Origin of the sequence: Amphritea atlantica, assembly GCA_024397875.1 — a bacterium.
GTDB classification, from domain to species: Bacteria; Pseudomonadota; Gammaproteobacteria; order Pseudomonadales; family Balneatricaceae; genus Amphritea; species Amphritea atlantica_B.
The window spans coordinates 230,687-288,357 of the sequence record CP073344.1 but is presented as its reverse complement, the minus strand read 5'-3'; the positions used below and the strand labels follow the sequence as shown (position 1 = coordinate 288,357).

Below are 57,671 nucleotides of genomic sequence, written 5' to 3'. Positions count from 1 at the left end.
AGGGTTCATCATCGAAAGGCAGCTGCAGTTTCAAAGTACAGGCCAACTGTTCGCTGCGAGCCTGCTGAAGCAACTCCGGATCCTGCTCCGCAGTCAGCTTCAACAAACCGCCGCCGGTACTGAAATTGACCATAATCCCGCTGATACTGTTTTCCCCGATCAGCAGCTCCGCCGGAATCGTACAGGGATAACGTGGCTCCTTACGCAGTAAACGCGATTGAATCTTTTTAGGATAGGTTGTCATCAGTAATCGGCCCCCCAGCAGGAACAGATCGACAACTTCAGTTTCAAAAGCGTAGACCCGGCCATGGGAGATCATCCTCATCACCAGCTTTCGTTTACTGGGAAAAGTATCTCTGTAGGTCAGCTCATCGGTGGCCATATCACTTTGTTTCAGTTGTGAAACCGCCGGTAACCGGCTGATCACGACCCTGCCATCAATACCAAAGAAGCGGGAAATATATTTAAAAGCACCGCTTTCATCACTGACCTGTATAACACACCCCTGCTCAACTGGGGGAAGTTCATCCAGAATGACACTTTCATTTGTAGCTGGCATCAACACCCCATTATTTCAGCATTTATTCATCAAGAAATACTACAGCCCCTTACGGGGGTCAAAGCAAACATCACCATTATGGCATTTTCAGGTTGATTTCATGGCCCGGAGGTAAAGTTAGCCCATTCAGTGATATTTGTGGAGAGGTAAGCAATGAAAACCAAGATAGCCGTGTTTTTAGCAGCCTTGACGGGCATAACCGTGCTGAGCGTGACCGCCAGCCCGGAGACAGTGGTGCGCGCGGATCTTCAGCAACAGGGACTTAAAGTCGCTACCTTTGCCGGAGGATGCTTCTGGTGTACCGAAGCGGGCTTTGAAAAACTTCCCGGCGTCAGGGAAGCGGTTTCAGGTTACGCCGGTGGTCAGAAGGCTGATCCGACCTATCAAGAGGTCTCTTCAGGCAGCACCGGTCATACCGAATCAGTACAGGTTTACTATGACCCCGAAGTCATTACCTACGCGGGTTTACTCCAGTCCCTCTGGCGGCAGATGGATCCGACCGATGGCAAAGGCTCATTTGTTGACCGGGGTAATCAGTACCGTCCTGCCGTGTTCTACCACAACGAACAGCAGCATCTGATCGCACAACAATCGATGGCTGAGCTGGCAGCCTCCGGACGCTATAGCAAACCATTAGCAACGGAACTGACAAAGCTGACCCGGTTTTACCCCGCTGAGGATTACCATCAGGATTACTACAAACGGAATCCCCTGAGGTATAAATACTACCGTTTTAGATCAGGCCGCGACCAGTATCTGGAAAAAACCTGGGGCGATGACCTGCACCCGGACTTCACCCAATTCGGCCGTGGCCAGCAACAGGCCGCCACCAGCAAGATGGTCAGCAGCCAGGAAACAGGCACAACAAACCGTTACAGTCAGTTCAAAAAACCTTCCGAGCAACAGCTGCGCAGTCAATTGACCGAACTGCAATATGAGGTCACTCAGGAAGATGCCACCGAGCGAGCCTTTCAGAATGAGTACTGGGATGAAAAGCGGCAGGGAATCTACGTAGATATTGTTAGCGGAGAGCCGCTGTTTTCGTCTAAGGATAAGTTTAAGTCCGGTACCGGATGGCCGAGCTTTACCCGGCCAATTAACCACTCAGCGGTTTCCGAGCATACCGACACCAAGTTCTTCATAACCCGGACAGAGGTGCGCAGTCAGTATGCTGATTCCCACCTGGGGCACCTGTTCAGCGATGGTCCGCAACCCACCGGGCTGCGTTACTGTATCAACTCGGCAGCTCTGCGTTTTATTCCCCGGGAGGAGATGGCGACCGAGGGATATGGCGAACTGCTCAGTCTGTTTAGTGAGTAAAGGTATGCATACCGCTCAGACAGTGAACGTCTCAGCTGAGTGATTCATGAAAATAGGATAAACTGCTGTAAAGATCCTCCACAGGAGCAGCAGTTTGTCCCACTTGCAACGCTATACCCCGGCTTATCTGCCAGCACTGGCGCTGGTATTAACGACACTGCTGCTCATTTCCGGTCCGGTGGCCGCGATACAACTGACCGATCCCCGTTCCGCTGCCGTCTACATCCTTAAGCTTCGGCCGTTAATCAACGCCTGCCGGAAACATGCCGATGCCAGCAGCTCCTTATCTGCAGTCTGGAGCAGCCCTCCCTGTCAGCAGCTGTTGGACGAAGAACCCCGGTTTACAACGGCCTGGCAACTGCTACTGCCAGACGGCAAGATCAGCGCCCTCGCCGAGATTCCCGCTCCATTGCGTAAACCCACCATCGATACCTATTCTGAATATAAACAACTGGCGGAGCGGATCGCCCGCTTAAGCCGCTGAAGCAATTTAATTCAAAATTAATTGTTCAGTCAGTTCGTCTGCCTTAGCCTGAATAAACCATTAAATCAGATAGATAGCAGGGATCATTTTTTTGTCTGAAAAAAAACAAAATTTCAAGTCTTACCTTTGCCGCGTTGATCTCTATAATACGCCCTCTTTTTGCCAGCGGTACCGGGTAACATCTTGATTATTTTCACCATCACCAACACAGTTTCAAAACAAGTTTATGTCGGTTCAACACGAAACGATATCGATACTCACTGGGAAACGCTGCTGATCGCGGCGGAGTCCGGGGTTGAGGCCGAGCTTTATAATGATATTCGTACCGCCGGAGCGCACAGCTTCGCACTCAGCGAGTATGGCTTTGCTGACAACCTCAGTGAAGCCCGTGAGCTCACTGCGGATGCACTGGAAACGTTCAACGGTAAAAGCCTGCAGGGACTGATCACAAAACCTAAACCCAGCAAAGTACACCGCCAAAGCGCTGAAGAACGCAAAGCGGCGCTTGCCCTGCTGGAAGAGGCTGAACAGAAAGCACTGCTGAAAAATGAAGTCGCTAAACCAGCGGGCGAGGTCGACCTGAAGCTGCTGGCTCAACAGCGGGACGCAGAGCTTGAAGCTCGCATCGCGCGGGAGCGACAGGAAACCATGGCGATGAACAAAGTGCTTGCCGCAATGGACTCTCGTAAACGCGGCAATTCGTCTAAAGCAAAAGCTAAAACCGCCGCCGTCAAACCCACCGCCAGCACCGTGGCCCCTAAGCTTGCTATTGGCAAGGTAGCCTCAGCAAAGCAGGAAAAGCTGATTCGGGAAAAGATTGCCCTGGAAAAAGAAGCCCGGGAGACGGGTAAACTTTCGCGGCAAAAAGCGGAAGCTCAGGAAATGGCGGCAGTGATGGCACGTATTGATGCCCGGGCTCAGGGAATGCGTAAAACCGCCCCCAAAGCCAAACCGAAATCAGCCATGCGTAGCAGCCTCACACTGTCACCTAAAAAGCCTGCAGAAGCCCTGAAAGAGACCCGTCTTGAGCTGGACCGGGACACGGTAAAAAGTGCCGAGATTACCCTGATGCAGCAGGAGAAATCCCGCGTGACTGCGGGTATCTCACTGGCGAAAAAACACACCACCCCGGCCCGTGTAAATGCGCATCCCGGTCTGAATAAAGAGCAGAAGATAGCCCATACCATCGCTCGCTACCGTAATACCGCTGAGCCAGCGGTTAACAAGACCGGACATGGTAAGCAGGAGCTGATCAGCACGCTTCAGGCAAGACTGGCCCAACGCAACAGCTAACGGGCTGGCACACGAATTCAGTTCCCGGAATCGATCAGCGATGACGGGAACTGTTCAGCCAGATCGCTAAAAAACAACCGGAAACCGGCTTCAAACCGGGGATAATGAAGCGCCAGCTCCTCTCCTACGCCATCAAATTCATTGTTAACCCTTATCCGGGCCGCGATTCTGTCCAGCGCATAGCTAACCCCTTCCAGGCTTTCATAACTGCCAAACCAGTCCGACTCTACTATCCGGCGGGTCACCTGCTGCATCCGCTGCGGCATCAGCGGTTGTCCAGCTATCAGATCGTCGTACAGACCCTCGACGACCTGCACCCTGGAGTGCACACCGAACTGATGCCAGTGATTCAGTAGATAGTGATCAAACAGAACATCCAGTGCGATACCGGCAAACCGGCGCCGCCGCTCGCTGAAAAGACGTTTCATCTGCCGCACCTCAGGGTGCTGATCGGTAAACTGATCGATGCGGCGATGATTGATCAGCCCCTGCAGCACCTCAGCCGACAGAGAGTCCTGATCGACACCACGGGCAAAGTCTCCCAGCAGATTGCCTACCCGGGACTCAACCGTCGGTTCAGCCAACACCAGATGCGCGAAAAAATTCAAATAAAAAACCCCGGATCATGTAACACCTGGTTACAGTATCCGGGGTTTTATTATCCGCGGCAAGCGAGGTGCGATTGTTACTAGTTCAGTCGCTCAAACACGGTAGCAATACCCTGCCCCATACCGATACACATGGTTGCCAGCCCCAGAGTGCCATTATTCTGCTCCATCACATTCAGCAGGGTGGTCGAGATCCTTGTGCCGGAACAGCCCAGAGGATGACCCAGCGCTATCGCCCCGCCATTGAGATTGACCCGCTCCTCCATCTGATCCATCAGTTTAAGGTTCTTTAATACCGCCAGCCCCTGAGCCGCAAAGGCTTCGTTCAGCTCAACGTAATCGATATCTTCGATACGCAGTCCCGCCCGTTTCAGCGCCTTCTGGGTTGCCGGTACCGGACCATACCCCATGATGGAAGGATCGCAGCCGGCCACCGCCATCGAACGGATCTTCGCCCGGGGCTTCAGACCCAACGCCTGAGCGCGGGCCGCTGACATCATCAGCATCGCCGAAGCACCATCAGAGAAAGCCGAGGAGGTGCCAGCCGTGACCGTACCAACTTTAGGGACAAATACCGGCTTCAGCGTTGCCAGGGTTTCCGCCGTCGTTTCCGGGCGGATAACTTCATCCTGCTCAAGCAGGGATTTGAAACCGTTTTCGTCATGCCCCTCAACCGGCACAATCTCATTATCAAAACGGCCTTCCCGACGGGCTTCATCGGCGAGCCGGTGGGAGCGGGCACCAAAGGCGTCCTGCTCTTCACGACTGATCATATTCATCCGCCCCAGCATCTCTGCGGTCAGCCCCATCATCATCGCTGCCTTGGCCACCTGCTTACTCATCTGCGGATTGATATCGATACCATGGAGAATATCCAGATGCCCCATATGCTCAACACCGCCAACCATAAACAGATCACCGTTGCCGCTGATGATCGCCTGAGCCGCCGTATGCAGTGCAGCCATAGAAGAACCACACAAACGGTTGACGGTCTGGGCCGCTACACTGTGGGGTAATCCGGCCAGCACTGCGGCGTTGCGACCAATATTAAAGCCCTGTTCTTTGGTCTGGTTTACACAGCCCCAGATCACATCCTCAATCTCGGCAGGGTTAACACCGGGATTACGTTCCAGCAAACCGTTCATTACCCGGGCAGACAGTTCTTCAGCACGAACATTCCGGAAGGAACCGCCTTTGGACTTCCCCATCGGGGTACGTACCGCATCGACGATGACTACATCATTTGGATTCAGACTCATCTTCGATTCCTCCTTAATTAACGTGCTTATTTGAGTGAGAGTTCAGGTATGTTGTGCCACTGGCAGCCATCTGTTGCATCTTTCCGGTTGGCTGGTATAGCGGCCCCAGATCAGCATACTTAGCCGCCATCTCGCAGAACGCCGCCAGCCCCATCTCATCCAGATAGTGGAAGACACCGCCCCGGAAAGGGGGGAAACCGATACCGTAGATCAACGCCATATCCGCCTCTGCCGGTGAAGCGACAACCCCTTCCTCCAGACAACGAACCGTTTCAATACACAGCGGGATCATCATCCGCTCAATAATCTCCTGCTCTTCAAACGTTCTCGCGCTGCCCACCGTGCCTTTCAGCAACTGATCGACCTCATCATCGACAAACTTGACAGGCTTGCCCCTGCGATCCAGTTCGTAGTGGTAAAAACCCTGGCTGTTTTTCTGACCAAACCGTTCCAGCGAGTACATCCGGTCAATCACCGACTCACCTTCATGAGACATCCGTTCCGGAAAGCCTGCAGCCATCACCTGATCGGCATGGTGAGCCGTATCAATACCCACCACATCCAGCAGATAAGCCGGACCCATTGGCCAGCCAAACCGCTCCATGACTGTGTCCACCTGCCGGAAATCAGCGCCATCGCGCAGCAAACCATTAAAACCGCCAAAGTAGGGAAACAGCACCCGGTTGACCAGGAATCCCGGGCAGTCATTCACTACGATCGGCGTTTTTCCCATCGCCGTGGCATAAGCGACGGTACGGGCGACCGTTGCTTCTGAAGTCTTCTCACCCCGGATCACCTCTACCAGCGGCATCATATGTACCGGATTGAAGAAGTGCATACCGCAGAAATTTTCCGGACGCTTGAGTGATTTGGCTAACTCAGTGATTGAGATGGTAGAAGTGTTGGACGCCAGCACCGCATCGTCGGCAATATGCTGTTCCGTTTCCGCCAACACCATCCCCTTAACTTTCGGATTTTCAACCACCGCTTCAACCACCAGATCGACAGTGCCGAAGTCACCATAGCTGAGGGTTGGCCGGATCCGGTTGATGGTCGTTGCCATTTTAACGGCGTCAATCCGGCCCCGTTTCAGCTGACCCCCGAGCAGTTTGTTGGCTTCATCAAGACCCAGCTGGATAGCGGTCTCGTTGATATCCTTCATCAGGATCGGTACGCCTTTCGAGGCGGACTGATAGGCAACCCCGCCCCCCATAATACCGGCACCCAGAACCGCCGCCTGAGTAACTTTTTCCGCCTTCGACTCATAGCCACGGCTGACCTTTTTGACATACTGGTCCTTCATGAACAGGCCCACCAGCGCTTTCACCACAGGACCCGAGGCCAGTTTAGCAACCCCCTGCACCTCAGCCCGAATCGCTTGTTCACGATCCAGGCCGCAGGACTTCTGAATCGTCTTCACCGCCTGTAACGGAGCGGGATAGTGGGGTCCCGCTTTGGCACCAATCATCCCTTTGGCCGTTTCGAAAGCCATCATCTGCTCAATCTGATTCAGCTTCACCGGGCTCTGCTTTTCACTGCGGCGGGCAGCATAATCAAATTTACCTTCGGCACACTGGCGCAGCAGATCAATCGCCGCCTCACGCACCCTGTCCTGCGCCACGACGGCATCGACGGCACCATCTTTCAGTGCGGCATCGGCGCGTTTCTCGGCACCGGTACAGATCCATTCATTGGCATTATCAATGCCGATAAGACGGGGCAGACGCACAATACCACCCCAGCCAGGGTTGATCCCCAGCTTCACTTCCGGCAGACCCACTTTAGCCTTCTCACCCAACACTCGATAGTCAGTGGCGAGACACAGCTCAAACCCACCACCCAGCGCCAGACCATTGATCGCCACTACTGTAGGGCAAGGCAGATCCTCCACCGCATTGAAAATGGCATGGGTTTCCAGCAGCTTTTCAATCAGCCCTGCTTCACCCTGTTCAAACAGTGAACTGAACTCTGTAATATCAGCCCCGACAATAAAACTCTCTTTGGCACTGCTGAACAGTACCCCTTTAATACCTTCGACCGCACCCAGCCGGGCTACCGCATCTTTCAGCTCCCCAAGGGTTTGCTGATTAAACTTATTCACCGGTTCATTGTTCAGATCGAAACACAGCTCATAAAAGCCGTTGTCGATCTCCTGAACCTGAATAGCTTTGCCTTCAAATTGCATGGTGCACTCCATACTCAGGATAATTATTGTTAGTCATAGCCAGAATCTGACTCTTTCTCTGTACGCCGGACGTCCAAATCAAAAACAGGGAGATAACACTGCGTACAGTACAGACTTTTTAATACTAGTCGCGGGGGATTTTCCAGCAATAACAAAAATAGCCTATATCAGTAACAAAATCGTCTATTTGAAAAATATATTATTTAAAATCATAATGTTATGAAAAATAAAAAATTAACAATTATACGCTCAAAATTATCACAACCGGCTTTCATTCGACACAACAGCGCCTAAAATAAGGGAGGAGCTCCAGTACGAAAGCGGGTTACATATCAGATAGGGCCAAATACCATTACAATAGTCCGAAAATGGCTACGCTTTCAGATCGCTCATGCACTCAACGATTTTTGACAACCCGGTATTGCAACCAGCGCTACGCTGGATCTCACGCAGATTTCTGAAAATGAAAAAGTGGCAACTGGATTTCACAGCCATACAGGGGATCGATAAGTGTGTCCTGATCGGAGCTCCTCATACCAGCAACTGGGACCTGCCCTATGCACTGATGCTGGCCTTTAGTCAGGAACTGCCTATTTACTGGATGGGAAAAGTGCAGATATTCAGGTTCCCGTTCCGCCACCTGATGATGTGGCTGGGAGGGCTCCCCATTGACCGGTCGAAATCTGTTAATGTCGTCTCCCAGGCCGCCGCTCAGTTTGATAATGCAGATCAGCTCTATCTGGTCATCGCTCCCGAGGGCACCCGTTCACAGGTTGACGAGTGGAAAACCGGCTTCTACCATATCGCCCATCAGGCAGGTGTTCCGGTTCTGACCGCTTATATCGACTGGCGCACCCGGCGGGCCGGTATCTATACCGCTTACTACACCAGCGGCGACAGTGAAAAAGATGTCGCCGAGATAAAAGCACTTTATGGCGACCTGCTGTTACGCCATAAGGGTAACCGATATGGTTAAAAGCGGGAGAAATCCGGTTCACGTTTTTCCATAAACGCCTGCAGCGCTTCTGCAGCCTCCGCTGACTGCAGCCTGGCAGCGAACTGTTTTACCTCAGCCACCAGCACTGCATCTAACTGATTCCGTATATGGCTGCGCAACATCGCCTTACTCTGGCGCACGGCTTCTGGCGCCAGCGCTGCCAGTTTTTCTGCCTCCAGCATCGCCAGATCCTTCAGGCTGTTGTGCATCACCACCCGATTGATCAGCCCCAACTCCCTGGCGGTGGCAGCACTGAAAGCTTCCCCCATAACCAGCAGTTCGAACGCCCGCCGATGCCCGGCCAGCTGCGGTAACAGAAGACTGGAGCCCCCTTCCGGGACCAGCCCCAGGCGGGCAAACGGCAACTGAAAACGGGCCTGATCACTGGCGATAACCAGATCACAATGAAGCAGAATGGTGGTCCCAATACCGACCGCAACACCCGGCACCACCGCTATAACCGGCTTGGCCAGTGCGGCTATCGTCTGCAGAAACGTTAAGGGGGCCGCAACGGCATCCGGGCGACTCGCTGCCGCGATAAAATCGGCAATATCGTTACCGGAACAGAAGCTGTCACTGGTGGAGCCCAGCAGAATTACTCTGACATCCGGGTCCCCATCGGCACTGATCAGCGCCTGAGTTAAATCTTCGTACATCGCCAGCGTGAGAGCATTTTTTTTCTCGGGGCGGTTCAGCAAAATCTGACAAATTCGATCCCGGGTTGTGACATTCAGTAGTTCACTCACAACGGACTCCTGTATACGCACATTCTATATTTGGCATGATTCGTTAGCGTCCGGCAGACTCGCGGTTCAGGCAGCATCACTTTCAGGTTTATCATTGCGCAGCATACGCCGCAGCACTTTACCCACATTTGATTTTGGCAGGTCATCGATGAACTCCACAACCTTCGGGACTTTATAAGGGGTCAGCCGCTCCTTACACCAGTTACGGATCTCCTCGCTGGTGACACTCTCCTTTGCAACCACATAAAGCTTCACAATCTCGCCACTATGCTGATCCGCTATTCCGACAGCCGCACACTCAACCACAGCAGGATGCAGGGTTACCACATCCTCGACCTCATTCGGATAGACATTGAAGCCGGAAACATTGATCATATCTTTAGCCCGGTCAACGATACGCAGATAGCCATCGGCTTCAATAATCGCCACATCACCGGTAATAAAGAAGCCATCATCGGTAAAACAGCTTCGGGTTGCCTGTTCTTTCTGCCAGTACCCCAGCATCACCTGAGGCCCTTTAACGCAGAGTTCTCCCGGCTCACCCACACCGAGCGCCTGGCCTTCAGCGCCGACTATTTTTACCTCAGTTTCTGCCACCGGTGGTCCAATCGTACCGATGCGGATATGACCTGGAGGATTCATCGCCACTGCCGGTGAGGTTTCAGTCAGGCCATAGGCTTCCAGTACCTCACAACCGGTTAACTTTTCCCATGCGGTTGCGGCAGCTAAGGTCAGCGCCATGCCGCCAGACAGAGTGACTTTAAGCCGACTGAAATCGATCGTGTTACTGTCTTTATGGTTACAGATCGCCACAAACAACGTATTCAGCCCGATAAAGGCAGACACAGTATGCTTCTGTAACTCTTTAATAAAACCGTTTATATCGCGGGGGTTTGCGATCAGCAGGTTATTGCCACCCAGCTCGAGCACCGCCATGGTGATGGTGAAAGCATAAATATGATAAAGCGGTAAAGGCGCGACCACCGTCTCAGCCCAGTCCTCCTCCGCGCCGGATATCAGTTTGACGCCCTGAAGAAAATTGGAAATCAGATTACCGTGAGTCAGCATCGCGCCTTTAGAAACCCCGGTGGTGCCGCCGGTATACTGTAACACCGCAACATCCGCGCACTGTTGCGTCACCGCTTGCGGCTGCTGGCCGGCTTTCTGATCTAACGCATGGCGCAATTCAATCGCCTGAGGCAGATGATATGCAGGCTCCATCTTCTTAATATACTTGACTGCGGAGTTGATCAGTAACCGTTTTAATGGCGGATGCAGATCGGCGATCTGGGTAGTAAAAATATATTTAATGGGGGTATTGGCAATGATCTTATCAACATTGTGCGCCACCCCTTTATAGACCACCAATGCTTTAGCCCCGGAGTCATTAAACTGTTTCTCCAGCTCTCTGGGGGTGTACAACGGATTGGTATTAACAATGATCAGACCCGCTTTCAGTGCGCCAAACAGCACCACCGGATACTGATTCAGGTTCGGCAACTGAATCGCGATACGATCTCCCGGCTGCAGCTCTGTTTCCTGCTGCAGGTAAACGGCAAACGCATCCGACAACCGCCCCAGTTCAGCATAACTCATCGCATAGCCAAAGCTGGTAAAGGCTGTTTTAGCGCCATAATCACTGACGATTCGCTGTATAACGTCTGTCAGTGTGCTATAGCCTTTTGGATTCAGATTTTCTGGAATCCAACTGCCGCGTACTTTTTGATCCATGTTCAGATCCCATCTACTGTAATTGTTATTGTTGTTTGGCTGTTTTATACAGGATACAGCGTTCAACCTGCCTATCTCAGCATAAGCGCTCAGAGAAAAAAGTCGAATAAAATCAGCAGCAACGGCGATGTAATACTGCTGTTTTAGGGGTTAACTGGCCGGAAACAGTGCTTCCAGACGGGTGGCCAGCATAATATCACCGTCGGCACGGATGCGCCCCGCCATAAACGCCTGCATACCATTGGTTTCACCAGCCAATATCTCTTTGAAAGTCTGACTATCCATCATCAGAACTACGCTGGGACTATCATGCTCACCTTTTCCCAGAACGCAGCTGCCTCCTGAAATTGCAGCATAATAACAATCCCCTTCATCCAGCTTATACTGAAATACCGCCTCAAGACCTGCTGCAGCAGCGCTGTTAAACCGTCCGGTCATCGTATCAAACAACCCCTGGATCGCTGACATATCGTTCTCCCTTGTTCCGTTTTCCTGCGACGTCATCTGTGAACCTTTACGCCGCAAGCGAGAATTAACACTGATCAGGCCGGTCAGTAACGCCCGACCGGCTTTATTTCGAAGTCGTTTCATTATTATTCAGCTAACGATGATCAACAGGAAAACTCATCTTCATCCATCGCCAGAAGGTTATCTGCACCTGAATCGATGGTCGCTTCGAGCGTTTTCGTGCGTGGCAAAATCCGCTCAAAATAGAACCGGGCAGTTTTCAGTTTTGCCTGGTAAAAACTCCGGTCGCCCTCTCCTGCATCCAGTTTCTGCTGCGCAGTCACTGCCATACGGGCCCACAGGTACGCCATCGTTACGTAGCCTGAATACATCAGGTAATCCACCGACGCAGCGCCGACCTCTTCCCGGTTCATCATCGCTTTCATACCGATGCGGGTGGTCAGATCCCCCCACTCCCGGTTAATCCGGGCCAGCGGACTGATAAACTCCTGCAGCGGACGGTTATCTGCCTGAGACTCACAGAACTTATGTATCACTTTGGTAAAGGACTTCAGTGATTCGCCCTGAGTCATCAGCACTTTACGGCCTAACAGGTCGAGCGCCTGAATACCGGTGGTACCTTCATAGAGCATCGAGATACGGCTATCGCGAACGTTTTGCTCCATTCCCCACTCACTGATATAGCCATGGCCACCGAAGATCTGCATCCCCAGATTAGCCGATTCAAAACCGGTTTCAGTCAGGAACGCTTTCGCAATCGGAGTCAGGAATGCCAGTTGAGTATCGGCCTGCTCACGTTCCTCACTGCTGCTAGCCAGATTCACTTTATCTACCAATTGGGCACAGTAATAGATCAGTGCCCGGCCACCTTCGGCAAAGGCTTTCTGGGTCAGTAACATGCGTCGCACATCCGGATGCACAATAATCGGATCGGCGGGTTTATCGGGACAGGCCGGGCCATTCAGTGCCCGCATTTGCAAACGATCCCGGGCATAGGCCAGTGAGTTCTGATAGCCCCACTCAGTATGTGCCAACCCCTGCAAAGCAGTGCCCAGACGCGCGGTATTCATAAAGGTGAACATACAGTTCAGGCCTTTGTTTTCAGGCCCGATCAGATAACCGGTAGCGCCATCAAAATTCATCACACAGGTGGCGTTACCGTGGATGCCCATTTTATGCTCCAGCGAACCACAGCTGAGACTGTTCCGTTCAGCTACATTTCCAGCCGTATCCGGCATAAACTTGGGCACGATAAACAGCGAGATCCCTTTAGTACCCTGAGGCGCATCCGGCAGACGGGCCAGCACAATATGCACAATATTGTCGGCCATATCGTGCTCACCGGCGGAGATAAAAATCTTGGTTCCGCTAATTTTATAGCTGCCATCCGCCTGGGGTTCTGCTTTGGTTTTCAGCATCCCCAGATCGGTACCGCAGTGGGACTCGGTCAGGCACATAGTCCCGGTCCATTCACCGCTGATCAGTTTGGTCAGATAGGTCTGTTTCTGTGTTTCAGTACCGTGTGCTTCGATGGTGTTCATCGCACCGTGGCTCAGCCCCGGATACATACTCCAGGACCAGTTAGCTGATCCGACCATCTCATTGAGTACGATACCGATCGACTCCGGCAACCCCTGACCACCCCACTCAGGATCATGAGCCAGTGATGGCCAGCCACCCTCAACAAACTGTTGATAGGCCTCTTTAAAGCCAGCAGGCGTCTTCACCTCGCCGTCATTCAACTGGCAGCCTTCCCGGTCGCCTACCTGGTTCAGAGGCGCGAGCACGCGCTCAGCGAACTTAGCGCCCTCCTCCAGAATCGCACTGACCATATCCGGGGTGGCCTCTTCACAGCCCGGCAGGTTCTGGTAGTGCTGTTCACTTTGCAGCATTTCATCCAGTACAAACTGAATATCTCTTAAGGGCGCTTTATATTCCGGCATGATGACACCTCGATAGATCCTGTATCGCGATCTGTGTCTCAGACACAGATCGCTACTGTTATTTATTGTATGCCCTCAGGATCTATGAAGCGCTCTCATTTACCAATAACAAAACCTTTCATTATCACTAACACAAAAAATCATAATCTGAATAAATCAATATTAATCATTAAATAACAACAAGATACGAAATACTCATCAGCTTATTTTTATTAACAAAAAAGCCCGGACAAGCCGGGCTTTTTCATGTAAACCAGTTTACTGCTGCAATACCGGCAGCACCGCATCAGACAGACCGATGCGTAATACCAGAATATCGCAGTCCAGCCTCGGCAATATCCGCTCCGCCGTATTGCCAATCAGCAGCCCCTGAATGCCACCCCGGGCACGGGTGCCTATCACCACCAGTCGTGCCGCCAGTTGACCCGCCACCTCCGGAATCCAGTATTCAGGCGGCCCCTCACCGACTGCGAGCGTCTGTGCCTGCAGCTGCAGCCGGTTCAACTGAGCCTCTGCTGCCTGTCGCGCCCGAGCCTGAATCAACTGCTCCGACTGCATCTGCGGCTCTCCCCCCATCATCGCAGAGGGACAGGCGACTGCGGCCGCCAGTGCCGAACCGGTCGCTAACGCAATCTGCGCGGCGACCTTCAACAGATCATCATTGAGCTGTAACTGATGACGATCTTCAGCAAGCGCGTTAACCGCAACCATGACCACACCGTCCTGCCACAGCTGGTCTCGCTTAACCAGCAATACCGGACAGGGAAGCTCTCGCAGAATCTGTCCATCAACCGAGGTCATAAACCCCTTCCTGCGCGGATCACAGCTTTTCACCAATAACCCAAAAGGCTGTTGTGACAGCAGTTTAGCCAGCAACGCCAGCAGCTTATCTCCGGATGTGGTCTCAAGGGTGACAGAGATACCATCACTCTCCAGCTGCCTCACCGGCTCACTGGCTTTTTGCCCGTCATCGCCGAGCCAGACCAGGGTGACAGGGCTGTGCAAACGTCCAGCTATCAGGCGACAGCGTTGCAATGCATTACACGCCTGATCACGTTGATCAAGCACCAGCAATATGCGTTTATTCAACAACATGTTTTACCTCCGTCCGGGCGCTGTTCTGAACCCGATCACACCTCAACAGACAGGCCAGTGCCGGCAGCAACACCAATGCCCCCAGCATGTTCCAGAGGAACATAAAGGTTAGCAGCACCCCCATATCCGCCTGAAACTTGATCGGTGAAAACACCCAGAGCACCACCCCGATAGCCAGGGTTAATCCGGTAAAGGCAACCGATTTACCGGTGGTTTTGAGGGTATTAAGGTAGGCCTCCTGCAACTCCATTCCCTGCACCAGATAGGTGTTCAGCTTGGAATAGATATAGATACCGTAGTCCACACCGATCCCCACTCCCAGGGCAATCACCGGCAGGGTCGCCACCTTGACGCCAATACCAAAACCGGCCATCAGCGCCTGACACAGAATAGACGTCAGCGCCAGCGGGGCGATAATACAGACCAGCGTTTTTAATGAGCGGAATGTCAACAGGCAGAGTAAAGCCACCACGCCATATACCCAGGCCAGCATCTGATACTGAGCGGTCCCGATCACCTCATTGGTGGCGGCCTCAAAACCTGAGTTGCCAGCGGCCATTTCAAACGCTATCTGATCGGAACCGTACTCTGCAGCGAACGTCTCTATCCGCCGGGTCAGATTACTCAGGGTTGCGGCCTTATGATCATCCAGGAAGATAATCACCGGCAACAGCGAACAGGAAGGGTTCATCAGCCCTGCGGGCACATAGGAAAGGGAAGCATTGATCACCAGCTGATTACGGCTCACCGTGCGCCACTTGAGATTGCCTTCATTCAGTCCGGCGGTAACCCGCTTGGAGACATCCACCAGAGAGACACTCGACTGTACCCCCTCAATATTAGTCAGGTAGTACTGAAAGCGATCCACCAGCGACAGCGTAGCGAAACTGGAACACTGATCTTTTTGCGTACTCACCATCACCACAAAGATATCGCTGGAGGTAGAGTAATGCTGAGTAATAAAGCGGTTATCCAGATTATATCGCGAATCCGGGCGCAACTCGGGGGCACCACTGTCCAGATCGCCGATCTGTAATTTTTGTCCCTGATACAGCCCCCCCACCAGCAACACCAGAGCAACCGCTACGGCAAATTTTGCACCGACAGGGGTCGCAAACCAGGTCAGCAGACGCCAGCCGCTGTGCTGTTTTTGCTCAGCACTCCGGGCTCTCCGGGTTGCTCGTTCACCAATTCCCAACAACGACATGATAACCGGCAGCAGAAACAGATTGGTGAGGATGATCACGGCAATCCCCAGCGACGCCGCAATCGCCAGATCCTGAATCACCCGAATTTCTATCACCATCAGAGTGACAAAACCGATGCCGTCCGACAGCAGAGCCGTCAGGCCCGGAATATACAGCGCCCGGAACGCCCGTCGCGCTGCCAGCCAGCGGTCAGCACCGCGGGCGCTCTCCAGCGCGATCGTGTTAACGATCTGCACCCCATGACTGACCGCAATGGCGAACACCAGAAAGGGCACCAGCATTGAGTAGGGATCGAGCCCGTAGCCCAGCAGTTTTAACAACCCCAACTGCCAGATCACCGCGATGACGGAACAGGCCAGCGGTACCAGCGTGCCGGTGATGCTACGGGAGTAAAGGTACAGCAGCACCAGAGTAATCAGCAAAGCGATGCCGAAAAACAGCGCCACCTGAGTCGCACCCTCGATAAGATCGCCGACTATTTTGGCAAAGCCGGTAATATGGATGCTGATATTGTCAGACTGGTATCGGTCCCTTATCAGGGTTTCCAGCTGTTGTGACAAAACCCGATAGTCGAGTTTTTCACCACTATCCGGGTGTTTATCAAACAGCGGCACCTGAACAATTGCCGAACGGAAATCGTTGGCCACCAGCCGTCCCACCTGACCGGATCGCAGGATATTAACCCTGAGCTGTTCGAGACTGGCCGCAGAGCCATCATAGTCCGGCGGAATCACCGGGCCACCGACAAACCCCTCTTCGGTGACTTCGGTCCAGCGTACATTGGGCGTCCAGATGGAGGTCAGCGCCGACCGGTCTACCCCGGGGATAAAGAACAACTCATCGGTAATCTGTTGCAGCGTCTGCTGAAACTCCGCAGTAAAAATATCCCCCTTAGGTACCGCCACCGCAACCCGGACACTGTTTCCCAGTCCGGCAAGGTCATCGCGGTTTTTGAGATAGTTCTCCACGTAGGGATGGGAGGTCGGTATCATCTTTACAAAGCTGGCATCGGGACGGATCTGAACCGCCTGCCAGCCGAGGAACAGGGTCAGTGCTGCAAATACCAGTAATACCGGCAATCGATGGTGGAACAGAAACCGTTCAGCAAACTCTTCAGACCCTTTGATCGGCGCCAGCAATAACCGCGTTAGTTTATTCATGTGCGACCTCCAGCGTCTGTAATCCACCTTCCCCCACCAGAATATATTCACCGTTCAGCGCCAGACCGGCGCTCAGGGAGTGTCTACCGCCACTCGGCAGTTGCGAGAAGGTCTGACCATCCGGACTCTGAAGAATCATCCCCCCCTGCCCCAGCAACACCAGCTTATCGGCCTTCGCCACAGCACTCAGCAGGGTAACTTGGTAGCCTGTTTCCACCGGCGACCACTCCAGCCCGCCGGAAGAACGATAGAGGTGTCCCCGCAGCCCCATCAGGTATAACTGCTGGTTAAATTCGGTGATTCCGAAAAAAGAGCCTTCATAGGGCGTATCAATACGACTCCAGCGATCACCGCCATCCTCAGAGCGAAATAGCAGCCCGGCCTCGCCGACTATATACAGATACCCCCGGTGGTCTGCCATCATCGCATTGAGGTGGAAATTATCCGGGTTGTCCAGGCGGTCACCCCAGTATTCCCAGCTGTCACCACCATCCCCGGTTTTCAGCAACAGTCCATACCCCCCCAGCGCAAAACCATGCTGAGCATCGGCAAACCAGATATCCAGCAGCGGCACACCGGCGCCCTCTTCCACGGCAGCCTCAGCATCAGCAGCCTGCCAGGCAATATTATCCAGCTGTTCCGCCAACAGGTCATTATCCGGTTCGGCATCGGACAGGACCTGTATCTCGGCCATTTTTTGCTGGAGCTTTTGTAACCGCAGTTGATTGATCTGATGACCATCCAGCAACGTGCGCCAGCCGACACCACCATCATCGGTCGCAGCAATCAGCCCGTCATGTCCGGTCAGCCAGCCATGCTCGGCGTCAGCAAAGTAAACCGATGTCAGCATCACGCTGAAGGGCGTTTGCTGCTGCTGCCAGCTACGCCCCTGATCGATCGAGCGCATGACAATACCCTGATCACCCACGGCAACCAGTTGCTTGTCACTTGCCGCAATATCCAGCAGCAGCGACTGATCCGCACGAGAGGAAAGCAGCGCGGGGGTGTTAAGGCGATCGGCGACGGGCTGAGCCAAAGCAGAGCCTGCCAGCAAAACAGCAGATGCCATTAAAAAACAAATTAGCGAACGGATCGGATCCATACTCTTCCCAGTTATTATCATTATGCAGGAATCAGCTTTCTCTCTGACGTTAGCATCGACCACCAGCCGCCGGAAATAAATGTCTGAGGGTAAGAATCATTAACAAAAACGGTCAATTGCTCAATAACAAATAGTGGCAATATCATTAACACTTTCTGCCACTGCACAGGATGCAAACATCCCAGATCAATATAACCTTATAAAAGTCCACTGCTTAGATTGCAATTAGTGGACCGCCAGAGGTAGAGTTAGCCACTGCGACAGAGGCATTAACATCTTTGGGTGTAAAATCTGTGAATTTGTTCGAAGCTTGGTAAAAAGCCGACTATCCTCAGATATCCCCCTTAGAGAAACTCTGCATAGAACAATAAATGGAGATTAGCTCGATGAATCAATTCCGCAAAACCTTGCTGGGTCTGAGTACCGCCGTTTGCATGATGGGTTTAACCGCTGCAGCGCAAGCTGAAACGCTTAAGATCGGCCTCGCGGGACCGGCAACCGGCCCTGTTGCCCAGTATGGCGATATGCAAAAGATCGGCGTAATGGCAGCCATTGAAGATATCAACAAAGCTGGCGGCGTTAACGGCATGATGCTGGAAGGTGTGATCTATGACGATGCCTGTGACCCGAAACAAGCGGTCGCGGTGGCGAACAAAATCGTTAACGATGGTATAACACAGGTGGTTGGCCACCTCTGCTCTTCTTCAACAGAGCCGGCTTCCGATATCTATGACGAGGAAGGTGTGCTGATGATTACAGCCGCGTCTACCTCCCCTTCGATCACAGAGAAAGGCTACCAGACGATTTTCCGCACCATCGGTCTGGACAGTCTGCAGGGCAGCATGGCAGCCGAGTACATTCTGGATACGGCTAAACCTGCACGCGTTGCCGTGATCCATGATAAGCAGCAATACGGTGAGGGTCTGGCAACTGCGGTACGTGATCAGCTGGCCGAAAGCGGCGTTAAAGCGGTTATGTTTGAAGGCGTAACCCCGGGTGATAAAGACTTCTCTGCACTGATCGCCAAGCTTAAGAGAGAGGATGTTGATTTCGTTTACTACGGTGGTTACCACCCGGAACTGGGTCTGATCCTGCGTCAGTCTGCTGAAAAAGGCTTCGATGCTCAATTCATGGGACCGGAAGGCGTTGTTAACTCCGATCTGGCAAAAATTGCCGGTGACGCTGCCGAAGGTGTACTGGCAACCGCACCGAAGAGTTTCGACCAGAACCCTGTCAACCAGGCCCGGGTAGAAGCGATTAAAGCCAAAGGCGAGGATCCAACCGGTCCATTCGTATTCACCGCCTACGCGGCTGTTGAAGTAATGACCAACGCCATGGAAGCGACCAAATCTACCGACTCAGAAAAACTGGCTGATTACATTCGTGCTCACGATTTCGACACTGCGATCGGAAAAGTCAAATATGACGAGAAGGGTGACCTGACTGAATCGACCTTCCTGGTGTACCGTCTGCACAAAGATGGATCTAAAACTCCAGCTGAGTAATTCATTGTAATAACAATAGATTAGCAAACTCCGGCTGTACCAGCCGGGGTCCGCAAATCCCGATTCCCTGGTGCCGTGATCCGATGCCGGGGATTCGTTTTATATGGTCCCTGCAAATGTCAGAATTTTCGCTTTATCTGCTGCAACAGCTTATTAACGGGCTGACCATCGGCTCCACCTATGCCCTGATTGCTATCGGCTACACAATGGTTTACGGCATCATAGGCATGATTAACTTTGCCCACGGCGAGATCTATATGATCGGCTCCTACGTGACATTTATTGTCATCGCAGGCTTGGTGAGCATGGGGATGGTGAGCCTTCCCATTATTCTCGTCGTGGCGCTGGTTGTGGCTATCTTTATTGCCAGCACTTACGGCTGGACCGTAGAACGGGTAGCCTACCGCCCACTGCGTGGTTCAAACCGGCTCATTCCCCTGATCTCGGCGATAGGTATGTCGATCTTCCTGCAAAATTTCGTCGTCCTCTCCCAGGGCTCACGGGATGTGGCACTGCCACCACAGATCATCGGAGGCTGGGCATTTGGAGATCCGAGTGTCTTCGAAGTCTCCCTCTCCTATATGCAGGTAATGATCTTCGTTACCACCTTTATCACGATGACCGGCCTCACCCTGTTCATCTCTAAATCCCGCATGGGGCGTGCCTGCAGAGCCTGTTCAGAAGACCTGGGCATGACCAACCTGCTGGGCATAAATACCAATAAGGTTATCGCGCTGACATTCATAATCGGCGCAGCACTGGCGGCAATCGCTGGCTTGTTACTCGGACTTTATTATGGCGTGGTCAACCCTTTCGTGGGCTTTATCGCCGGACTCAAGGCCTTTACTGCGGCAGTGCTCGGAGGCATAGGCTCAATACCCGGTGCCGTTCTCGGAGGCCTGATATTAGGGGTTACCGAAGCGATGACGGCGGCCTTTTTCCCATCCGAATATAAAGATGTAGTGGCCTTTGGCCTGCTGGTAACAATTCTGCTGTTCCGTCCAAGCGGACTGTTAGGTAAACCGGAGATCGAGAAAGTATGACCACCAGTAAATTATATAATGCGATTTTTGCGGCTGGCATCACACTGATCCTCGCGAGCCTGATGATCGGCGTAAAACTCGATACGGAAGGTACGCAACTGTCGGTCAAGGGAGCAACCGCTGCGCAGTGGACATGGATTGGCGGCGGCATCGCCGTGGTCTTTTTCTCTCAGTTGTTCAGTCAGCAGATAGATGCCCTGTTCGCCAAGCTTCCCAGACCAAACATCGGCACGTTGCTACCCCAGGACAAAAAGATGGCCAGTCTCAAACCCTGGCTAATCTCCGCGCTCATTGTGGTGATGCTGATCTGGCCATTTATGGTCTCCAGAGGCTCCGTAGACCTGGCAACCCTGACACTCATCTACATCATGCTGGGACTGGGCCTGAACATTGTGGTCGGGCTGGCGGGCTTGCTGGATCTGGGCTTTGTTGCTTTCTATGCGGTCGGCGCCTACACCTACGCCCTTCTATCTGAGTATTTTGGCATGTCCTTCTGGGCCTGTTTGCCGATCTCCGCAGGACTCGCGGCTACTTTCGGTTTCTTGCTGGGCTTTCCGGTGCTGCGCCTCAGAGGTGATTACCTGGCGATTGTCACCCTCGGCTTCGGTGAGATTATTCGCATACTGCTGAATAACTGGACTTCACTGACCGGAGGGCCTAACGGTATTTCCGGTATTGCCAAGCCAACGCTTTTTGGCCTGGAGTTCAACCGCAGAGCGAAAGAGGAAGGCGCCGTGACTTTCCATGAGTACTTTGATATGGACTACTCCAGTTCCTATAAAGTGATCTTTCTGTATCTGGTCGCAGTGTTACTGGTGATCGGTGTGATCTATCTGATCAACCGTCTGATGCGGATGCCGATTGGACGCGCCTGGGAAGCGCTGCGGGAAGATGAAATCGCTTGTCGCTCGCTGGGACTGAACCGGACAGCAATAAAGCTATCTGCATTTACTCTGGGGGCATCAACAGCAGGTTTTGCCGGCGCATTTTTCGCTGCCCGGCAGGGCTTTATCAGTCCTGAGTCTTTTGTCTTCATCGAGTCAGCCATCATTCTGGCTATCGTCGTTCTGGGCGGCATGGGTTCACAATATGGCATTATTCTGGCCGCCATTGTCATGACTATTTTGCCGGAACTGGCACGAGAGTTTTCAGAGTACCGAATGCTGCTGTTCGGCCTGATGATGGTACTGATGATGCGCTGGCGTCCGGAAGGACTCATACCGATGAAACGACCGCACCTGGAGTTAAAACAGCCATGAGTCAGCTACTACTGGATGTAAACGGTCTGACCATGCGCTTCGGCGGCCTGGTTGCGGTAAACGGTGTCAACCTTAAGGTTAAGAATCGCCAGATCGTTTCAGTTATCGGCCCGAACGGTGCCGGAAAAACCACCGTATTTAATTGCTTGTCGGGTTTTTATATCCCCACCGAAGGCAGCGTCATGCTAAAGAACGAGCAGATTGCCGGCCTGAAAGACTATCAGATTTCACGCAAGGGTCTGGTACGCACCTTTCAGCATGTCCGCCTGTTTCAGAAAATGACCGTGATTGAAAATATGCTGGTGGCACAGCACCGGCATATGAATACCAATCTGCTGTCCGGGTTACTGAAAACCCCCAACTACCGCCGCCTTGAAAAAGACGCGATGGAACATGCGGCACACTGGCTGAAAGAGGTCGGTCTGATGGATTATGCCAACCGGGAAGCGGGTAATCTGGCTTACGGACAGCAACGTCGCCTTGAGATTGCCCGCTGCATGGTCACTCAGCCTGAGCTACTGATGCTGGATGAACCGGCAGCCGGCCTCAACCCTAACGAGACCAAAGAGCTGGATGAGCTGATCATTAAGCTGCGCGATGAGCACGAGATCTCGATCCTGCTGATTGAGCACGATATGAGTCTGGTTATGGGCATCTCCGATCATATCTACGTGATTGCCCAGGGTACTCCCCTGGCTAATGGCACTGCGGATGAGATCAAGAACAACCCTGACGTGATCAAAGCCTATCTCGGTGAGGAATAAAATGCTGCAAATCGACAATGTAAGCACCCACTACGGTCAGATTCAGGCCCTGCATGATGTCAGCGTGAATATCGAACAGGGTGAGATTGTGACCCTGATCGGAGCCAATGGCGCAGGAAAAACCACCCTGATGATGACCATCTGCGGTGACCCCAGGGCGTCATCCGGCAAAATCAGCTTCGACGGTGAAGAGCTGACCCATATCAATACCCCCGATATTATGCGCAAAGGCCTGGCGATCGTTCCTGAAGGGCGCCGGGTATTCAGTGCGATGACGGTGGAAGAAAACCTGTTTATGGGCGCCTACTTCCGCTCCAAGGAGGACGCTCAGCAAACGGTACAACATGTGCTGCAGCTATTCCCGCGTCTTGAGGAGCGCTTTAAACAACGCGCCGGCACGATGTCGGGTGGCGAACAACAGATGCTTGCGATTGGCCGGGCGCTGATGAGCAAACCCCGGTTGCTGTTACTGGACGAACCATCGCTCGGACTGGCGCCGATTATCATCCAACAGATTTTCAGTATTATCGAACGCCTGCGGGATGAGGGAGTAACCATATTTCTGGTGGAACAAAATGCCAACCAGGCATTGCGAATAGCCGACCGGGCCTATGTTCTGGAAAATGGCCGGATCGTTAAAACCGACTCCGGGGCGAACCTGCTGAACGATGCATCGGTGCAGCAAGCCTATTTAGGAGGTTAAAAATCACCACTGGATGAATATAAAACCAGCCAATCGGCTGGTTTTTTTTTGTAGTCGGGTTGTAGCGTATCCAAAACCCGCGACCACTGACATTCAGCCGTAAAATCTGGCACACTTGAGCGGACATACCTGGAGTGCAGAGACCCGATGAGCCAGCTTGAAACTCTCATTAATAGCAGCGACGAAAACCTCCTCACCCTGCTTTCCAGCCTGTGCCAGGGTGCAATCGCCATTGATCAGCAATGTCGGGTTGTCTGGCTTAGCGAACAGTACCGGGAGTTTCTTAACCTGCCGGCAGACTCAGTTTTCACCGGATACCCGGTAGAAGAGATTTTACCGACAACACAACTCCCCCGCGTCGTTAAAACAGGTCAGCCCAGCTTTCTCGACCTTATGCAGATCAATAATCGCTGGTGTGCTGTCACCCGTCTGCCACTGAAAAACCCCGATGGTTCAGTATTCGGTGCTATCGGTTTTATCTTCTATGACAACCTGAATAACCTGCAACCGTTGTTTGATAAATTCGCCCGTCTGAAAAAACAACTGGTATCGGAAAACCTGTTGCGCACCAGTAAATATGAACTGAATGATCTGGTGGGTGACTCGGCCCCGCTTCTTAAAGTCAGGCGTCAGGCACTCAGAGCCGCTCAACTGGACACTACCATCCTGTTGCTGGGCGAGACCGGCACCGGTAAAGAGCTGCTGGCGCAAGGTATTCACAACGCCTCCCCCCGGAGAGATGGCCCCTTTGTCGGCATAAATATGGCGGCACTGCCGGAAACACTGGTGGAATCGGAGCTGTTTGGTGCCGTGGCTGGCGCCTTTACCGGTGCCAGTAAAGGCGGTCGGCAGGGAAAAATACAGCTCGCCGCTGGCGGCACCCTGTTCCTCGATGAGATTGCCGATATATCCGCTGCGATACAGGCAAAATTGTTACGGGTTATACAGGAACGGGAAGTGGAAGCTCTGGGTTCCAATCGTTTAGAAAAAGTGGATGTCAGAATTATCGCGGCGACATCCCGCAACCTTAAACAACTGGTTGATCAGGGACTTTTCCGGGAGGACCTGTACTATCGGCTCAACGTTCTCCCGCTCCGGCTTCCGGCGCTGCGTGACAGAAAATCCGATATACCGGCACTCTGCAACCATCTACTACTGAAAATTGCCCAGGACTCGGGACTACCCGCACTGGAACTCAGCACTGAGGCGATAACCTGGCTGCAACAGTATCACTGGCCTGGCAATGTCAGAGAGTTACATAACCGGCTGGAACGGGCCTGCGTGATGGCAGAACTGGACGCCATCTATCCGGATGATCTAGGCGCAGACGATTTAGTCCAGGCTTCCCCGCTGCTCTCCGACGAGAGTCTGCCCCAGATCCGCAGCAAAGCGGAAGCCAGCTCTCTGCAACAGGCACTGGAACAGTGTCAACACAATAAAACCCGGGCAGCTAAACTACTGGGGATCTCCCGCGCGACACTCTACAACCGGATCAAGCGTCTAAATCTGTAAAGCCTCATAATTACTATTAGACACTTTTATACATAATGTATTAAAAATTAGACACAAAAAGCACCAACCTGAAAAGCATTTATCCATAAGGCATTGATTCCAAAGAATTTATCATCTATGGCCCGCCGTTTGCTATTTATAGGCCTATATTAAAAAAATAATAAACTCAGGATCTATCCATGTCTAAGCAGATCAGTGCAGAGCAGGCCGCCCAACTTATACCTGATAACGCGACACTCGCTACCGGTGGTTTTATTGGTATCGGCTTCGCTGAAGCCATTGCCAAAGCAATAGAACAACGCTTTCTCAGCTGCCAGCAGCCACAGAAACTATCTCTGGTCTATGCGGCCGGTCAGGGTGACGCACAGCACAGAGGGCTGAATCATTTCGCCCATGAAGGTATGGTGGGTAAAGTGATTGGCGGTCACTGGGGATTAGCACCGGGCCTGGGGAAACTGGCAACAGACAACCGCATCCAGGCCTACAATCTGCCTCAGGGCGTTATATGCCACCTGTTCAGAGATATTGCCGCGGGCAAACCCGGGACGCTGACCAAAGTTGGCCTGCACACCTTTGTTGACCCTCGCCAGGGGGGCGGCAAGATCAACAGCTGCACCCGCACCGATCAGGTTGAACTGATCGATCTCCACGGTGACGAATACCTGTTCTATAAAGCATTTCCTGTGGATATTGCCCTGCTACGTGGCACCACAGCCGACGCGGATGGTAATATTTCCATGGAACGGGAAGCCCTGCCACTGGAAGCTCTGGCGATCGCCCAGGCAACCCATAACAGCGGTGGTAAAGTGATCGTTCAGGTTGAACGCGTCACCCATCAGCATCATCTGACACCCGATCGGGTAAAGATACCGGGAATTCTGGTTGATCACTTTGTTATTGCAGACCCTGCTGACCACCCACAGACATTTGCCGAGCCTTTTAATCCGGCTTACTGTGGCGATATTGTTGCCACCGTTGATCAGGCAGCTGAACCACTTTCCGCTCGTAAAATCATCGGCCGCCGGGCATTGATGGCATTACAGAAGCAGTCTGTGGTTAACCTCGGTATCGGTATGCCGGAGATGGTTTCAGCGGTTGCTGTGGAAGAGAAGATGCTCAATGATTTCACCTTAACCGTTGAACCCGGCGGGATCGGCGGCCAGCCAGCCAGCGGTCTCAGCTTCGGCGCAGTCAGTAATGCCGCCGCAATAATCGATCAGCCCGCCCAGTTTGACTTCTATGACGGTGGCGGTCTGGATCAGGCCTTTCTGGGACTGGCTGAGACCTGTCCGCAGGGGCATGTGAATGTCAGTCGTTTTGGCAGCAAACTGGCGGGCGCCGGAGGCTTTATCAACATAACCCAGAACACCCGGGATCTTTACTTTCTTGGCACTTTCACCTCAGGACCACAACAGATTGAGATCAATAACGGTGAGCTGCAGATAATCAAAAATGGGCCGGTGAAAAAGTTTTTGCGTCAGGTACAGCAGATCACCTTCAATGGTGAATATGCTATTAAGCAAGGCCACTCGGTCACCTTTATCACTGAGCGGGCGGTCTTTCTGCTCACCGCCGCCGGGCTGAAGCTAACCGAGATCGCTCCCGGTGTCGATCTGCAAAAAGATATTCTTGAGCAGATGGAGTTCAAGCCGGCGATCGACGACAACCTGGCGCTAATGGATCCGCGACTGTTTAATCAGGGGCCGATGAACCTCCAACACAGCGGCAGCCATCCCGCAGGGCATATGCGTAAGCTGTGGTCGCAGCTGGTAACAAACTCAGATACTCAAACAGAAGATCTGGAGCGCTGTATTGCCAGTTAACGGTTCGCTTTTCTACCCACCTTAGTTAATACTGAGGCTATCATTCGCTCAGTTTAAGGACAGTTTATGAAAATGCTGACTCTGGTACGGCACGCCAAATCAAGCTGGGATGATCCCGAACTGTCCGATTTTAACCGCCCGCTTAATAAACGCGGCAAACGGGATCTGCCGCTTATGGCCGCCCGTCTGCTGCCGATGGGAATCCAACCAGACCTTATCCTCAGCAGCGGGGCCCGCAGGGCGATCACCACCGCTGAACAGATAGCACTGGCCCAGAATTATGCGGTGAATAATATCATTGAAGTGCCCGAGCTTTATCATGCCCGGGTAGAAACCCTGATAAACCTGCTACAAGGCCAGTCGGATCATTATCGGCACCTGATGGTTGTCGGACATAATCCAACCCTTGAGATGACCGGTTACTACCTGACCCGTGAAAGTATCCCGAATTTCCCCACCAGCGGAGTAATGCAGATCGCCCTGAGTATTACCAGCTGGGAGGAGCTGGCAGAATCCTGCGGCACCGTGGAACGACTGGATTACCCAAAACTTCATCAATAATCATCCGTTCCTGGAGAGCACCTGCAGCATTGGTGATATACTCAACAAACTCTCTCCATGTTGTCTGTAAAACGGAACCCTAGCGTTGAACCTTTATATCGACACCCTGCTCTTTACCAGCAATATTGTTGCGCCGATCTTTTTTATCGTTTCGCTTGGCTATCTGCTGATGCGCCTGAAAATTATTGATCAGGGCTTTATCGATACCGCTTCAAAGCTTGTATTTACCATCACCCTGCCGGTTCTGGTGTTTATGAGTATCTCCAGAATGGACTTTCAGGCAGTCTTCAATCCACAACTGATGGGCTATTTTATTGTCAGTACACTGATAATTGTGCCATTCATCTGGCTGTTCAGTCATTATTTTATTAAAGAGCCTGAAGATCTGGGTGTCTTCATTCAGGGGTCCTTTCGTGGCAACTATGGCATTATCGGACTGGCTATCAGCTTCAATATGTTTGGTAACGATGGTCTGGCGCTGGCCTCCCTGCTACTGGTCTGTGTTATTCCCCTCTACAATGTACTCTCAGTGCTGGCGCTGTCTCTGCCGATGCAACAGGTCAGTGGCCCCAGCATTACCCGGCCGATAAAAGAGATCGCCCGCAACCCATTGATTATCTCTGTATTAGTGGCCCTGCCATTCTCCTATTATGGCTGGGGACTTCCCTCTGCCGGCGATAAAATCGGTACCTATTTTGCCAACCTCACCCTGCCTCTGGCGCTGCTGGCGATTGGCGGTTCACTGAACCTGAAAAGTCTCAGAGACACCTCCGGCCGCTCCGGCTGGTCAACCCTGATAAAGCTGGTCATCATGCCGCTGGTGCTGACGCTGGGCGCCTGGCTATACGGCTTTAAAGGTCAGGAACTGGGCATCCTGTTTGTCCTGTTCGGCTGCCCCACCGCCGCCGCCAGTTTTATTATGGCGAAAGCGATGGGCGGCAATGCTCAGCTGGCGGCCAATATCATCTTGACGACAACGCTTGGCTCGGTCATCACCCTCAGTAGCGGCATCTACTTTCTACGTTTATGGAATCTGATCTGATTAAGGTAAAATAACCACTATCTGAGGTTAAGGAGTATTCTGATGCTGATGGCGTTCTTTGAAAATCTGCTGAATCTGTTTCTCGACACCGCTATCTGGCTGCTTTTCGGTCTGCTTCTGGCTGCCATACTGAAAGGCTGGATCCCCACTGCGCTGGTAAAAAAATGGCTCAGTGGCCCGGGTATTGGTTCGGTCATCCGGGCAGCTATCATCGGCGCGCCTCTGCCTCTATGCTCATGCGGCGTTTTACCTACCGCCATAGGGCTGCGCCGTTCCGGCGCATCAAAACCCGCCACCGTTTCTTTCCTGGTGGCAACACCTGAAACCGGTGTGGATTCAATCTCTGTCACCTACGCACTGCTGGGGCCCGTCATGGCGGTTATCAGGCCGCTATCCGCAATATTCAGCGCCATTACCAGCGGCATTATGATACTGCTGTTCGACCGCGAGGACTCTGACCAAAAGCCCAGCCCGTCGACTCGGGTGTCATCGGAGAAAGAAACCTGCTGCAGTATCAAAACAGAAAGCGTTGTCAGTAGCTGCTGTAGTCAGCAAGACGAGGTATCCAGCAACGGTTGCAGCAGCAAAACTGAATCCACGACTACATCCGCCTGCGGTGGACAGAACACTGAGCTGAAACAACCGGGCATTCTGAGCGGGCTGCAGTTTGCAATAGTGGATATTCTCGATGATATCTCCACCTGGCTGGCGGCTGGCCTGATATTGGCGGCAATTATTGCCACCCTGGTAGAACCTGCAAGCCTGAGTCAGTGGGGCAGCGGGTTGACGGGGATGCTGCTGATGCTGGTTGTCGGCCTGCCTCTGTATATCTGTGCCACTGCCTCCACGCCGCTGGCAGCGGCTCTGCTGGCGGCGGGAATGTCCCCCGGCGCGATACTGGTATTTCTGCTCGTTGGCCCTGCCACCAATATCGCATCCCTGGGAATTCTCAGCCGCGAACTGGGTGTCCGGGCGGTTATTATCTACCTGTGCGGCATCAGCAGCTGCGCCGTTTTACTGGGACTGGCAACCGATGCGGTACTGACCAGCCAGTCACTCGCCGTTGGCACCGCAATGGCCCATCACGATTCAGTCGCGTTTAGCGTACTGAAATGGAGCTCCGCAGTGATCCTGTTGCTACTGGCAGTTAAACCTCTGCGCCGACTGTACTGGAAAAATAGCACAGCAGCCTGCGCATGAGTTTTTTTACCCGCCGGAACCTGAACAAGCTGCAGCAGGCAGTGATCGAAGCGGATTTGATGCTCTTGAAGAAACAGTTTAATAAACTGGATCAGACACTGCTGGCAGAACACCTGTTTACCTATCACGAGCGCAGCTGCAATCTGCCAGAACTGGCGATTCAAGCGGGCCAGCCCAGCGCATTAGCGCATCTGCTAGACGCCGGCTGCAGCATTGCAGCGCATCAGCCCGAACCGCTGCTCTATCAGGCGCTGCAGCATCCACAGCAAAGCCTGAAACTGATGACGGTGCTTCTACAGGCGAACGCCCCATTCGCCTATCCGGATCACGATCCACAGCATGCCCTGCTGGCCTGTTTCAGATTTTGTCCGGCCTCCCAGCTGATGCTGCATCTGAGCCGCCTGAACGAATACGGCGCCGATCTTAATCAGGCGGATACTGAGGGCAAAACAGCCCTGTTACTGGCACTGCAATCAGAACACAAGCCGCTGGTACAGATGCTGATCAGCAGCGGCGCAGAGCTGCCGGATGGGCTTCAGGAGGGATGGTGTAGTGAGGAGATTTCTGGCTATGCCAGACGCCTGACCGATGACATTAAGATCAGGCAGATGATGCAGAGCTGACTCCAGAAAACGACTCTCAGTAACCGTTTCCGGGGACAGCCCCACCGATATAACTTATTTTTTCAACGCCGCAACCACCGATACCTCAACTAACAGCTCAGGTCGCGCCATCCGTGCTTCAACGCAGGCACGGGCCGGTGCATGGCCTTCTGGAACCCAGTTATCCCACACCTCATTCATGTCAGCAAAGTCTTTCATATCACGAATATAGAGGGTAGCTGAAAGGATATGCTCACGATCACTGCCCGCCTGCAGCAGCAGTGCATCGACCTTTTCCAGCATGGTGGCGGTTTGTTCTTTGATTCCTGCAGCGGCATCTTTGGCCACCTGGCCACACAGATAAACAGTATCATTATGGATAACAATACGGCTCATACGCTGGCCTGTTTCCTGGCGTTCAATTGACATCGGTATTCACCCTTAGTGTAAACCTGTCATTGTAGTGGATCATCGTACAGACACCAGCCAGATGCCCCTGAATTCAGGGTCATTGCCGGTGAAAACAGATAAAGTCAGGAGAATATCAGAAAATAAAACTGACCCACGACAGCAGAAGACCAGAGAGCGATTACGACTCAGAGACGGGGAATTTCAATGGCCGGACAACGATCCATCACTACCTGCAATCCGGCAGCTTCAGCTTTCTCAGCAGCGGGCTCATTGATCACCCCCAACTGCATCCAGACCGCTTTCGCATTCACGGCAATCGCCTCATCGACCGCGTCTCCGGCGTCAGCAGAGTTACGGAAGATGTCCACCATATCGATCGGCTCTTTAATCTCTGCCAGAGAGGAAACCACCTCACGACCGTGAATCTGCTCACCCACCCTGAGCGGATTCACCGGAATGACGTTATAGCCTTTAGCCAGCAGAAAATGCATCACCTGATTACTGGCGCGATGCGGTTTAGAACTCGCACCGACCATCGCGATGGTTTTAGTATTTGCTAATATCTGACGAATGGTTTCCATTGAATACGGTACCTCTTAATTATATTTATCACCACAACAGGGACATTCAGGATCCCGTCGCAGTTTCAGTGTTCGCCAGTCCATATGGCGACCGTCCAGCAGTAATAATCTGCCCACCAGCGGCTCACCCAGTGTCGCCAGTACTTTTAATGCTTCCATCGCCTGTACCGAGCCGATAATACCCACCAACGGTGCCAGCACCCCGCTCTCGGAACAGGTAAGGTTTTCCTCATCCCCATCCCGATAGAGACAGCGGTAGCAGGGGGCATCTTCGCGGCGTGAATCAAACACCGCCACCTGCCCTTCCAGGCGAATCGCGGCCCCCGACACCAGAGGCGTCTGATGCTTTACACACGCGGCATTCACTGCAAAGCGAGTGGTGAAATTATCACAGCAATCCACCACCAGATCACACTCCGCCACCTGTTTTTCCAGCGCAGCTTCATCCAGCCGGGCATTGATTGCGACCACTTCTGTATCAGGGTTGAGCCCGGAAATTGTGGCTTTGGCCGACTCCACCTTGGCCCGTCCAATCGCGGCAGTGGAATGAATAATCTGCCGCTGCAGGTTAGTCAGCTCAACCTGATCATCATCCACCAGTACCAGCCGGCCGACACCAGCGGCCGCCAGATACATCGCTACCGGGCTACCCAGCCCTCCCAGCCCGATGATCAGCACCGAAGCCCTTAACCAGGCCTCCTGGCCGGCGATATCGACCTCGGGTAGCATAATCTGACGACTGTAACGCAACAGCTGATCATCATTCAGCATCGTATTTATTCTCTTGTTTCACCGGAGGGTTCCATCGGGCCCAGGTGATGCGGTCATTGCCGCCATAATCCTGCGCCGATCCAATTTCGCTGTATTTCAGATCAGCCAGCAATCGCTGCACAGCATTCGCCTGATCACAACCATGTTCAAACAGCAACCTGCCGCCATCCACCAGAAAACGACGCGCTGCGCTGGCGATATAACGAATATCAGCCAGCCCGTTTTCCTCTGCGACCAACGCACTCAGCGGCTCAAAGCGAACATCACCCTGCTGCAGATGCGGATCCTGAGGATCAATATAGGGGGGGTTGCTGACAATCAGATCAAACACCCCGGAAACCGGTTCAAACCAGTTACCCTGTAAAACTGTGACATTCTCCAGGCCGATTCGTTGCCGGTTATTTTCTGCCAGTAAAACCGCCTCAGCCACCCGGTCAACGGCAACGACATCCCAGGCAGGCCGCTCTGACGCCAGCGCCAGTGCGATGGCACCGGTTCCGGTACCCAGGTCCAGCACTCTGGCCGCTGCAGCCGGAATAAGCTCAAGCGCTTGCTCCACCAGACACTCGGTATCCGGACGGGGGATCAGGGTCGTCGCATTCACTTCAAGATCAAAGGTCCAGAAACCGCGACTACCGATCAGATGCGCCACCGGCTCCCCCTGAATTCGCCGCTGGATCAGTTGCTCTAACTGAGCCTGCTGTTGCGCTGTCAACTGATGCTCACGGTGCATGAACAGAAAGGTGCGATTGCAGCCCAGAATGTGGCAAAGCAACAATTCGACATCCGCAGCCGGACTGTCACTACTGGCGGAGAGCTGCGCGGCACATGCCTGAGCTTCGGTGATATTCATAGCGATCCGCGTTAGTTCTCGTCGGACAGAGCGCCAAGCAATTCAGCCTGATATTCGCTGACCAGAGGATCCACAACCGCACCCAGTGAGCCCTCCATCACCTCCTGAAGCTTATACAGCGTCAGATTGATACGGTGATCGGTAATTCGCCCCTGAGGAAAATTATAGGTGCGAATACGCTCAGAGCGGTCGCCACTGCCGACCAGTGATTTACGGGTGCTGGCCTGCGCTGCGGCATGCCGCTCCTGCTCTGCTGCCTGCAGACGCGATGCCAACAACGACATCGCTTTAGAGCGGTTCTTATGCTGCGAACGCTCCTCCTGACACTCAACCACCACTCCGGTCGGGATATGGGTAATACGGATAGCAGAGTCGGTTTTGTTAACGTGCTGACCACCGGCACCGGATGCCCGAAAAGTATCAACCCGCAGATCGGCTTTGTTAATCTGCACATCACTGACCTCATCCATCTCAGGCATCACGGCGACGGTACAGGCTGACGTGTGGATACGGCCCTGAGATTCAGTTTCCGGTACCCGCTGAACCCGGTGGGCACCCGACTCAAACTTCAGACGGGAATAAACATCTTTGCCGATAATCCGGCTGATAACCTCTTTATAGCCACCGTGTTCACCCTCGTTAGCGCTGATGATCTCCAGCTTCCAGCCCTGAGCTTCAGCATAGCGGCTATACATCCGCAACAGGTCTCCGGAGAAGATTGCCGCCTCATCGCCGCCCGTACCGGCACGGACTTCAAGGAATACGTTACGGGAATCGTTCGGATCCTTGGGCAGCAGCAGGATCTGCAGCTCTTGCTCCAGGGTTTCAATATTCTCTTTGGCCGCAGAGTATTCCTCCTTAGCCATCTCACGCATATCGGGGTCGGAATCATCCAGCATCAGCAGGGCTTCATCCAGATCGGCCTCCGCCGCCTGATACGACTGAAAACATTTAACCACCGGCTCCAGCTCAGAATATTCCTTCGAATAAGCACGAAACTTATCCTGATTAGAGATCACCCCGGCATCGCCCAGCAACGCCGCCAGTTCTTCATAACGGTCGGCAAGGCTTTCCAGTTTAAGGGCTATCGATTCTTTCATCACTAATCAGTCTTCTTTTACATTATGAGATAGCTGAAACAGGTCCTGCGCCATCTCGAGATAGTCATCACGTCCCTCAGCACTGGCTTTACGCAGCTGCACTGTCGGGCTGTGAATTAATTTATTGGTTAAACCACGTGCCAGATTATTCAGCACCTCCTGAGTATCTTTACCATTACTCAGTTGACGCAGCGCTTTTTCCAGTTCGATATCACGCAGCTGCTCAGCCTGCTGACGCAGCGACATGACCGTCTCAACCGCCCCCAGAGAGCGAAGCTGACGCATAAACTCCGATGCCCCCGCCTCGACCAGCGTCTCGGCTTCCTGCGCTGCACTTTCACGGCTACGAACATTTTCCTCGATCACCTCTTTCAGGTCATCGACGGTATAGAGATAGACATCATCCAGTTCAGCAACTTCCTGCTCGATATCCCGTGGCACCGCGATATCCACCATAAAGATGGGCCGGTGTTTACGTTTTTTCAGGGCCGATTCAACCGCCCCCTTACCCAGAATAGGCAACTGGCTGGCGGTCGATGCGATAACAATATCGGCATCTTCAAGTGCTTCAGGAATATCGCCCAGCAAAATAGCCCGGGCATTGAACTCTTGCGCCAGCGTTTCTGCACGCACCAGGGTCCGGTTCGCCACGATCATCTGTTTAACGCCCGCTTCCGACAGGTGCCGGGCAACCAGTTCGATGGTTTCACCGGCACCGATCAACAGTGCTTTACTCTTACTCAGATCGGCAAAGATATGCTGCGCCAGACTCACCGATGCATAGGCAACCGACACCGGGTTCTCACCTATCGCGGTATCGGTGCGGACTTTTTTGGCGACCGCAAACGTCTGCTGAAACAAGCGATCCAGCTCAGCGCCAACCACCCCCGAACTCTGAGACACAGCATAGCTGGATTTAAGCTGCCCCAGAATTTGCGGTTCGCCCAGCACCAGGGAATCCAGACCACTGGCAACCCGCATCATGTGCTGAGCCGCATCCTGCCCCCAATGCGCATAGCTGCAGCGCTGCAACTCATCCGGATCGAGACGGTGATAACTTCCCAGCCACTCCAACAGTGCGCGGGTTCCTTCGAGCTCGGTTGAGCAGTAGAGCTCGGTGCGATTACAGGTAGAGAGAATCGCCACCTCTTTCAGATGTGCCAGCTCACAGGCCTGTGCCAATGCATCGGCCATCTGCTCCGGCGCAAAAGCGACCTTCTCACGGACCGATACCGAAGCTGTCTTATGATTGATGCCTAACGCGAGCAAAGCCATATAGGAAAATATCACCCAGATTGAAATAGCGCGTAATAATACACTTTATTCGCTTAAAGGTTAAAAAACCCGTGCCGCATCAAATCAATTTTTTACGAATTACAGCCATATATGACAACACCCCTGCGATTCATCTATAGTGGAGCCATCAATCTCTTTGCAACAGATAAAATCAGCGAAATGAAAGCACCCACTCTCGTAAGAAAAGCCGAAACATCGCTTGCGATCACCTTAATAGCGGTAGTATTAAGCTTAAGCGGCTGCGCCGGCACGTTAAGCAAACCGGAGTCTGATACAGAGGTCACTCCGCTGCCTGCGGTGGAATACCATCCGGGAGAACTCAACCGGGAAACCCTGTATGAGCTTATCGTTGCTGAAATCGCCGGCCAGCGAAAAGAGTTTGATCTGTCACTGAACAACTATCTCCATCAGGCCCAACTGACCGGAGACCCGGAAATTGCCAAACGCGCCACCTACATCGCTCAGTATCTGCAGCGGGAGGATCAGCTACTTGAAGCCAGCGAGCTCTGGCAGAAGGCGGAGCCTGAAAATCCCGAACCCTACCTTATCTCCGCCAGTCTGTTACTGCGTAAAGGCAATTTCACCGTAGCACTCCCCCTGCTGCGCAAAGCGCTGCATCACTCAGATAAGCAGACACTGATAATCATCAGCGCCCAGGCAGACAAGTTCAGTGCGGAAGAAACAACGGCCTACATCCGGCTGCTGGAAGAGCACCCGGGTAAGGAAACGGATGCGACTCTGCTGACCACACTGGGGGTTCTCTATGCCCTTCAGGGAAACAGCGAAAAAGCATTGCAACGCTTTAATAGCGCTATCGCTGAAGATCCCGATCACCTGGAAGCGATTCTGCAGAAAGCTGAACTGCTGCGCGCGCAGGGCGATTTCCGTAAAGCGATCAGGGTGCTCGAACCACAGATGGACGCGGACCAGCCTGATCAGCAACTGTTTATGCTTTATGTACAACTGCTGTTCCAGTCTGAGCAGACAAAGAAGGCGGTTAAACAGGCCATGCTGTTAGTGGAAACCTTCCCAGAAGAGCCGCAACTGACCTTCTATACAGCCCTGCTCCTGCTGGAAAATGACCAGGTAGAACAGAGTCGCACAATCATGCAGGATCTGTTGCAGCGCTACCCGGACAATACGACACCCCACTACTATCTGGGCCTGATCGAGCAACATGAGAGTAACGCCGAACAGGCGATCGGTCATTTTCTAAAGGTCAAAGACAGCAACAACATTCTGCAGGCTTACCGCCGTATCGCGACGCTGCTTGACCATCCGGACAACCGCACCCGGCTGCAAGACATACTGCAGGAGACGCGTAACAACATGCCCGAGATCGACATCCCGCTTTACGTGATGGAAGCGGAATGGCTCAATCTGCATGATTTCAAGGATGCCGCGCTGAGCATTCTGGATGAAGCCCTCCAGCAGCACCCGGATAATGCCAACCTGCTGTATACCCGGGCGATGACGCTTGACCCGCAGGATATTAGCCTGATTGAGAAAGACCTGCGTCAGGTACTGGCACTGGAACCGGACAACAGCATGGCGTTAAACGCGCTGGGCTATACCCTGACACTCTATACCGACCGCTTTGATGAAGCCTTTGATCTGATCAACAGGGCCTTACAGCTCTCCCCAGACGACCCGGCTATTCTCGATAGCATGGGCTGGATACTGCTGAAACAGGGAAAAGCCTCTGAAGCGGTCAGTTTCCTGCAACAGGCCTACGATCTGTTTCCCGATCCCGAGGTCAGCGCTCACCTGATTCAGGCTTACCATGCTGCCGGAAGCCAGCGACAGGCACTGGAACTGCTAAAGCAGGAACAACTGAAGCACCCGGATAATGAGTTTCTAATGGACGCGGCAACCTCAATCAACGCCCCTCAGGATTAAGTAATGGCATTACGTTCGCTGGTTTTATCCATAATCCTGCTGCTGACCGGGTGTGCCGGGGTGACCCCCAGCCCGGAACCGGTTGACGCTGAGCGCCCCTGGAAAGAGCAATACCCGGCCCTGTTGGCGGCGGATAGCTGGCAGTTGAAAGGCAAGATCGGGATCCGCACCGCCCGCGAAAACAACAACGCCACCCTGTTCTGGCAACAACTGCAACAGCATTATCAGATTGAGCTGACCGGCCCGCTGGGTCAGGGTGGCGCTCGCATCGAAGGTGATGAGAACGGCGTAACCATCGATGTTGCCGGAGAGGAGTCTCTCTGGGCGGCATCCCCCGAACTGCTGATGGAGCAAACCCTAGGCTGGCAGTTTCCAGTGAGGGATCTGCCTTACTGGATCAGGGGAATCCCTGCTCCGGGACACCCCTTTAAACTCAGCATGGACCAGCAACGCCTGCAAAAACTGGTACAGAACAACTGGGAAATCAATTACTTAAGATTCACCAACCGCAACGGATACCTGCTGCCGGAAAAGCTGACCATCAGCCGTAACGATCTGCGCCTGACCATCATCGCCAAGGAGTGGCAGATACAACTCTGAAATTACCGTTTTTCGCCGCCATTTGTTTGACTTTAACGCGTTGTTCCGGGAAAATGTGCGCCTCTTTTACAGGGCTATCTCTGTAGATTTGAGGTATTGGGGTATCGCCAAGCGGTAAGGCAACGGGTTTTGATCTCGTCATGCGGAGGTTCGAATCCTCCTACCCCAGCCAGCTTTAACCTGCACCCGATAAGGGAGCAATGTTAAAGAGCCTGGCCGGGCAACGGCTCCTGATCCTTTATTTATGAGGTTTAAGTAGAGTGGAAGCCCCGTCACAAACAATGTACGAATCTCAATTAAATGACTGCAGATCCGGGAAGGTAGACACTGTGCCTAAAATGATGGTCTTCACTGGCAATGCAAATCGCCAGCTGGCTGAAAAAGTTGTAGAGCGCCTCGATATTCCGATGGGCGAAGCCACCGTAACGAAATTCAGCGATGGTGAAATCAGCGTTGAGATTCTTGAGAACGCCCGTGGCAAGGATGTATTCATCCTCCAGTCCACCTGTGCTCCGACCAATGACAACCTGATGGAACTGATCGTCATGGCTGACGCGCTGCGTCGTGGCTCCGCCAGCCGGATTACTGCTGTCATTCCCTATTATGGTTATGCCCGCCAGGATCGCCGTCCGCGCTCTGCCCGGGTTGCGATCAGCGCCAAAGTTGTTGCTGATATGCTGGCAGGCGTAGGAATCGACCGGGTACTGACCGTCGATCTGCATGCCGACCAGATTCAGGGCTTCTTCGATATCCCTGTGGATAACGTCTACGGCTCTCCGGTACTGCTGGATGAGATCGCCCGTCAGAGCTATGACAACCCGATCGTTGTCTCCCCCGATGTCGGTGGTGTAGTACGCGCACGGGCAGTCGCCAAACAACTTGGCTGTGATCTGGCGATTATCGACAAGCGTCGTGAAAAAGCCAACGAAGCTCAGGTAATGAACCTGATTGGTGATGTAAAAGGCCGCACCTGTATCCTGGTCGATGACATGTGTGATACCGCCGGCACCCTGTGTAAAGCCGCTGGCGCGCTGAAAGCTAACGGCGCCGAGAAGGTGGTTGCTTATGCAACCCATGCAGTGCTATCGGGTGCAGCAATCAGCAATATTTCAGGCTCTGATCTTGATGAACTGGTTGTCACAGATACAATCCCGCTGAGTGAAGCTGCAGCGAACTGTCCTCAGATCCGTCAGCTAACCCTGGCGCCGATGCTGGCAGAAGCGGTACGCCGCGTCTGTAATGAAGAATCTATCAGCGCTATGTTCCGCTAAGCCCGCGAGCTTATCGGTAGCTGATAAACATCCCAAACGGGAAAACGTGCCCATTACGGGCTTACTGAAATAACTGCAAATACCTGGTCGCAAGGTGTTTGCAGTTTTGTTTTTATTGAAGGTACTAAAATGACCGATTTTGTATTGAATGCACAGCCTCGTACTGACGAAGGGAAAGGTGCGAGCCGCCGCCTGCGTCATGCTGGTTTTGTTCCTGCTGTAGTTTACGGTGGTGACAAGCGTAAAAAGCCTGTGTCTATCTCCCTGGAAAACCGTGTTCTGGTTAAACAGATCGAAGATTCTAGCTTCTTCTCTTCTATTCTGACTCTGGAACTGGAAGGCAAAGAAGAAAAAGTTATCGTTAAAGATCTGCAACGTCACCCGGCTAAAAGCTCCGTGATGCACGTTGACTTCCAGCGCGTCAACAAATCTACGCCTATCGAGATCATCGTGCCGCTGAGCTTTGTTAACTTCAGCCAGTCTCCGGCCGGTAAAGCGTCTGGTAAGTTCACCATCCAGCAAAACACTGCAAAAGTTGTCTGCTTGCCAGAAAACCTGCCAGAAGTACTGGAAGTTGACCTGTCTAAAGTCGATATGGATCAGGTTATCCACCTGTCCAACATCACTCTGCCAAAAGGCGTTGAGATTGTACAACTGCGTCGCGGTGCTGACCGTGACCAGGGTATCGCTCAGGCTTACGCACCACGTGCAGCTAAAGCTGGTAAGTAATAGCTGACTACAGGCTCCGGTATGCAAGACCAGATACAACTGATCGTTGGCTTGGGCAATCCTGGCCAGAAGTATGACCAGACCCGTCACAATGCCGGAGCCGACTTTGTCGGGCAGCTTGCTGCCCGGCACCTTACCCAACTCAAACCGGAAACGAAGTTTCACGGTCTGTATGGCAAGATCAGCCTGAACGGTCAACCTGTTCACCTGCTGATCCCGACTACCTTTATGAATCTCAGTGGCCAGGCAGTTGCCTCTCTGGCTAATTTTTATAAGATTCCCGCTGAACAGATACTTGTCGCCCACGACGAACTGGATCTGCCGCCCGGTGTTGCCCGCTTTAAACAAGGCGGAGGTCACGGTGGACATAACGGTTTGCGCGACATCATCAGCAAGCTAGGCAACAACAAGAATTTTTATCGCCTGCGCATCGGCATCGGACACCCGGGCAGCGCAAGCGAGGTCACCGGTTTTGTGCTGAAAAAAGCCCCCGCTTCCGAGTTCAGCATCACTGAAGCGGCCTGCGACGAAGCCATGCGAGTGCTGGAACAGGCCGCTGGCGGCGACTGGCACAAAGCGATGACAACCTTACACTCTTTTAAGCCGAACAACTGACGACAGGATCACAGCCATGGGTTTCAAATGCGGCATCGTTGGCTTGCCAAACGTAGGCAAATCTACTCTGTTTAATGCCCTGACTAAAGCAGGCATTGGCGCAGAAAACTTTCCATTCTGTACGATTGAACCCAATGCGGGCGTAGTACCTATGCCGGACCCCCGTCTGGACGCCCTGGCTGAAATCGTAAAACCTGAACGCGTCCTGGCAACGACGATGGAGTTTGTCGATATTGCAGGTCTGGTTGCCGGCGCCTCAAAAGGTGAAGGACTGGGAAATAAGTTTCTCGCCAACATCCGTGAAACCGATGCAATTGCACACGTCGTGCGCTGCTTTGAAGATGACAATGTCATCCACGTCGCCAATAAGATTGATCCGATTGATGATATCGAGATCATCAATACCGAACTGGCACTGGCGGACCTTGAATCAGTTGAAAAACAGCTGAACAAAGTGCTGCGGGTCGCCAAAAGCGGCGATAAAGATGCACTGAAATCGAAAGTAATCCTGGAAAAAATCCTCGCTCAACTGGAGCAGGGAAAACCGGTTCGCGCCCTTGAACTGAATGACGAAGAGCAGGCGGAAATCCTTCAGTTCCATCTGCTGACCACCAAGCCGACCATGTATATCGCCAACGTTGCGGAAGATGGTTTTGAAAATAATCCTCATCTGGACAAAGTAGTCAGTCTGGCTGAAGAGGAAGGCGCAGAAGTCGTTATCATCTGCAATAAGATGGAAGCTGAGATATCTGAGCTGGAAGATGAGGAGAAACTGGAATTCCTGCAGGAGATGGGCATGGAAGAACCGGGTCTTGACCGGGTGATCCGTGCAGGCTATTCCCTGCTGGGGCTGCACACCTACTTTACGGCCGGAGTGAAAGAGGTGCGGGCCTGGACTGTCAAACAGGGCGCTACAGCTCCTGAAGGCGCTGGCGTTATCCACACCGACTTCCAGAAAGGCTTTATCCGGGCTGAAGTCATTGGTTATGATGATTTCATTCAGTACAAGGGTGAAGCGGGTGCCAAGGATGCCGGTAAATGGCGTCTTGAAGGGAAAGACTACATCCTCAAAGATGGTGATGTGGTTCACTACCGCTTTAACGTCTGATACAACAACAGGGAATAGATATTCCCCCTAAACCCTGTTTATAGTACAAAAAACAGCCATTCTGAGGTCATTCAGTATGGCTATTTTTTTGCCTTGCGACCGGCAGAGAAAATGACCGGTTTTTTCCCGCTAATCGGTTGACATGATTAGCAAAAAAGAGAATAATTCGCGGCCTTGATAAGTGCTAAGGCAATATAGCTCAGCTGGTTAGAGCATCGCATTCATAATGCGAGGGTCGCAGGTTCGAGTCCCGCTATTGCCACCATTCACTTATCAGACTTTGCTGGGGTATCGCCAAGCGGTAAGGCAACGGGTTTTGATCTCGTCATGCGGAGGTTCGAATCCTCCTACCCCAGCCATCTTCTGACTGACTATCTGATAGTTTGTTTAGAGAAGGTGTGTAGCAATCCGGACTCTGTTCCGCTAGTTACCCACCATATTTATATGACGGTTATTAAACCCACTGTTATATAGATGGCAATATAGCTCAGCTGGTTAGAGCATCGCATTCATAATGCGAGGGTCGCAGGTTCGAGTCCCGCTATTGCCACCATTCTTTTTGCTGGGGTATCGCCAAGCGGTAAGGCAACGGGTTTTGATCTCGTCATGCGGAGGTTCGAATCCTCCTACCCCAGCCATTCTTTCTTATCAAGTTACGGCTCAGCAAAAACTCAAACTGTCAGCAAGCACGAGAACCTCGAGGTTCGACTAATTGCGCAGCAATTTGAGACGAGCGCCAGCGAAGCCCGCAGGGGACTTAGCGTCGAAGACGGTAAGGATCAATCCTCCTACCCCAGCCATTCTTTCTTCTCAAGTTACGGCTCAGCAAAGACTCACACTATCAGCAAGCACGAGAACCTCGAGGTTCAACTAATTGCGCAGCAATTTGAGACGAGCGCCAGCGAAGCCCGCAGGGGACTTAGCGTCGAAGACGGTAAGGATCAATCCTCCTACCCCAGCCATTCTTTCTTATCAAAATACAGTTCAGTAAAGACTCACACTATCAGCAAGCACGAGAACCTCGAGGTTCAACTAATTGCGCAGCAATTTGAGACGAGCGCCAGCGAAGCCCGCAGGGGACTTAGCGTCGAAGACGGTAAGGATCAATCCTCCTACCCCAGCCATTCTTTTCTGGCTTCACATTCTTCCTTTTAATAAGCCCCTGGTCAGACTAATGCTTCGGTATTATGCGCAATACCTAGCTAGTTGCGCGTTGTCGGACTTGTCACAGCGACCTAATCAACACAACAATTTATATTGTAGGAGCGGCTTCCAGCCGCGAGCAGTATCTGGTGATTTTCATTCGCGGCTGGAAGCCGCTCCTACAAATATAAAGAAGGCTCTTTATGATGATCGGGCAACGCGCCTCGGTTTTTTAAAGCGCTGCCCGCTGACAGATTGGCTCAAAGCGGATACACTCAGTGATCCATATAGTGCTTTAACTGCAGAAGAAAACAATGAGCGGACAAACAGCAACAGGTGAGCCTGATGGCCTGTTAAAAAGGATTATTTCTGAACAGCGACAGCGACTGCGCAAAAATGTGCATATCCTGTTTCTAGGTCTGACCGCAGAGGAAGCGGATCCGATAATCACCCTGTTACGGGGTGCCCGGCTCGCTCCCAGAGGGCAACAGGTACAGTCAGCTGAAGAGTTCAACCAGGCGCTGAGTGAACGCTCCTGGGATCTGATACTGAGCCCTCAGGTAGAGGGACAGTTTGGCGCGAAAGAAGCGGTTCAGATCCTTCATCGGCTGAACAAAGATATCCCGATTATTCAGCTAGTGCCCCAAAATACCAGCCAGACACTGCTACAGGGGCTGAAGGCCCGGATGGCCACGGTTATTTCACTGGAAGAGCAGGAGCTGCTGTTAATTCAGATCCGCAGGCAGCTGGAACATCTCGAAAAGCGGCGACGACTGCGGATTGTTGAAGCCGAGCTGGCCGAATCAGAAAAGCAATGCCAACAGTTGGCCGAGCTGTCGAGGTTACCGATTATTTATCTCTCTTCAGAGCTGAAACCGGTGTACAGCAATCCGGCTTTCTCAGAGCAATTTGGGCTTGAGGAGCACAATAGCTTACAGCACGAACCTCTGGATAAGTTCACCATATTAAAAGACCGTGACCCGTTAAAAGCGGCGCTGCATGAAGCGCTGGAGAATAATAGTCACGCCATAAAAACAGAGCTGAAAGCACGCCGGGTTGACGGCACCAATTTCCAGGCAACCTTCAGCATCCAGCAAGCCCGCTATCTGAACCAGAACTGCCTGCAGGTAATTATCCACCCGGATAGCAGAAATACTGAAGAGCGCTTCGAAAACCTGGATCCCACAACCGGTCTGTATGATGGTAATTACTTTATAAATGCTCTGGAAAAAGCGGTTCACCGAGCACTCAACGGTGGATCAGACTGCAGTTTGCTGTACATTAAATTTGATAATTACAGCGCCCTGCAATCGGAACTGGGAATAACGGGCAGCGATATCGTGCTGGCTGATGCCGCCGAGGTGCTCCACAAGGAAATAAACAAAATCCACCTCTGCGCCCGACTGGACGAAGGTGTTTTTGCCGTACTGTTTCACGATCCCAGCCCCGATAAAGCCATAAAACTAGCCCAACAGCTGTGCAACGCGATTGCAAAACTGAATATCGATGTCGTCGGCACGATGGTGCAGACAAGCTGTAGCATAGGCATCAGTTCAATCAACGATAACGCCCCTCATTATGTCGAGTTAATTGACCGGGCAAGATCCGCCGCCGATGAAGTACTCAATAATGGTCAACGCGGCAATGGCGCAAAACTGTTCGAACTGAGCACCGATGAACATGAGAATATCGATGACTCATCCATCAAAATGATCCTCGATGCTTTGGAAAATGATAAGTTCCGCATTCTTTTTCAGCCGATCGTTGCGCTGGCATCGACCAATGGCTGGGGAAACTACGAGGTGTTTCTGCGGCTACAGCAAGATAATGGCGAGGACGACTTGTCACCCAATGTATTCCTTTCCACCATGGACCATGCCGATACCAATATCCGCCTGGATAAATGGGTTATCGAACACACCCTTCGTCGTGTCGCAGAGCAGTTAAAGGAACAACATCGCAGCCGGGTGTTTATAAACCTGACCGCTCAGTTCTATCAGGAACCCGAGATACTCAGCTGGATTGCGGAGCAGCTCAAAGAGCAGCGAATCCCTGCCGAGATGGTGATATTCCAGGCCAATGAATCAGATCTGAGTACCAGCCAGACACAGGCTGAGCAGTTCAGATTTGGGCTTAAAAAACTGGGCTGCAAGTTTTGTATCAAGCATTTCGGCGTCTCAGAAAACCGCGAACTGCTGCGCAGAAAACTCAAGCCGGATCTGGTTAAGCTAGATGGTTCGTACATTCAGGACCTGAACAGCTCGAAAGAGTCCGATAAAGCATTTGCTGCGCTGATTAAGCAACTGAAAAGTGCTGAAATAGGCACCGTCGCGCCTCTGGTAGAGGACACCAAACTGATGGGTAAGCTATGGAAGCTGGGGGTCGATTATATTCAGGGCTACTACCTGCAACCTCCCGGCCCCGATATGAATTACGACTTTTTTGAATAGCAAAAAGCCGACAACCGCGATGCGGAGTAGCTAGATCGCGGCTCCGCCGCTTGGGAAATCAGAACGCTGCTGCGCAGCTCGCTAGCAGCTAGACGTCACTTCGTGACTTGCTAGAAAAAACAAAGAAAAACAGCCGCTGTAGTCATCGATAAGACAACTGCGATATAGTTAAACCCGGTGGGTAACTGGAGTACCCGTATCGTAGTCTGTGATTTTGATGAGTCTGTGTAGCTGGCCAGGCACTTAAGACAGTTCAGACGGATATTCAGGATGAATACCATTGATCCTTTTCTCCTCTCTGGCAGCCCTTGCCTTCGCATAATTAGTCACATTTGCCTGGTACTTTCGACTTCTACGGTACATTTTTTATCCATCCATGGAGTTTAACGTACCTTGTAAGGTAGCAAAGCTTGCAAGCTTTCCAACCTTACAAGGGCAGACTATTAAATTGTTATAAGCTAAGGGAGAGGTTGTGCATCTAGTCTTGTTCGACATAGACGGAACGCTGGTCGAGTCATACGATTTTGATACGGAGTGCTTTCAAGCAGCTATCAAGGATGTATTGGGTATATCCATAGGGCCTGACTGGAGTCGCTATCATCACGTAACCGATTCTGGGATTCTCTCCGAGGTAGTCGAAGAATTGGGCCTTCACAGTGACAGCGAGCGCATCGCAAAGGAGGTTAAAGAGCAGTTTGTGAGTCGAGTAGCGGATTACGTTTCGTGCCACGAAGTATCGCCGATCCCCGGAGCGTATAAGTTTTTATCGCAGCTTGTTTCACGCCAGAATGTCTCAGTAGCCTTTGCAACTGGTGGCTGGGCTGAATCCGCGAGAATGAAACTCAATGCTGCAGGCATTAACTTCTCGGCTATACCATTGGCCTCGTCCTCGGATCACTACAGCAGAATAGAGATTATGCGATTGGCCGAGAGGCTTGCAGGCAATGGTCGTTATGATTCAAGAACCTACTTTGGGGACGGGCCTTGGGACCAGAAAGCATCTGAAACTTTGGGCTATAATTTTGTCTCTGTCGGGAATCGCATTAGTAGTCCTCAATCAATTAGGGATTACACGGAAGCCGATGTGGCCTTGAGATACATTGGCTTATAACCAACGGCTGCACAGCGACCGCACGGTGGTTTGCTGCGGGGGTATCGCAACTTAAACGAATACGGATAGGCCAAGAGTAGCTGTTACCGTTAACCCTATTTTCTGGGACGGGTATTCTCGCCTCATACCCGCAGCCAAATATCTGTTCCGCCATTCCCCAAAACAGCACGATAGGTCAATAGCTTGTCAGAAGGCGGGGCTTTAAGCTCTTGCTTTTTCTAGCAAGTCACGTAGTGACGTCTAGCAACTAGCAAGCGGCGAAGCCGCGTCTAGCGACCTCTTTGCTCTTAAAGCGTATCCCGGTCCCGGAAGCCGATCAGGTACAAAATACCATCCAGTCCCAGGGTCGAGATCGCCTGCTTGGCGCTTTGACGCACCAACGGCTTAGCTCTGAAAGCGATCCCCAGACCGGCAATGGAGAGCATCGGCAGATCATTGGCACCATCACCCACAGCGATCGTCTGCTCCAGACTCACGCCCTCTTTCTCTGCTATCGTGCGCAGCAGTTCCGCTTTGCGCTTGCCATCGACAACGGTGCCGGTGACATTGCCGGTCACCTTGCCATCGACTATCTCAAGTTCATTGGCGTAAACATAGTCAAAACCCATCTTCTGCTGCAGATGGTTAGCAAAATAGTTAAAACCACCCGACAGGATGGCCGTTTTGAAGCCCAGCGCTTTCAGTTTAGAGACCAGTTCCTCAACGCCCTCAGTCAATGGCAGACTGTGAGCGATCTGTTCCAGTACAGACTCATCAAGGCCTTTCAGCAACGCCATACGCCGCGTAAAGCTTTCAGTGAAGTCGATCTCCCCCCGCATCGCCGCTTCGGTGATCTCGACCACCTGATCGCCGACACCCGCTTTCTTGGCCAGCTCATCAATCACTTCGGCCTCAATCAGTGTGGAATCCATATCGAACACCACCAGACGGCGATTACGGCGGTAGATATCATCCTTCTGGAAGGCGATATCCACATCCAGATCACTGGCAATACTCAGAAACTCCTCGCGCAACTGAGCGGAATCGGCAGGCGCGCCGCGAACCGAAAACTCGACGCAGGCACGGGTTTTCTCTTCGCTTTTTTCCAGAGCAGCAGCACCGACAGATACCCGGCCAGACAAACGACTGATATTATCGATATTCAGCCCATGGTCGGCAGCGGTCTGAGTCACCTTGCCGATATGTTCGGCAGTGATCTTACGTGCCAGCAGGGTGATGATATGACGGGACTTACCCTGCTCACTCACCCAGCTGTTATATTCATCAATAGTGACCGGTTCAAAACGGATATTCATATCCATCTCATGCGCTTTGAACAATACATCCCTCAGCAGGCTTGAAGCTTCAGCCCGGGCCGGAACGCCAATCAGAATTCCCAGAGACAGGGTGTTATGAATAACTGCCTGACCAATGTCGAGAATATCGATCTCAAACTGGGCAAGAATACGGGTAATTGAGGAGGTAACTCCCGGCTTATCCTGGCCGGAAATGTTGAGCAGGATGATCTCTTTCATGACCTATTCGCAATACGTTCTGAAGATGAGCGGATTATACCACCGCGAAAATTTATTGCTGTTAAAGATCGAAGCGAATGCTGCACTTCAGGCCCGCAGGCAACCAGTAGTCAGCAACGCAATCTGGCTAATTAAGCACAAATACCCTTGCTTACTGATCATTCGCACGCATATGCAACACCGGGATCGCCTGTCAGCACTCACCGGTACAAAAAATTACTCATTCAAGGTCGTAATCAGCGTTAATACGGACGCCATAAACGCTCATTTCTGCCCCTCTCTTAATAACCACTATTGTTAACCTCGGCGATCGTTTGCTGGCTTCATTGACATTGATATTAAAAAGCAAGCGGTAGTAAGACTCATCGCCCTTTTCACCTATTTTATCGGCGCTAACAAAGGTGGTTTTCTCTATTTCACCAAACAGCTGATAAAGGTTTTTTAACTGAGTTTGTAGTTGTTGATAACTGATCTTCTGTTTAGCTTGCTCGTTAAACAGGCCATATAGTCCCTGATGATCTTGTCGGTTATACAGCATTGTAACTTTTTTCCCCCACGCTTTGGCAACGGAAGGGGCAAAACTGTCTGTCCGGTCATTCATCGCTAACGCTGGGGCAGCTACTTGCTTGACTAACACTAATCCGGTTAGTCCTAAATTAAGTAAAACCAGAACTAAGATAATACCTAAAAGTACATTACTGTTTTTTTTCATCATTACCCTAAGGCTTGTTCACCGCTTGCGCTGTACAGCGAATACCCGCAGGAATTTTATTACCTGGGTTGCGCATGACTAATTGCACACGAAAAGTGCCGCTGGCTGAGTCAATTAAAGGATCCACAATAACAACTTTGGCGGTGCTGGCAGCAATTACTTCTGACTCAGGCTTAATCAATAACTCTTGTTTAAGCGCAACTTTTCCAAAATAACTGGCAGGTAATAGCAGATCCACATGCAAAGGGTCTAGTGTGGCAAGAGACAAAATAGGGTCCGTATTAACGTACTCCCCTCCATTGTTGAAACGGTTAACAACCACTCCCTTAATGGGGCTGGTAACCTTACGCAACTCAAGTTCCTGTTGTTTTAAGCGTAACTCAGACTTAGCTATGAGTAATTCTGTTTCAATTTCATCGCGTTCGTTAGCGGTTAAAATATCTTCGTCGTAGAGATCCATATTGCGCTGCTGCTTTCTTTTAGCAAACTCAGCTCTGACGCTTGCTAATTGCACAGCTTCCCTCTCAACACCGGCTTTTAGCTGGAATAAAGACTGTCCTTTTTTAATACTATCTCCGCGTTTAACCTGCACCTTATCAAGTACGCCGCTAACCGGTGAACTTATTTGCACCTTCTCGCTCGGCTCTAACATACACCCCAACGTTGATAAGGTCAGTTCATCCGCATGAAGGCTTCCGGCCTGAGTGAAAAGAAGACCTGCAGCAAGCATAAACATGACTTGTTTTTTGTTCATTTTTTATCCCCGGTAAATGCCAATGTCCGCTGACGCTGAGTATCTACTTTTATGAGTTGCATACGCTGTTTGTAATGACTTCGTGAAAGTTTGTTCTGGCAACTCAACTGTATGCGATAACCCAACCGATTAGGTAACTTTATCCCCGTAGTGCTAATCGCCTTTATGAGCCTTCTGAGCAGAGGTCCGGCCATCCGTTTAACCAGCTGATCCTCAAATGATAAAATCTCACTGACAGACCCTGGATCTCCCTGGCGCGCACTTCGCCCTGCTAACTGCCTGTCAATTCGAGCCGCATCCTGCAGCTCTGTGATGATGACATGTAATCCACCGGATGCTCGCGTTTCCTCAGTCAACTTTATATCTGTTCCACGCCCAGCCATGCTGGTAGCAACCATAACTGCTCCGGAATGACCCGCGACGGATACGATCTCAGCTTCCTCTTTATCCTGACGCGCATTCAGTATCTTATGCTCAATAGACTCACTAGCAAGGATATTGCTGATTGCTTCCGACGAGGCAACTGAGTTTGTTCCAATAAGTATCGCCTGCCCCTGTGCTACAAGCTCATGCGTGAGCTCAGCAACCCGCTTCCACTTTTCCTGTTCAGTCAGATACACTTCGCAAAATGCTTTCCGGCGCAGACTTTTTTTCAGCAGGGGTACCGTTTCACTGCGCAGTCGATAAACATCTAATAACTCACCTGCCACCTCCCGGACGGTGCCGGTCATACCACACAAATGATGATATTTTCTGAAAAAATTCTGATAACTGATCTCAGCATTTGTTTCCCGGGGTTTGGTCAGCTCACACTTTTCTTTCATCTCAATCATTTGCTGCAGGCCTTGCCCCCAACTGCGCCCGGGCATGACGCGACCGGTATACAGATCGACAATCTGCACCGCGCCCTCCTCATCAATAATGTAATCCCTATCCAGATGATAGACATGCAAAGCAGCCAACGCCTGTTTTACCAACGGCTCACGATAAAAGCTACTATTCCACAGACCATCAAGCGGTTCACAGCATTCGACTAGCAATGTATGGCCTGCTGCGGTCAGATGTACCTGTGAATTTTCATCCTGCTTAAAATGGATCTCTTTCTCATACTTACGAGCAATATCCATAGCGGTCTCCAACAAGAGCTCTTCCCGTTGACCAAACTTTTCCTGCCCTGAAATAATCAACGGCGTTCTGGCTTCATCAATGAATACGCTATCGGCCTCGTCAACGATGGCAAAATGTAAACCGCGTAATAATAAATTATCCGACCAGGAGGAATCCCCTGTCAGTAGGGACGCCTGTTGAATTCGCGTTGTTTTTCTATGAGCCAGAACAAGACTGTCCTTTAAAAAATCAAACGTAAGCTCTTTATTGCTGCAATAGCATATATCACAGGCATAAATCTGCCGCCGTTCCTGTAACTCCTTTTCATGAACAATAACACCTACCGACAACCCCAATGCTTCGTATAGCGGTAACATCTCTTCGCAGTCACGCTCCGCAAGGTAATCATTGATGGTTACGACATGGACCGGAATACCGGCGATCGCGGCAGTCGCAGCGGCCAGAGTAGCCGCCAGGGTTTTCCCCTCTCCCGTTGCCATCTCAGCAATTCCGCCACGCAACATCGCCAGGGAGGCCCTGATTTGCGTGTGATGATGGCGCATACCAAGCACGCGTCCACTCACCTCTCTTATCACGGAAAATGCTTCTATGATTGTCGCCGTACCGATCCCTTCCAGCCGCAGTGTCTGGCGAACGTTTAGCAGCGCCTGCTCCAGCTCTTCAGCGGTATAACGCTCAAGTTCCCCGGAACGTTTAAATATTGCGTTAACGATTCGCTCATTGCGCCGCAACAACTTGTTACTCAGTTTCTTGGCAAGCTCTTTCGATTTCTTCAAAAAGGTGTCGAGACGATTACTCTCCTGCCATTTATACTCGTTTCGCAAACCTGCAATAACAGGTTGTTTACTCGCATATTCAGACACTGAAGTACTCCAGGAAAGTACGACGAACGATACGATAAAGCCTGTAAATGATTGCCTCAGGAGGATGCTCGAACTTCAGATGAATACGCTCTTCCACATAAACAGTGGGAAAATGTTCAAATTCAAGTGCAACGATGAAGTATCGCCGCAATGCCTGAGGTGTCTCGGCAGTAGAGGAAGGATCCATAATAATAGTGCCGCCTGCCGTTTCAGTCAGTATTCCACTGACTGCTTCTTTTGTCGCTGCCGGAAAGACAAACCAGCTCTGAGGTGTTAATTCGGTATTCAGATCAGATGTTTGCAGCGCGACTACGGTCTCAGATTTTTCACGCACCAGTTCAATATCAGTTTCTGGCACCATGCCACGAATCGAAACGTTCTTATCTGTTATGACATGCCCAATCAGATCACCACGTCTGATAAACATCCCCGGCAGGTCTGCTGGATTTCTCAGAGACCAGATACCGTCAGCCTGAGCATATAGTTGTAATGATGTAAGTCTCGTTTCGTTCTCTTCCAATTCAGAGCTTAATCGCGACAATTGATCATCGTATATTTTCAACTGAACAGGGTCGTTCCAGACACCTTGTCGTTCAGCACTTGTCTCTATAAATTGCTGTTGTAAGACGACTTGTTCTTTCCGCAATTGGGGATTTGTGCAGCTAATCAGCAAGTCGCCTTTATGAACAATCGCACCCGATGGTTTATGCAGTTTTTCAACAAAACAATTTTCTTCCGCCAGAACACGACGCTGTTCGCCCATTTGCACCACGCCTTCAACCGTCGTGGTCAACGGTAGTGGCATCACACATAAAAGCAGCAATACGATACAAGCCGTCACAGGAATCATTACCGAAGGGCTTCGCCGTCCCGTCCGAATATCAGAGTCTTGCCAGGCTTTTTTCAGCAGTTTGAAGTTTGGCACAATCAATGTGCCTACCAGCGCCCAGATCGCCAGCACAATACCAACAAAGAAATATTTCTGTGCAACGAATAGTACGATGGTGACCATCAGGAACATGCGATAGATATAGGATGCAAAGCCGTAGAAAAATAACCAGAGCGCCTCACGCCGATCATAAGCGGGTGACATCAGGCCACTCACGCCAAACATGAAACGCTTAGTCAGCCATCCCCAGTATTGATTGGAGCGCTGACCAAGGTTAGGTATTTCTATACAGTCTGCCAGTATGTAATAACCATCGAACCTGAGCAGTGGATTACCATTCACCATAATGGTGGATAATCCCGCAATAAAAATAACGTTATAAGCAATAGACTTGATCAGACCAGGCTCAGAATTGACCCATACAAACATCGCCACCGCAGCAATAAATAGCTCGATGATAATACCGGCAGAGCCGACTAAAATGCGCTGTTTCTTACTCGCAAATGCATTGGTTGACGAAGCATCAACATAGGGCATTGGTAACAGCACCAGTAACATAACACCTAGTTCGTGAACTTCACCGCCGCCCCGTTTAACGCAATAAGCGTGTCCCAGCTCATGCAACAATTTGATTATTGGATATACAAACCACAACAGCAGCAGGTTATCCGCCGCTAACACCCGGTCAATAACGTTTGATGTTAGTTCATCCCAATGCTGGCCAACCATGAATAGCATGCCAATAACCATTGCACACCAGATCAATAGTGCAATCGTGGAGAACAATGGCTTCACATATTTTTGCGTAGCGACTAAAAACCTTTCAGGATCGACCAGAGGGATTTTTATGGATAGTGGTGACTTCAGCTTGGCCATCCAGCGTGTTCTTTCTGCCTCTTTACCACGCTCAAACAGTTCACTGATATCACCGCTGGTATCCATGCCGACCAGGTTCGCTTGATAAAGGCTGGCCAGTAATTGCAGCATCTCCTCGTGCGTCGGCATCTCTTCGCCCAGCCGCTGAGACGATAACTCCCATAGCCGGTCAATTGTCCGCTCGCCATTCATCAACCCCACAATCAGATAAGACTGAGGCGAAAGACGACGCACCTGACCGGTGACATGATCCTCGAGGACATACCAGCGCCGACCTCGATAGCGATGGGCATTGACCGTAACATGATGGCGTAACCGGGGTTTCAATTCGGCAATCTGATACCAATCGCTGGAAAACAAGTTAGCACTCATGATAACTCCATATCAGTCAGCTGGTACAAATGAACTATCCCCAGAAACGCCATAATTGAAGTTTCATCCAATCGACCAGGCCACGCGTCCAGATACTAATCAACAGGCGCTCATCAACATATATCTGCGCCACACCTTCAAGACCAACCCGTAACATGTCATCCCGGTTTTCAAAATCGGCTTCAACACGATAAACAGTTGAACCTTCCTTGACCTCCGCCATCGGGTTTATATGGGTGATTCTGAATGAAAATTTCTGATCAGGCAGTGCAGCTAAAACCAGCTGGCCCGTTTGCCTCTGGCGGATATCGTTGATACGAAACTCATCGACATACATTGCTAACCTGAAATCACTACGAGGAGATAACTCGAATAACACATCCCCCTGACGAACCAGCGTGCCTATCCGCTGACTCAGATCCCCCGACACAATAAGCGCATCAAACGGGGCCTTCATGGCCGCCTGAGAGATCTGGTACTCAAGCAGTTCGATTTCTGCCCGCGCCCGTTGACTCTCGGCATTATTGATCTGCACCTGCGTACGCTCACTTCTGGCCAATGCATCTTCATACTTACGCCGGGATGTTGCTTCCTGATTTACCCAGCTCATCAACTGCAAGCGCAATTCGCGCGTATCCAGTTCTGCTAACAATGCCCCCTCTTTCAGGGTATCACCAGCCCTCGACGTGGCTTTCTGTAAATAACCATCATAAGGCACAACGATAGAGCGTATCTCAGCCCCCTCAATAACGGCATCCGCGCTTATGTTGTAACTACCAGAGACCAGACTAAAAAAGAGCGATAATAAAAGCAGGCTAAAAATCACAATCTTTCGGCCCAGATGTCCAGGACCAAAAAGAAGACTCAGTTGATTTTTAAAACTACGAAAAATGTAAGCATACAACGGCAAGCAAGATTGTCGCTTTTCTTCAAGCACAACACCGACAAAATTAGTCAACGCTTCTGCTGTCAGTTGTTCGTCTTTGGTGAACGGCTGATCTGAGGGACGGTCAAAAAGAACCGCTCCATAGCATGATTCCTTATCCACCAGCGGGATAGTCATCAGTGCTCGCTGGCCCTTTTCACTTGCTAATAAACTGTGCGCATGCGTCACACGATTATGGTCATCCAACTCTGGCCATAAAATGGATTCTTGCTGATCTACTGCTTCCTGCATCGCCTGTGTTGTTAATTTGACTAACTCATGTTTTTTACTATGACCGCTACTATCTGATTCAGAATGAACCTCTAACTCAGCATTTTTCACAAACCCCAGCACGACGCGCTCGGCATCCAGATATTGTCCCATCAGATTCACAAAACGCAGCGCGGCATGCTCAAAATCGCGTTCTCCGAGGACATAAGCAATACTATCAATGACAATATGCTGACGCTGATTATCCCGGGCCACAACACCTAAGAGGTTTCGGGAAAAGCGTAACTCAAGCCATCCTGCACAATATTCAATAACCGCCAACGCTTTGTGTAGTTCAGCTTCATCTTCTGCACTGAGCATCAAGGTAACAACGGCGCGCAGGGTTCCATCGACAAAGACAGGATAACTGCCAATATGGTGCTTACCATCATTTAAAGGCATGATAAGTGGCTGCTTTTTCTTCAGGGTCTCTTCTGCTGCATCCAGCAATAATTTGTCCTGAGCGTCCACTTCCGGCCAGACAGCAACCGAGTGAAACTGCCCACTTTGTGACTCATCGGCAACGACTAATCCTACACGTACCTGAGGTAGCTGACTGCACAACCACTCCAGCCAGGTAAAGTGCCAATTCTCATGATGGGTATCCAGCAACCCATTCAGCTGCTGAATTGAATCCGGCAACGAAGCAGTTATCACACCCATAAATAAATTCTTTTTTTATCTGTATAAATATAAAAATGCCCCGGCATGTCAAAACATGCCGAAGCGTTTAGAAGTCAGCCGTCTCTCGACTAATTAGCTTTTATTTACGCCTGCATCATCTAGTGTACCAAAACGTTTTTCATATTCTGCTACAACGTTGTTCAGCAGCTGTGATAAACGCTTCGCAGCGAATGGGCTAAGAATCATGCGATCAGTCAGTTCAATACCCACTTCTTTTTGCCCTGCACGCCATGCCTGGTTAGTTCCAAACAACAATGTCACTTCCTCTCGTGTACTGGAAACATTGCATACATTCGCGTAAGAGCTTCGCATCTTGCTATCGTCCCAACGAATCGTCGGTCCACTCGCTTTCTTATTTTCTACAGTATCGCCAGACATCTCTATTCCTCAGTGTTTTTCGTTTGAATAAATTGATATAACGTCCTGTTTCTGCCAGATCGAATACTTCCGGCTGGACTGAGTTTTACGCAAGTCTTGCAAGTCTCCCTGAATAACACTCTCCTCATCACTTAAGCGACTCAGTCGCCATCCTCGCTGACCTGCCACATTGGCGGCTAACAGAAGTCCAACAGCCAGGGAGTCTGACAGAGGAGCACTCAAAGGCATCGCGTATTCACTTCCTACTTCAGCAATATCATCCTTAGAGCGGTTGTCAGAATAGCCCTCTGCTGGCTGCCAGGCCCCATTACTGTGTGAAAGCTTATTCTCTGCGGCGACTGGAATTATGCCATCTTCTGGTTCGACTGGTACAGCAGGCTTCTTATCTTCTTCTGGCGCAGTTTCAGCTTGATACATGTGACCAGAACTTCTTCGTTCTTCAACAGAAAGCAGCGGAAGATTTCGCAAAAACTCTTGCAGCTCACTGTCTGTCATTCGGGAAAGCTCTTCACCATTCAGTAGTGGTGTGAAACGCAAAGCGGTATCCGTCCGTAGGGGGGCATTGTCAGAATTGTCTACATTTCCAAATGTGACATTGGGTTGCTCAACTCCCACCCCCTGACCAGCTCCATAAATGCCAAATAAGCTGGAAGATATCACTTCACGATCGGTCGGGTCAGAAACAATCAAAAGCGACGTGAAATCAGCAGAATCCTGAATTCGGGCATAGTTTCCAATAATGACATCGGTTATTAAGTTGCCGTCGTAATAGTCGAAGCCAGCGCCGCCGACCATAATATCAAATCCGTCTCCGCCTGAAAGCAGATCACTGGCACCAAAGGTGGGTAAGGTAGACTGGAAGTCTCTCAGACCGGTAGCAGATATAGTAATTTCAACAAAGTCACCAAAGATGGCATCCTCACCGTCCTGACCGTTAATAGTATCGGAACCTGCACCACCCAGGCCGATATCATTACCCGCACCAAGATTAAGCGTATCGTCTCCACCCAGGGTCGGATCAACATCATTCCTGATGAATAGTGCAGGTTCAGTCGTAAAGTTATATTCAAGGATACCCGTATCAGCAATGACAATGTCATTATCAGCACCAGAATTAACTTCATCACTGCCCAAGCCAGCAAACACAATGTCATCACCAGCACCAGAAGAGATAGTGTCACCACCCGCACCTTCGTTGCTGGTAACAATACTCTTCAACTGGCCTGCTTCGAATAGCACTTCACCAGTATCACCCAGAATAACGTCTTCACCGGCTCCGGACTCCACTATATCCGATCCAGGACCCGCCAGAATAACGTTGTCGCCATCACCGACTTTAATAGTGTCAGCGCCACCTAAAGACGTTGGCGCTGTCGTTACTCGCTCAAGCACATTATCTATATAGATCAGCTCACCGTTATCACCCAGCACAACATTGTCGCCACTCGCATCCACCACAACATCATTGCCCAAACCGGCGATAATGCGATCATTGCCTTCACCACCATCGATGGTGTCTGCACCATTCACGGTAATATCATCGCTGGTGATAAGTGAAAGATCATCCAACTCACTGGCCAGCAGGTCATTTCCAGTCGCATCCTGTGCTGAGCCTTCATCACCGAAGAGGATGTCGTTACCGGCATCTCCGAAGATAAAGTCATCACCGGCATTACCTCTGATAATATCGTCTTCAGAACCACCGTTTATAGTATCGCTGCCATCGTTACCCTCAAGCGTATCGCGACCTTCATCACCATAGATAATATCGTTACCCTGGTTGCCGAAGATACGGTCATCGCCAGCATCACCAAACAACACATCATCCCCCTGGCTGCCGTAGATAAGGTCATTATCTTCGTCACCGTGAACGCGAATCGCCATAGTAGCAGTACCAGCATAAACCTCATCTTCACCGGTATTGCCGAAGATATCCAGACGACGGGCTTCGCTATCGCCCAGCGGCGCCAGTATTGCATGAGCCGGGTTCAGCAGATCATCTGTCGCTGTAATGGTAAAGGTATCGCCACCTTCGTTACCGTATAGGCTGGTGACACTAACGCCTTCCAGATACAGGCTCTCGACGCTGAACTGATCGACACCTTTACCTGCCCAAATAACCAGATCGTTATTATAATTTCCGCCGCTAGCGGTGTAGGTAATATCCGCAACCGACATGCCTATGATACTGCCGAC

General features: G+C 51.6%; 48 protein-coding genes and 5 tRNA genes (2 of these 53 running past the window's edge). 28 read left to right on the top strand and 25 right to left on the bottom strand.

Annotated elements, in window-relative coordinates; all coding sequences use genetic code 11:
* Positions 1–559 carry the 5' portion of a PilZ domain-containing protein gene (locus KDX31_01115; GenBank protein ID UTW03679.1) on the bottom strand. The gene continues 134 nt to the left of window position 1, outside the view, so the window shows 559 of its 693 coding nt (coding positions 1–559); its start codon is at positions 557–559; the stop codon falls past the left edge of the window.
* Between the two features lie 153 nt (positions 560–712).
* Between KDX31_01115 and msrB the strand changes: the two genes are divergently transcribed.
* The 3 genes from msrB (at position 713) to KDX31_01100 (ending at position 3,656) form a co-directional block, all read left to right on the top strand.
* Positions 713–1,879 carry a peptide-methionine (R)-S-oxide reductase MsrB gene (gene msrB, locus KDX31_01110; protein UTW03678.1) on the top strand — a complete coding sequence of 389 codons (1,167 nt, stop codon included), beginning with the start codon at positions 713–715 and terminating at the stop codon, positions 1,877–1,879.
* A gap of 94 nt (positions 1,880–1,973) precedes the next feature.
* Positions 1,974–2,363 (top strand): hypothetical protein, encoded by a 390-nt coding sequence (locus KDX31_01105; GenBank protein UTW03677.1) that lies wholly within the window; start codon positions 1,974–1,976, stop codon positions 2,361–2,363.
* Between the two features lie 183 nt (positions 2,364–2,546).
* Positions 2,547–3,656 carry a hypothetical protein gene (locus tag KDX31_01100; GenBank protein UTW03676.1) on the top strand — a complete coding sequence of 370 codons (1,110 nt, stop codon included), beginning with the start codon at positions 2,547–2,549 and terminating at the stop codon, positions 3,654–3,656.
* A 17-nt stretch (positions 3,657–3,673) separates the two neighbouring features.
* Here KDX31_01100 and KDX31_01095 read toward each other — a convergent pair whose 3' ends face one another.
* The 3 genes from KDX31_01095 to fadB form a co-directional block, all read right to left on the bottom strand.
* The gene (locus KDX31_01095) at positions 3,674–4,264 is read right to left on the bottom strand and encodes a DUF479 domain-containing protein (protein UTW03675.1); all 591 of its coding nucleotides are present in this window, start codon (positions 4,262–4,264) and stop codon (positions 3,674–3,676) included.
* Positions 4,265–4,344: 80 nt separating this feature from the next.
* Positions 4,345–5,523 carry an acetyl-CoA C-acyltransferase FadA gene (gene fadA, locus KDX31_01090; protein ID UTW03674.1) on the bottom strand — a complete coding sequence of 393 codons (1,179 nt, stop codon included), beginning with the start codon at positions 5,521–5,523 and terminating at the stop codon, positions 4,345–4,347.
* Between the two features lie 13 nt (positions 5,524–5,536).
* Positions 5,537–7,708 (bottom strand): fatty acid oxidation complex subunit alpha FadB, encoded by a 2,172-nt coding sequence (gene fadB / locus KDX31_01085; GenBank protein UTW03673.1) that lies wholly within the window; start codon positions 7,706–7,708, stop codon positions 5,537–5,539.
* A gap of 463 nt (positions 7,709–8,171) precedes the next feature.
* On the opposite strand from fadB, the gene KDX31_01080 reads away from it, so the two are divergent.
* Positions 8,172–8,684 carry a 1-acyl-sn-glycerol-3-phosphate acyltransferase gene (locus KDX31_01080; GenBank protein ID UTW03672.1) on the top strand — a complete coding sequence of 171 codons (513 nt, stop codon included), beginning with the start codon at positions 8,172–8,174 and terminating at the stop codon, positions 8,682–8,684.
* Here the strand turns inward: KDX31_01080 and KDX31_01075 are convergent.
* The 7 genes from KDX31_01075 to KDX31_01045 all read right to left on the bottom strand — a co-directional run bounded on the left by KDX31_01075 (position 8,681) and on the right by KDX31_01045 (position 18,092).
* Complete coding sequence (locus KDX31_01075; protein ID UTW03671.1) at positions 8,681–9,451, bottom strand: enoyl-CoA hydratase; 771 nt, start codon at positions 9,449–9,451, stop codon at positions 8,681–8,683. The genes KDX31_01080 and KDX31_01075 overlap by 4 nt on opposite strands.
* A 66-nt stretch (positions 9,452–9,517) precedes the next feature.
* Positions 9,518–11,182 (bottom strand): AMP-binding protein, encoded by a 1,665-nt coding sequence (locus tag KDX31_01070; GenBank protein ID UTW03670.1) that lies wholly within the window; start codon positions 11,180–11,182, stop codon positions 9,518–9,520.
* 150 nt (positions 11,183–11,332) lie between these two features.
* Positions 11,333–11,650: an SCP2 sterol-binding domain-containing protein gene (locus KDX31_01065; protein ID UTW05249.1), complete on the bottom strand. Its 318-nt coding sequence runs from the start codon at positions 11,648–11,650 to the stop codon at positions 11,333–11,335.
* A gap of 143 nt (positions 11,651–11,793) precedes the next feature.
* Complete coding sequence (locus KDX31_01060; GenBank protein UTW03669.1) at positions 11,794–13,593, bottom strand: acyl-CoA dehydrogenase C-terminal domain-containing protein; 1,800 nt, start codon at positions 13,591–13,593, stop codon at positions 11,794–11,796.
* Between the two features lie 258 nt (positions 13,594–13,851).
* Positions 13,852–14,688, bottom strand: a complete 837-nt coding sequence (locus tag KDX31_01055; protein UTW03668.1) for a universal stress protein — start codon at positions 14,686–14,688, stop codon at positions 13,852–13,854.
* On the bottom strand, positions 14,675–17,056 hold the full coding sequence (locus tag KDX31_01050) for an RND family transporter (protein UTW03667.1): 2,382 nt from the start codon (positions 17,054–17,056) through the stop codon (positions 14,675–14,677). The genes KDX31_01055 and KDX31_01050 overlap by 14 nt, the downstream gene beginning before the upstream one ends.
* Entirely contained in the window at positions 17,049–18,092 is a 1,044-nt protein-coding gene (locus tag KDX31_01045) for a hypothetical protein (GenBank protein ID UTW03666.1), read from the bottom strand. Before KDX31_01045 ends, KDX31_01050 begins: the two co-directional genes overlap by 8 nt.
* A gap of 452 nt (positions 18,093–18,544) precedes the next feature.
* On the opposite strand from KDX31_01045, the gene KDX31_01040 reads away from it, so the two are divergent.
* The 11 genes from KDX31_01040 (at position 18,545) to KDX31_00990 (ending at position 30,193) form a co-directional block, all read left to right on the top strand.
* The gene (locus tag KDX31_01040; protein UTW03665.1) at positions 18,545–19,663 is read left to right on the top strand and encodes a high-affinity branched-chain amino acid ABC transporter substrate-binding protein; all 1,119 of its coding nucleotides are present in this window, start codon (positions 18,545–18,547) and stop codon (positions 19,661–19,663) included.
* A gap of 116 nt (positions 19,664–19,779) precedes the next feature.
* On the top strand, positions 19,780–20,706 hold the full coding sequence (gene livH / locus KDX31_01035; GenBank protein UTW03664.1) for a high-affinity branched-chain amino acid ABC transporter permease LivH: 927 nt from the start codon (positions 19,780–19,782) through the stop codon (positions 20,704–20,706).
* On the top strand, positions 20,703–21,965 hold the full coding sequence (locus KDX31_01030) for a high-affinity branched-chain amino acid ABC transporter permease LivM (protein UTW03663.1): 1,263 nt from the start codon (positions 20,703–20,705) through the stop codon (positions 21,963–21,965). Before livH ends, KDX31_01030 begins: the two co-directional genes overlap by 4 nt.
* Positions 21,962–22,729 carry a high-affinity branched-chain amino acid ABC transporter ATP-binding protein LivG gene (gene livG / locus KDX31_01025; protein ID UTW03662.1) on the top strand — a complete coding sequence of 256 codons (768 nt, stop codon included), beginning with the start codon at positions 21,962–21,964 and terminating at the stop codon, positions 22,727–22,729. The genes KDX31_01030 and livG overlap by 4 nt, the downstream gene beginning before the upstream one ends.
* 1 nt (position 22,730) lies before the next feature.
* Entirely contained in the window at positions 22,731–23,432 is a 702-nt protein-coding gene (locus tag KDX31_01020) for an ATP-binding cassette domain-containing protein (protein ID UTW03661.1), read from the top strand.
* A gap of 147 nt (positions 23,433–23,579) precedes the next feature.
* The gene (locus KDX31_01015) at positions 23,580–24,944 is read left to right on the top strand and encodes a sigma 54-interacting transcriptional regulator (protein UTW03660.1); all 1,365 of its coding nucleotides are present in this window, start codon (positions 23,580–23,582) and stop codon (positions 24,942–24,944) included.
* Positions 24,945–25,123: 179 nt separating this feature from the next.
* Positions 25,124–26,767, top strand: a complete 1,644-nt coding sequence (locus tag KDX31_01010) for an acyl CoA:acetate/3-ketoacid CoA transferase (protein UTW03659.1) — start codon at positions 25,124–25,126, stop codon at positions 26,765–26,767.
* Positions 26,768–26,833: 66 nt separating this feature from the next.
* Complete coding sequence (locus KDX31_01005) at positions 26,834–27,328, top strand: histidine phosphatase family protein (protein ID UTW03658.1); 495 nt, start codon at positions 26,834–26,836, stop codon at positions 27,326–27,328.
* A gap of 85 nt (positions 27,329–27,413) precedes the next feature.
* Positions 27,414–28,370, top strand: a complete 957-nt coding sequence (locus KDX31_01000) for an AEC family transporter (protein ID UTW03657.1) — start codon at positions 27,414–27,416, stop codon at positions 28,368–28,370.
* Between the two features lie 42 nt (positions 28,371–28,412).
* Complete coding sequence (locus KDX31_00995) at positions 28,413–29,570, top strand: SO_0444 family Cu/Zn efflux transporter (GenBank protein UTW03656.1); 1,158 nt, start codon at positions 28,413–28,415, stop codon at positions 29,568–29,570.
* Positions 29,567–30,193, top strand: a complete 627-nt coding sequence (locus KDX31_00990) for a hypothetical protein (GenBank protein ID UTW03655.1) — start codon at positions 29,567–29,569, stop codon at positions 30,191–30,193. Before KDX31_00995 ends, KDX31_00990 begins: the two co-directional genes overlap by 4 nt.
* Before the next feature lie 54 nt (positions 30,194–30,247).
* On the opposite strand, the gene KDX31_00985 is transcribed toward KDX31_00990, so the two are convergent.
* The 6 genes from KDX31_00985 to KDX31_00960 all read right to left on the bottom strand — a co-directional run bounded on the left by KDX31_00985 (position 30,248) and on the right by KDX31_00960 (position 35,163).
* Positions 30,248–30,601 (bottom strand): RidA family protein, encoded by a 354-nt coding sequence (locus tag KDX31_00985; GenBank protein ID UTW03654.1) that lies wholly within the window; start codon positions 30,599–30,601, stop codon positions 30,248–30,250.
* 167 nt (positions 30,602–30,768) lie between these two features.
* Entirely contained in the window at positions 30,769–31,164 is a 396-nt protein-coding gene (locus KDX31_00980) for a CoA-binding protein (GenBank protein ID UTW03653.1), read from the bottom strand.
* Positions 31,165–31,179: 15 nt separating this feature from the next.
* Positions 31,180–31,935 (bottom strand): molybdopterin-synthase adenylyltransferase MoeB, encoded by a 756-nt coding sequence (locus KDX31_00975; protein UTW03652.1) that lies wholly within the window; start codon positions 31,933–31,935, stop codon positions 31,180–31,182.
* Positions 31,925–32,788 (bottom strand): peptide chain release factor N(5)-glutamine methyltransferase, encoded by an 864-nt coding sequence (gene prmC, locus KDX31_00970; protein ID UTW03651.1) that lies wholly within the window; start codon positions 32,786–32,788, stop codon positions 31,925–31,927. The genes KDX31_00975 and prmC overlap by 11 nt, the downstream gene beginning before the upstream one ends.
* Before the next feature lie 11 nt (positions 32,789–32,799).
* Entirely contained in the window at positions 32,800–33,888 is a 1,089-nt protein-coding gene (gene prfA, locus KDX31_00965; GenBank protein ID UTW03650.1) for a peptide chain release factor 1, read from the bottom strand.
* A gap of 6 nt (positions 33,889–33,894) precedes the next feature.
* Entirely contained in the window at positions 33,895–35,163 is a 1,269-nt protein-coding gene (locus KDX31_00960; GenBank protein UTW03649.1) for a glutamyl-tRNA reductase, read from the bottom strand.
* Between the two features lie 180 nt (positions 35,164–35,343).
* Between KDX31_00960 and KDX31_00955 the strand changes: the two genes are divergently transcribed.
* The 13 genes from KDX31_00955 to KDX31_00895 all read left to right on the top strand — a co-directional run bounded on the left by KDX31_00955 (position 35,344) and on the right by KDX31_00895 (position 46,110).
* The gene (locus tag KDX31_00955; GenBank protein UTW03648.1) at positions 35,344–37,083 is read left to right on the top strand and encodes a tetratricopeptide repeat protein; all 1,740 of its coding nucleotides are present in this window, start codon (positions 35,344–35,346) and stop codon (positions 37,081–37,083) included.
* Positions 37,084–37,086: 3 nt separating this feature from the next.
* Positions 37,087–37,683: an outer membrane lipoprotein LolB gene (lolB, locus tag KDX31_00950; protein UTW03647.1), complete on the top strand. Its 597-nt coding sequence runs from the start codon at positions 37,087–37,089 to the stop codon at positions 37,681–37,683.
* A 97-nt stretch (positions 37,684–37,780) separates the two neighbouring features.
* Positions 37,781–37,855: transfer RNA gene (locus KDX31_00945), tRNA-Gln, on the top strand.
* Positions 37,856–38,012: 157 nt separating this feature from the next.
* A complete protein-coding gene (locus KDX31_00940; GenBank protein UTW03646.1) occupies positions 38,013–38,954 on the top strand; it encodes a ribose-phosphate pyrophosphokinase in 942 nt (313 codons plus the stop codon).
* Between the two features lie 129 nt (positions 38,955–39,083).
* Positions 39,084–39,683: a 50S ribosomal protein L25/general stress protein Ctc gene (locus KDX31_00935; protein ID UTW03645.1), complete on the top strand. Its 600-nt coding sequence runs from the start codon at positions 39,084–39,086 to the stop codon at positions 39,681–39,683.
* Positions 39,684–39,704: 21 nt separating this feature from the next.
* On the top strand, positions 39,705–40,298 hold the full coding sequence (gene pth / locus KDX31_00930) for an aminoacyl-tRNA hydrolase (GenBank protein UTW03644.1): 594 nt from the start codon (positions 39,705–39,707) through the stop codon (positions 40,296–40,298).
* A 16-nt stretch (positions 40,299–40,314) separates the two neighbouring features.
* A complete protein-coding gene (gene ychF / locus KDX31_00925) occupies positions 40,315–41,406 on the top strand; it encodes a redox-regulated ATPase YchF (GenBank protein ID UTW03643.1) in 1,092 nt (363 codons plus the stop codon).
* Positions 41,407–41,594: 188 nt separating this feature from the next.
* Positions 41,595–41,671, top strand: a tRNA-Met gene (locus KDX31_00920).
* A 19-nt stretch (positions 41,672–41,690) separates the two neighbouring features.
* A tRNA-Gln gene (locus KDX31_00915) sits at positions 41,691–41,765 on the top strand.
* 117 nt (positions 41,766–41,882) lie between these two features.
* Positions 41,883–41,959 (top strand) — tRNA-Met (locus KDX31_00910).
* A gap of 10 nt (positions 41,960–41,969) precedes the next feature.
* A tRNA-Gln gene (locus KDX31_00905) sits at positions 41,970–42,044 on the top strand.
* An 819-nt stretch (positions 42,045–42,863) separates the two neighbouring features.
* Positions 42,864–44,999 carry an EAL domain-containing protein gene (locus KDX31_00900; GenBank protein UTW03642.1) on the top strand — a complete coding sequence of 712 codons (2,136 nt, stop codon included), beginning with the start codon at positions 42,864–42,866 and terminating at the stop codon, positions 44,997–44,999.
* Between the two features lie 472 nt (positions 45,000–45,471).
* Positions 45,472–46,110 (top strand): HAD family hydrolase, encoded by a 639-nt coding sequence (locus tag KDX31_00895; protein UTW03641.1) that lies wholly within the window; start codon positions 45,472–45,474, stop codon positions 46,108–46,110.
* Positions 46,111–46,397: 287 nt separating this feature from the next.
* Here the strand turns inward: KDX31_00895 and serB are convergent, their stop codons facing one another.
* The 8 genes from serB to KDX31_00855 form a co-directional block, all read right to left on the bottom strand.
* On the bottom strand, positions 46,398–47,624 hold the full coding sequence (gene serB, locus KDX31_00890) for a phosphoserine phosphatase SerB (protein ID UTW03640.1): 1,227 nt from the start codon (positions 47,622–47,624) through the stop codon (positions 46,398–46,400).
* Between the two features lie 220 nt (positions 47,625–47,844).
* The gene (locus KDX31_00885; GenBank protein ID UTW03639.1) at positions 47,845–48,339 is read right to left on the bottom strand and encodes a hypothetical protein; all 495 of its coding nucleotides are present in this window, start codon (positions 48,337–48,339) and stop codon (positions 47,845–47,847) included.
* 4 nt (positions 48,340–48,343) lie between these two features.
* Positions 48,344–49,090, bottom strand: a complete 747-nt coding sequence (locus KDX31_00880; GenBank protein ID UTW03638.1) for an efflux RND transporter periplasmic adaptor subunit — start codon at positions 49,088–49,090, stop codon at positions 48,344–48,346.
* Complete coding sequence (locus KDX31_00875; protein ID UTW03637.1) at positions 49,087–51,081, bottom strand: prepilin peptidase; 1,995 nt, start codon at positions 51,079–51,081, stop codon at positions 49,087–49,089. The genes KDX31_00880 and KDX31_00875 overlap by 4 nt, the downstream gene beginning before the upstream one ends.
* Positions 51,074–53,218 carry a peptidase M50 gene (locus tag KDX31_00870; protein UTW03636.1) on the bottom strand — a complete coding sequence of 715 codons (2,145 nt, stop codon included), beginning with the start codon at positions 53,216–53,218 and terminating at the stop codon, positions 51,074–51,076. Before KDX31_00870 ends, KDX31_00875 begins: the two co-directional genes overlap by 8 nt.
* A gap of 34 nt (positions 53,219–53,252) precedes the next feature.
* Positions 53,253–55,025, bottom strand: a complete 1,773-nt coding sequence (locus tag KDX31_00865) for an HlyD family efflux transporter periplasmic adaptor subunit (GenBank protein UTW03635.1) — start codon at positions 55,023–55,025, stop codon at positions 53,253–53,255.
* A gap of 144 nt (positions 55,026–55,169) precedes the next feature.
* The gene (locus KDX31_00860; protein UTW03634.1) at positions 55,170–55,475 is read right to left on the bottom strand and encodes a DUF3467 domain-containing protein; all 306 of its coding nucleotides are present in this window, start codon (positions 55,473–55,475) and stop codon (positions 55,170–55,172) included.
* Between the two features lie 9 nt (positions 55,476–55,484).
* A protein-coding gene (locus KDX31_00855) for a DUF4347 domain-containing protein (protein ID UTW03633.1) crosses the window boundary here: on the bottom strand, positions 55,485–57,671 show its final stretch. It continues 35,160 nt past the right edge of the window; 2,187 of the gene's 37,347 nt are visible here — the last part of the coding sequence; the start codon falls outside the window, past its right edge; the stop codon is at positions 55,485–55,487.

What these genes read in the sequence shown, in the direction of transcription:
- KDX31_01070 (UTW03670.1), bottom strand. Translation starts at nt 11,182, where the DNA reads ATGGATCAAAAAGTACGCGGCAGTTGGATTCCAGAAAATCTGAATCCA.
- livG (UTW03662.1), top strand. Translation starts at nt 21,962, where the DNA reads ATGAGTCAGCTACTACTGGATGTAAACGGTCTGACCATGCGCTTCGGC.
- fadB (UTW03673.1), bottom strand. Translation starts at nt 7,708, where the DNA reads ATGCAATTTGAAGGCAAAGCTATTCAGGTTCAGGAGATCGACAACGGC.
- prmC (UTW03651.1), bottom strand. Translation starts at nt 32,788, where the DNA reads ATGAATATCACCGAAGCTCAGGCATGTGCCGCGCAGCTCTCCGCCAGT.
- KDX31_01055 (UTW03668.1), bottom strand. Translation starts at nt 14,688, where the DNA reads ATGTTGTTGAATAAACGCATATTGCTGGTGCTTGATCAACGTGATCAG.
- KDX31_01030 (UTW03663.1), top strand. Translation starts at nt 20,703, where the DNA reads ATGACCACCAGTAAATTATATAATGCGATTTTTGCGGCTGGCATCACA.
- serB (UTW03640.1), bottom strand. Translation starts at nt 47,624, where the DNA reads ATGAAAGAGATCATCCTGCTCAACATTTCCGGCCAGGATAAGCCGGGA.
- KDX31_00870 (UTW03636.1), bottom strand. Translation starts at nt 53,218, where the DNA reads ATGAGTGCTAACTTGTTTTCCAGCGATTGGTATCAGATTGCCGAATTG.
- KDX31_01010 (UTW03659.1), top strand. Translation starts at nt 25,124, where the DNA reads ATGTCTAAGCAGATCAGTGCAGAGCAGGCCGCCCAACTTATACCTGAT.
- KDX31_01080 (UTW03672.1), top strand. Translation starts at nt 8,172, where the DNA reads ATGAAAAAGTGGCAACTGGATTTCACAGCCATACAGGGGATCGATAAG.
- livH (UTW03664.1), top strand. Translation starts at nt 19,780, where the DNA reads ATGTCAGAATTTTCGCTTTATCTGCTGCAACAGCTTATTAACGGGCTG.
- KDX31_00975 (UTW03652.1), bottom strand. Translation starts at nt 31,935, where the DNA reads ATGCTGAATGATGATCAGCTGTTGCGTTACAGTCGTCAGATTATGCTA.
- KDX31_01020 (UTW03661.1), top strand. Translation starts at nt 22,731, where the DNA reads ATGCTGCAAATCGACAATGTAAGCACCCACTACGGTCAGATTCAGGCC.
- KDX31_00985 (UTW03654.1), bottom strand. Translation starts at nt 30,601, where the DNA reads ATGTCAATTGAACGCCAGGAAACAGGCCAGCGTATGAGCCGTATTGTT.
- lolB (UTW03647.1), top strand. Translation starts at nt 37,087, where the DNA reads ATGGCATTACGTTCGCTGGTTTTATCCATAATCCTGCTGCTGACCGGG.
- KDX31_00900 (UTW03642.1), top strand. Translation starts at nt 42,864, where the DNA reads ATGAGCGGACAAACAGCAACAGGTGAGCCTGATGGCCTGTTAAAAAGG.
- KDX31_01060 (UTW03669.1), bottom strand. Translation starts at nt 13,593, where the DNA reads ATGCCGGAATATAAAGCGCCCTTAAGAGATATTCAGTTTGTACTGGAT.
- KDX31_01065 (UTW05249.1), bottom strand. Translation starts at nt 11,650, where the DNA reads ATGTCAGCGATCCAGGGGTTGTTTGATACGATGACCGGACGGTTTAAC.
- KDX31_01050 (UTW03667.1), bottom strand. Translation starts at nt 17,056, where the DNA reads ATGAATAAACTAACGCGGTTATTGCTGGCGCCGATCAAAGGGTCTGAA.
- ychF (UTW03643.1), top strand. Translation starts at nt 40,315, where the DNA reads ATGGGTTTCAAATGCGGCATCGTTGGCTTGCCAAACGTAGGCAAATCT.
- KDX31_00955 (UTW03648.1), top strand. Translation starts at nt 35,344, where the DNA reads ATGAAAGCACCCACTCTCGTAAGAAAAGCCGAAACATCGCTTGCGATC.
- prfA (UTW03650.1), bottom strand. Translation starts at nt 33,888, where the DNA reads ATGAAAGAATCGATAGCCCTTAAACTGGAAAGCCTTGCCGACCGTTAT.
- KDX31_00880 (UTW03638.1), bottom strand. Translation starts at nt 49,090, where the DNA reads ATGAACAAAAAACAAGTCATGTTTATGCTTGCTGCAGGTCTTCTTTTC.
- msrB (UTW03678.1), top strand. Translation starts at nt 713, where the DNA reads ATGAAAACCAAGATAGCCGTGTTTTTAGCAGCCTTGACGGGCATAACC.
- KDX31_00885 (UTW03639.1), bottom strand. Translation starts at nt 48,339, where the DNA reads ATGATGAAAAAAAACAGTAATGTACTTTTAGGTATTATCTTAGTTCTG.
- KDX31_01015 (UTW03660.1), top strand. Translation starts at nt 23,580, where the DNA reads ATGAGCCAGCTTGAAACTCTCATTAATAGCAGCGACGAAAACCTCCTC.
- fadA (UTW03674.1), bottom strand. Translation starts at nt 5,523, where the DNA reads ATGAGTCTGAATCCAAATGATGTAGTCATCGTCGATGCGGTACGTACC.
- KDX31_00960 (UTW03649.1), bottom strand. Translation starts at nt 35,163, where the DNA reads ATGGCTTTGCTCGCGTTAGGCATCAATCATAAGACAGCTTCGGTATCG.
- KDX31_00995 (UTW03656.1), top strand. Translation starts at nt 28,413, where the DNA reads ATGCTGATGGCGTTCTTTGAAAATCTGCTGAATCTGTTTCTCGACACC.
- KDX31_01040 (UTW03665.1), top strand. Translation starts at nt 18,545, where the DNA reads ATGAATCAATTCCGCAAAACCTTGCTGGGTCTGAGTACCGCCGTTTGC.
- pth (UTW03644.1), top strand. Translation starts at nt 39,705, where the DNA reads ATGCAAGACCAGATACAACTGATCGTTGGCTTGGGCAATCCTGGCCAG.
- KDX31_00980 (UTW03653.1), bottom strand. Translation starts at nt 31,164, where the DNA reads ATGGAAACCATTCGTCAGATATTAGCAAATACTAAAACCATCGCGATG.
- KDX31_00990 (UTW03655.1), top strand. Translation starts at nt 29,567, where the DNA reads ATGAGTTTTTTTACCCGCCGGAACCTGAACAAGCTGCAGCAGGCAGTG.
- KDX31_00935 (UTW03645.1), top strand. Translation starts at nt 39,084, where the DNA reads ATGACCGATTTTGTATTGAATGCACAGCCTCGTACTGACGAAGGGAAA.
- KDX31_01005 (UTW03658.1), top strand. Translation starts at nt 26,834, where the DNA reads ATGAAAATGCTGACTCTGGTACGGCACGCCAAATCAAGCTGGGATGAT.
- KDX31_00860 (UTW03634.1), bottom strand. Translation starts at nt 55,475, where the DNA reads ATGTCTGGCGATACTGTAGAAAATAAGAAAGCGAGTGGACCGACGATT.